Origin of the sequence: Vibrio sp. V30_P3S12P165 (genome assembly GCF_009904905.1) — a bacterium.
GTDB lineage: Bacteria > Pseudomonadota > Gammaproteobacteria > Enterobacterales > Vibrionaceae > Vibrio > Vibrio fujianensis.
The window spans coordinates 1-57,671 of sequence record NZ_WXWH01000024.1 but is presented as its reverse complement, the minus strand read 5'-3'; the positions used below and the strand labels follow the sequence as shown (position 1 = coordinate 57,671).

The window sequence follows — 57,671 nt, the reverse complement described above, 5'->3', positions numbered from 1 at the left end:
TTTTCAGAATGGTACGCACTTGACTTAGTCAAAAATCAAGATGGTGCGGTACTCGGCTGCACTGCCTTGTGTATGGAAACCGGAGAAATCTGTTACTTTAAATCTAAGGCGACCATTCTGGCAACCGGTGGTGCTGGGCGAATTTATGCCTCAACCACTAACGCACACATTAATACGGGTGATGGTGTCGGAATGGCACTGCGAGCCGGTGTTCCGATGCAAGATATGGAAATGTGGCAGTTCCATCCAACAGGGATTGCAGGGGCTGGTGTCTTAGTCACAGAAGGTTGTCGTGGTGAAGGTGGCTATCTACTCAACAAAGATGGTGAGCGTTTTATGGAGCGTTATGCGCCCAATGCGAAAGACCTTGCTGGACGCGATGTCGTTGCGCGCTCAATGATGATCGAAATTCGAGAGGGACGAGGTTGTGATGGCCCATGGGGGCCTCATATCAAGCTTAAACTCGATCACTTAGGTAAAGAGGTGTTGGAGTCCCGTTTGCCCGGCATTTGTGAGTTGTCTCGTACTTTTGCCCATGTTGACCCCGTTAAAGAGCCGATTCCCGTTATTCCAACCTGTCATTATATGATGGGAGGAGTGCCGACTCAGGTTTCAGGACAAGCCTTAAAACAAGATGCAGCAGGCAAAGATATTGAAGTGCAAGGTTTGTTTGCTTGTGGAGAAATTGCTTCTGTTTCGGTTCATGGGGCAAACCGTCTAGGAGGAAACTCACTGCTTGACCTTGTGGTGTTTGGACGTGCAACGGGATTACATCTTGGCGAAACATTGGCAGCACAAGCTGAAGCTCGCCCTGCTACTCAATCCGATATTGAAGCTTCTTTGGCTCGAACTATGCGTTGGGAAACGAGTCAAGGTGGTGAAGATCCCGTTCAAATCCGTAAAGATCTTCAAAGCTGTATGCAAAATAGTTTTTCCGTTTTCCGTGAAGGGGAAGCCATGGCAACCGGGCTTGAAGAACTGAAAGTGATTCGAGATCGTCTCAACAACGCTCATTTAGCGGATAAATCAAAAGAATTTAATACGCAGCGTATTGAATGTTTAGAGCTAGACAACTTAATGGAAACGGCATTTTCCACCGCCGTCGCGGCGAATTATCGGACAGAGAGCCGTGGAGCCCATGCTCGTTTTGACTATCCTGATCGTGATGATGCAAACTGGTTATGTCATTCTGTTTATAATCCGGAAACTGAACAGATGAGCAAACGTGATGTAAATATGTCACCGGTTCATCGCGAAGCTTTTCCGCCGAAAATTCGTACGTACTAAGGGAGGAATAACGAATGAAACTGAACTTCTCTTTGTATCGCTACAATCCGGATGTCGATAAAAAGCCTTATATGAAAGACTATCTACTTGAAGTCGAAGAAGGCTCGGATATGATGGTGTTGGATGCACTGATTTTATTGAAAGAGCAAGATCCAACCATTGCGTTTCGTCGTTCATGTCGTGAGGGAGTGTGTGGCTCTGATGGCTTAAATATGAACGGTAAAAATGGGTTAGCCTGTATTACACCATTATCCAGCTTGAAAGGGAGCAAAATCGTTATTCGCCCTTTACCTGGTTTACCGGTTGTACGTGATTTAATCGTTGATATGACGCAGTTCTATGATAATTACGCAAAAGTGAAGCCGTTTTTGATTTCAGATGGCGAATTACCACCATCACGGGAGCATTTACAGCTACCGGAAGATCGTGAGCATCTCGATGGTTTGTACGAATGTATCATGTGTGCTTGTTGTTCTACTTCTTGCCCTTCTTTCTGGTGGAATCCGGATAAATTTATAGGGCCAGCAGGCTTATTAGCCGCTTACCGGTGGCTAATTGATAGCCGTGATACGGCAACGGATGAGCGTTTATCAAATCTTGACGATGCATTTAGCGTTTTTCGTTGCCATGGCATTATGAATTGTGTAAGTGTTTGTCCTAAAGGATTAAACCCAACAAAAGCGATTGGCCATATTAAATCGATGTTGGTGAATCGCTCGGTTTAGATGAAAAAATTGCAGGCCTTCGGGCCTGCCTTTGTAGCTCGGCGTAAGACCGAAGCAAATGTGAAAACTACTGGTTAAGGGAAAATAATGCACAACGGCGTGATGAAGGCATGGCTCGAGTCTTCACACTTGGCTGGCGCCAATGCAACGTATGTAGAAGATCTCTACGAACTGTATCTAAGTGATCCCGATCTGGTAAGTGAGGAGTGGAAACGTGTTTTTGAAGGTTTGCCTGCGCAGCCTGATCATGTGGTTGAACAACCCCATTCGCGTATCCGTGATTACTTCCGACGACTCGCTCAAGAGACAAAGCATTACAGTGTCCAAGTTAGTGATCCTGAAGTCGATGCAAAGCAAGTAAAAGTTCTGCAGCTAATTAATGCGTACCGCTTTCGCGGACATGAAGCCGCTCAACTCGATCCTCTGGGTTTATGGAAACGCCCACCGGTGGCGGAACTCGCCCCCTCGTTCCACAACCTAACTGAAGATGACATGGAAGAAACGTTCAACGTCGGCTCTTTTGCCGTTGGCGCGGACACCATGAAGTTGAAAGATATCTATCAATCGTTAAATAAAATTTATTGTGGTTCGATCGGTGCAGAATACATGCACATGACGGATACAGAGCAAAAACGTTGGATTCAACAGCGTTTGGAACCAGTATTAGGAACCCCCTCTTTTACCCTCGATGAAAAACGAACTTTTCTCGATGAATTAACCGCTGCGGAAGGGTTGGAGCGTTATCTTGGTGCGAAATTCCCTGGAGCAAAACGTTTTTCTTTGGAAGGGGGAGACGCCTTAATTCCGATGACGAAAGAATTGATTCGTCATGCTGGTAAAAGTGGTATGCGAGAAGTGGTGATCGGCATGGCTCACCGCGGACGCTTAAATATGCTCGTTAACGTATTGGGTAAAAAACCGCAGGATCTGTTTGACGAATTCGCCGGTAAGCATGGTGAATCATGGGGAACGGGAGATGTAAAATATCACCAAGGTTTTTCGGCTGATTTTGCCACAGAAGGCGGTGATGTTCATTTGGCTTTAGCCTTTAACCCCTCACATTTAGAAATTGTAAACCCAGTGGTAATGGGGTCGGTTCGTGCTCGACAGGATCGTTTAGGTGATTCCGAAGGGAGTCGAGTTCTGCCAATTACCATTCATGGTGATTCTGCGGTGACTGGGCAAGGGGTGGTTGCTGAAACTTTTAATATGTCACAGGCTCGAGGCTATTGTGTCGGTGGAACGGTTCGAATTGTTATTAATAACCAAGTCGGATTTACCACCTCAAATCCTCGTGATACCCGTTCAACCATGTACTGTACTGATATCGCTAAGATGGTCCAGGCTCCGATTTTCCATGTGAACTCTGATGATCCAGAGGCGGTTGCATTTGTGACTCGTATGGCCTTGGATTATCGTAATGAGTTCAAACGCGATGTGGTGATTGAACTGGTGTGCTATCGCCGCCATGGTCATAACGAAGCGGATGAACCGAACGCCACGCAACCTTTGATGTATCAAAAAATCAAAAAACATCCAACGCCTCGTAAGCTCTATGCCGATGTCTTGATTGAACGTAATGAAAGCGATATCGAAACGGCCACCCAACTGGTCAATGAATACCGTGACGCATTAGATCATGGTGAAGTGGTGGTTAAAGAGTGGCGACCGATGACGATGCACTCAGTCGATTGGTCACCTTATATTGGGCATGATTGGAATGAAGCTTGGGACAATGAATTCTCACTCGAGCGTTTACAAGAACTAGGCCAGAAAATTTGCCAATATCCTGAAAGTCATAAATTACAAAGTCGAGTAGAAAAGATCTACCACGATCGGATGTCGATGGTGTTGGGTGAAAAAATGCTCGATTGGGGGATGGCTGAAACATTAGCGTATGCAACATTAGTGGATGATGGGCAACGTATTCGTATCTCCGGACAAGACTCAGGGCGTGGTACTTTTTTCCATCGCCACTCGGTCTTACATAACCAAGCTGATGCGAGTACCTATATTCCATTAGCGAATATTCATGATAAACAAGGTCCCTTTGAAGTCATTGACTCGGTATTGTCTGAAGAAGCCGTGTTGGCCTTTGAGTATGGCTACGCGACGGCAGAACCAGGCGGGTTAACCATTTGGGAAGCCCAGTTTGGCGATTTTGCCAATGGTGCTCAGGTAGTTATCGACCAATTTATTTCATCGGGCGAGCAAAAGTGGGCTCGTTTATGTGGCCTGACCATGCTGCTCCCTCATGGATATGAAGGCCAAGGCCCAGAGCATTCATCGGCGCGTTTAGAACGCTACTTGCAGCTTTGTGCAGAACAAAATATGCAGGTTGTGGTGCCTTCAACGCCAGCACAGGTCTATCACATGCTGCGTCGTCAAGTGGTACGTAAAATGCGTCGACCTTTGATTGTTATGTCACCGAAGTCTCTGTTGCGTCATCCACTTTGTGTATCGAGTATGCAAGACATTGCGCAAGGGACTTTTTTACCGGCTATTGGTGAGTTGGATAACCTTGAGCCAGCTAACGTCAAGCGAGTTGTTTTCTGTTCGGGTAAAGTGTACTACGACCTACTTGAACAGCGTCGAAATAATAACCAAGAAGATGTGGCAATTGTTCGCATTGAACAGCTTTATCCTTTCCCCCTTGAAGAAGTACAAGCCGCGATTGCACCATATTCGAATGTGGTTGATTACGTATGGTGTCAAGAAGAGCCACAAAATCAAGGGGCTTGGTATTGTAGCCAACATAACTTCCGCGCTGCGATTCCTGTTGGAGCAGAGCTTAAATATGCGGGTCGACCAGCTTCTGCATCACCGGCCGTCGGTTATATGTCGGTTCATATGAAACAACAAAAAGCGTTAGTTGAAGACGCTTTGACCCTAGCTTAAGAACTAGAAGTAAAAGGAAGAGACAGATTATGACAGTTGAAATTCTGGTTCCAGATTTACCTGAATCAGTTGCAGATGCAACCGTAGCGACATGGCACAAACAACCGGGAGATGCGGTCGATCGAGATGAAGTGATTGTTGAGATCGAAACGGATAAAGTGGTGTTAGAAGTTCCAGCTCCTGAAGCAGGTATGTTGGAAGCCATTTTAGAACAAGAAGGCGCGACCGTTTTGTCTAAGCAACTCTTAGCTCGGCTTAAACCGGGTGCGGTTGCAGGTGAACCAACACAAGATAGTACGGCAGCGACAGAACCGTCTCCCGATAAACGTCACAAAGCCGTTCTCACCGAAGAAACCAATGACGCGTTAAGTCCAGCGGTTCGTCGTTTATTAGCAGAGCACAGTTTACAGCCCTCACAGGTGAAAGGCTCCGGTGTCGGTGGACGCATTACTCGGGAAGACGTCGAAGCATACCTAGCCACCCAACAAGCACAGCCAGAAGTTGAACAAACGTCGACAGTTGCACCCGTGGCAGCACGTAGTGAGAAACGAGTACCGATGACTCGTTTACGCAAACGTATTGCTGAACGTTTATTAGAAGCGAAAAATAGCACAGCGATGTTGACGACGTTTAACGAAGTCAATATGAAGCCTATCATGCAACTGCGTAAACAATATCAAGATCGGTTTGAGAAGAAGCATGGCATTCGTTTAGGTTTCATGTCTTTCTATGTTAAAGCGGTAACCGAAGCACTGAAGCGTTATCCTGAAGTTAACGCTTCGCTTGATGGGGATGATATCGTTTACCACAATTTCTTCGACATCAGTATTGCAGTCTCAACACCGCGGGGTTTAGTGACACCGGTATTGCGGGACTGTGACACGTTAGGCCTTGCTCAGATCGAGAAAGGGATTAAAGAGTTAGCCGAGAAAGGGCGTGATGGTAAGTTAACGGTGGATGAACTGATTGGCGGAAATTTCACCATCACAAATGGCGGAGTTTTCGGTTCTTTAATGTCAACACCTATCATTAACCCACCGCAAGCGGCGATTTTAGGAATGCATAAAATCCAAGATCGAGCCATGGTGGTGGATGGTCAGATTGAAATCTTACCCATGATGTATTTGGCATTATCTTATGATCACCGATTAATTGATGGTCGAGAGTCAGTCGGCTTCCTCGTCACGGTGAAAGAGTTACTGGAAGATCCAGCACGCCTATTATTGGATGTATAAAATTTAGACGTGATGAACGTTTAAGTACGGGGCCGGATCTGCTCAACATCCGGCCATATTGATAAGCCATTTGGCTAGTCATTGAGAGTACCCCTACAGACGTACAGCTCAACAAAGCGTTGGGCTATATGGAATAAAAATATACAAATGGAATAACACAATGAATTTGCATGAATATCAAGCCAAACAGCTGTTTGCAGAATTCGGTTTGCCTGTCCCGGAAGGCTATGCCTGTGATACCCCGCAAGAAGCTTTTGAAGCGGCAGGGCGCATTAGTACCGTTAAGAAGGTCGTGAAATGTCAGGTTCATGCTGGCGGTCGTGGCAAAGCAGGCGGTGTTGAACTGCATGAAAGCAAAGAGGGTGTGAAAGAGTTTGCCCAAAAATGGTTAGGAAAAAATCTCGTGACCTACCAAACTGATGCAAATGGGCAACCGGTTTCAAAAATTTTAGTCGAAGAAGCGTCAAATATTGCCAATGAACTCTATTTAGGGGCTGTAGTTGACCGAGCTACCCGTCGTATCGTCTTTATGGCTTCGACTGAAGGTGGGGTTGAAATTGAAAAAGTGGCACAAGAAACACCAGAGCTGATTCATAAAGCGGCGATTGACCCTCTCGTTGGCCCTCAAGCCTATCAAGGCCGAGAACTCGCATTTAAACTTGGTCTACAAGGTGAGCAGATTAAACAGTTTGTCAAAATCTTTATGGGGTTAGGACACATGTTTACTCAATATGATCTTGCTCTGTTAGAAATTAACCCACTTGTCGTGACTGCAGAGGGGAATCTACTCTGTTTGGATGGCAAAATTAATATCGATTCAAATGCGCTGTATCGTCAGCCTAAACTGCGTGAAATGCATGATTCCTCTCAGGAGGATGCGCGTGAAGCGCACGCTGCGCAATGGGAGCTTAACTATGTTGCTCTTGACGGAAATGTCGGCTGTATGGTGAATGGTGCCGGCCTTGCTATGGGGACGATGGATATTGTTAACCTGCATGGTGGAAAACCTGCAAACTTTCTTGATGTGGGCGGTGGTGCGACCAAAGAGCGTGTGGCAGAAGCATTCAAGATCATTTTGTCGGACGATAATGTAAAAGCAGTATTAGTTAATATTTTTGGTGGCATTGTTCGCTGTGACATGATTGCTGAAGGGATCATCGGCGCGGTGAAAGAAGTCGGTGTTGAAGTTCCTGTGGTGGTTCGCCTTGAAGGAACCAATGCAGAAATTGGCCGTGAGGTATTAGCAAAATCAGGTTTAGATATTATCGCCGCTGAGTCATTGACAGACGCAGCGAAGAAGGTCGTTGCTGCTGCGGAGGGCAAATAATAATGTCAGTATTAATTAATAAAGAGACCAAAGTTATTTGTCAGGGATTTACTGGTGGTCAAGGAACATTCCATTCTGAACAATCCATTGCTTATGGTACCCAAATGGTAGGAGGCGTTTCTCCTGGTAAAGGCGGAATCACCCACCTAGGTTTACCTGTGTTTAATACTGTACGAGAAGCCGTTGAAGCAACAGGCGCGACGGCATCGGTGATCTATGTTCCAGCCCCGTTCTGTAAGGATGCGATTTTAGAAGCGATTGATGCAGGTATTCAGTTAATTGTGACTATCACGGAAGGTATTCCGACGATTGACATGATTGATGTCAAAGTAAAGCTAGAAGAAACCGGCGTACGTATGATTGGCCCAAACTGTCCGGGAGTGATTACTCCGGACGAGTGCAAAATTGGCATTATGCCGGGCCATATTCATAAGAAAGGTAAAGTTGGGATCGTATCTCGCTCGGGTACATTAACTTATGAAGCGGTGAAACAAACCACGGATGAAGGGTTTGGGCAATCTAGCTGTGTGGGAATTGGCGGCGATCCGATTCCAGGTTCGAACTTTATTGATATTTTAAAACTATTCCAAGCCGATCCTGAAACCGAAGCTATTGTAATGATTGGTGAAATAGGCGGAACCGCTGAAGAAGAAGCAGCAGCCTTCATTAAAGAGAATGTGACTAAGCCAGTCGTTTCATATATTGCCGGTGTAACCGCGCCTCCGGGTAAGCGAATGGGGCACGCGGGAGCGATTATTTCTGGCGGTAAAGGGACGGCAGATGAGAAATTTGCCGCGCTTGAATCGGCCGGCGTTAAAACGGTGAAAAGTTTGGCCGAAATAGGTCAAGCTTTACGCGAAGTGACTGGTTGGTAAGGGGCATATCCTTCTGACTTGAAGCCGCTTGGGTGTTGGCCACGTTCGTTCACCCCAATCACATCGCCTGTCTAGGCTCATGGGGATGATGAGAGCCACCGAAGTTTGGTGGCTCTTTTTATAGCGATTAGCGCTGGTTAATAAACTGACTTAACATAAACATTATCGCGGCACTGACGACCACTGATGGCCCGGCAGGGGTATCAAATTGCCAAGAGAGAGAAAGCCCAGTTAAGACGCAGACAATACCAATCAAAGAGGCGATGATCGCCATTTGCTCAGGTGTTTTTGCCATACGTCTTGCCGTCGCCGCAGGAATAATCATTAACGATGTCATGATCAATGCGCCGACAAACTTCATGCCAACCGCAATAACTACGCCGATCAGCAGCATCAAGACCAAACGCATTAACTCAATATTAACCCCTTCAACACTGGCAAGCTCTTCATTGACGCTACTCGAAAGCAAGGGACGCCAGAAAAGATAAACCACAATACTGACTGCAATGACGCCACTCCAGATAAACCAGAGATCCATCGGACTTACCGCAAGTAAATCACCAAATAAATAACCCATAAGATCAATTCGTACATTATCGAGAAAACTGACCGCAATCAGGCCAAGTGATAGAGAGCTGTGAGCTAAAATGCCGAGTAATGTATCGGTTGCAATCAGTTTTTGTCTTTGCATGGTGACTAAAATGATAGCAAGCCCTAAACAACAAATAAGTAAAGCGAAGTAAAGATTAATGTCGAGTAAAAAACCAAGAGCAAGGCCAAGTAAGGAGGCATGTGCGAGAGTATCGCCAAAGTAGGCCATTCGACGCCAAACGACAAACGAACCGAGTGGGCCTGCTATAATTGCAATTCCGATACCGGCAGCGATAGAGGGTAATAAAAACTCAATCATGGTGATGGTGACCGTGTGAATGATGGGAACAAACTTGAGCCTCGCCTTTTACTGGCTGGCCCGCTAAATCATGGTGATGTTGGTGATTATGTTGATAAAAGGCCAGCGTTTCGCGGCTACGGTGGCCAAATAATGCAAGATAGCTTGGGTGTTGTGAAATATCTGCAGGAGAGCCAGAACAACAAATATGGTGATGTAAACAAATCACTTCATCAGTTTTTGCCATCACTAAGTGTAAGTCATGGGAAACCATAAAAACGGCACAATGGAAACGAAGACGAATCGCATCGATTAAATCATAAAGATCGATTTGTCCTTGCACATCGACACCTTGAGCCGGTTCATCTAGCACTAAAATATCTGGCCGCTGTAATAATGCACGAGCAAGCAGTACCCGCTGATTTTCACCACCCGATAATTTATGCATGTCACTATGGTTAAGGTGCTCCGCACCAACTAAGAGCAACGCTTCATTGAGCTCTTGCGGACTGTATTTACCAGCAAGGCGAAGAAAACGATTCACACTCAACGGTAAGGTATCATTGAGCTTGAGTTTTTGAGGAACATAGCCGATTTTGATGTTTTTTTCTCGCCAGATTGAACCTGAGTCTTGCTGATGTAAGCCCAGTAAAACTCGGACTAGGGTGGATTTCCCTGCGCCATTCGGGCCGATTAACGTTGTAATTTTGCCGCGAGAAAGCGACAGGTTGATGTTGTCTAGAACTCGGCGCTGATTGAAATCAACACAGATGTCATGCAATTCAATTAGCGTTGACATGAAAGAAACTCATTTGCAATTAAGTGATGTTATAATGTAACATTTCGAATCAACGAACGCTACCAGCAGGAAATTGTATCATGTTATCTAGATTGACATTGATTGTTATATTAACCGCATTACCTTCTATGGTGTGGGCAAGCGATATTTTGACCAGTATAAAACCAATCCAAATGATCACTCAGGAGCTAACCGTGCAAATGAGCACGCCGGATGTGCTTGTCTCCGCCAATGCTTCGCCACACGATTATGCGCTTCGGCCTTCTGACGTAAAGCGGATTCGTCAAGCCGATTTGGTCATTTGGTTTGGTCCTGATCTGGAGCCATTTCTTGAAAAATCGCTCAGTCAACACCGCAATGTATTGACCTTAAGTGAGATTCCTAACTTAGCATTACGAGCTTATCGTGAAGAGGCATCACATCATCATGAGGGACATCATCATGGAACCCATGATCCGCATTTCTGGCTTGGTGTGGAACAAGTCAAAACGGTAGCACACGCTATAGCGGAGCGTCTCAGTGATACCGACCCCGAGAATAGTAAAACCTACCAAGATAATTTAGCACAATTTTTGGTGAAGTTAGATAAGACGGATAAAGCCATCACTCAGCAGTTAACTTCGGTCAGCCGTAAGCCTTATTACGTGTTTCATGATGCGTATGCCTATTTTGAGGAGCGGTATGGGCTGAATAATATTGGCCATTTTACTGTGAGCCCAGATCGTAAGCCTGGTGCAAAAACATTAATTAATATTCGTAATGACTTAGCTCATCATCGTGCTGTCTGTGTGTTTTCTGAGCCTCAATTTCAACCTGCAGTGATTGAAACCGTAGTTCGAGGCAGTCAAGCCAATATTGGTATTTTAGATCCATTGGGGGCTGAGACTGCGGTACAAATGGGAAGCTATTTTACATTTCTTGAGCAATTAGCGAATAGTTTTTATACCTGTTTATCGCAATAGTTGAGTGGCAACGGCAACCAAGGCTCAGAGTGATTCTTTTATGCCTGAATCACTTAAACTTGTGATTTGTGTGTACCGTTTCCCCCTTGTTGAGGGGGCTTTTGAGGGCCGGCTTACTTTGCTCGTGTTGGCAAAGTAAGCCGGCCGTTATTGCGAATCATTTCAAAAGCAATACGTCACATCACAGATTTTTCAATTATTCCTACCTAATTCAACTCATTTAGCTAAAATACGCTACAGTTGTTTATCTCAATACTCCCCGCTAATTCATGTTTAACCGCCTTGATTTATTCACATCCAAACGCGAGAGTTTGCAAGGTTAATCGGTCGATGTATTATTTAATTCGCCTTGGAAAATAACGATATAAACAAGGGGGGGGCGTGTGTTTCATCTATCGGTTAAAGGAATGACTTTGTACCGCTTATTATCCGTTGCCTTTTTAATGCTAGGGCTATTCTTGCCAGCTATGCAGGCGTTCAGTTCGACTCCCTTAACCTTTTATTCCCTACCCACGTTATCACAGGGAAGAGTATTTGTTGCGCAAAACTTATTCCCAGGGGATGAAGGGGGGATTTGGATTCATGATACCGATGGAAAAGTGGTTTTTTTTGATGGGCAAACCATACTACCGAGGCGAGGTTCTGCTTTACCGAAAAATTATCAACACTTAACCTATTTACAAGGTGCATTTTGGACCTTTGTCGATAATGAACTTTATCGTACTTATCCGGGAAGAGAGTCGGAAAGAGTATTGGTTCTGACACCGGGGGTCACGATTAAGAATATTGGTACGTCTAGTGGGTATCTTTGGTTAACCGATGATCAGTTTTTCTATACTTACCGTATTGCTGATGGTGAATTGCAAACTTTTTCATTAAGTAAACTTTATCAACTTAATCAAGCAAGCCAAATTATAATTAATGATGCGGTGAAAATACGAACTCGGTGGGTTTTAGCGACCAATGTGGGGACTTACTTATCGACAGATAAGCAATTTACTCATATCACTCAGTCTGGAAAACATACTATCAAAAAACTGTTATTTTCAGCGCACAGAAACCACTTACTGGTTGGTACACATCGCGGGGCATTGTTGATTGACCTAGACAATCCAAGCAAGGTGTTAAAAAGAATTGGTGAATCGTCAGTGTCTAGCATGATTGAAACCAACGATGGCTATTGGGTGGGGACAGACAGTGGACTTCGTATCTATTCGTTGTCTAGAGATGAAATTAGCGATTTTTCGGAAATAAAACACACAAGTTATGGCTTGCCAGATGGGAAAGTTTACGCTTTAGCGCATGACCAATATCAAGGGATCTGGATAGCCACTCAGCAAGGCGTCCGTTACGTTTCACTTTTTAGTCAGATGTTGACTCGTTATTTTCCGAATCAATCTTCTGATATACCCACAAACTCCGCGGTAAAAAAAATACAGTATTTGAATCAATCAAACCGCTATTTCTTAATAAATCAAGACGGTCTTTTTTTGCTTGATCCGAACAATAAAAGCCAAAATCGTTTGATTCATAAAGGAGGGGTTAATGATATTGAGCAAATCGGTCAAGTGCTTTGGATCGCTAGCGACGATGGAGTATCTTATTATCCGTTATCGTCGGATCATCGTGCTTTGTTACCCCCAATTCCTCAAACATTAAGAAGCCACAAAACTGATTTTTTAGCGGTTGATCAACATGGCATCTTATGGGGAATTTCGACCGATTGCCTTTGGTCTTACAATCCGAACAATCATCGTTATATTGACTATAGCCAAGAATGGTTAGCAGCACAGGATTCATCACTCAAATTAACTTGGTTACACACCAGCTCAAGGTATGGGCTGTTAATAGGTAGTGAGCAAGGGGTATATCAGTTTAATAATGATAAAATCATCTATTACAAAGATAGTGCTTCTTATGGTAGTACTATCCAAGTTGTGGAAGCAGAAGATGGCCGGCTTTGGTTTTTAACTGAATTTGAGGTTTTTCATTTTCAACCGCTTCAGCACTTGGTGCGTACGCTGCCTTTAATCGAAGAGAATTTGCGCCTGAAATGTTTACTTTTAACTTCTCAAGGATTGTGGCTTTCTTCATCAAAAGGATTAACCCTTTACCACTTCGATGGTTCAGTAAAAAAACATATCGGCTCTCCTTATGGCTTGATCAACAATGAATTTCAAACGAGAGCGTGTGCTGTTGGAGGCAAGGAGAGTAACGAAACGTTGCTATTTGCCGCTCGTGAAGGATTTGTTCATTTCCAAAGCCAACAGATCGCAGAGGCACCGATTCCACGCTTTCCTATTATATTGAGCCAAGTGAATATCGATCATCGTCTTGCTCATATTGGTGGCCTTGCGGGACAAACATTAAGTGTTGATTATGGAAAAGCGATCAGCTTTCATTTTGGTTCGTTTTCCCACCTTGGTAACAAATATATCGAGTTTCGACTCAATGAAGAGGAGTGGTATCCTTTTGAAGGGCCACATTTGACCCTCGATCACCTTTTTCCTGGTGATTATCATCTATCACTTCGAGATCAACACAACCCGGATCAGATCGCGACTTGGAGCTTTAAAGTCGTTGAACCTTGGTACTTGTCAGTTTTTGCCTTGATAAGTTACTTACTCTTTGCGATCGTCTTGATCCTGTTAGTGATTCATTGGCGTTCGAGAGTGATGTCGCGCTTGAACGACGATTTACGTCAACAAGTGGCATTAAAAACACGTCAAGCTCAACAACAAAGTAAATGGTTGATTCATCATAACCAACAGTTACGTAAGAAAATTCAGATTCGTCAGCTATGGTTTAAGCAGTGGTTACTAAAAAATCAATCGTTACTTAACCTGTTGGTAGAAAAGGCGGCAGCAAATCAATCTAATACGTTAATTGGTGTCGCGGAACGATTAAGTTATCATTTTAAGCAAATTAACGTGTTGAATGATGGTTGGGGAGCAAAGGGTATGTGCCAACCCCTTGGCCCAGTTTTAAAAACCATGCTCGAAGGTTGGAAACACGATTTTGAGCAAGCTGACATTAAAATTAGCTGTGATATTGATGAACAGCTGCCGAATATGTCTCTCAAACAACCAGGATTAGATAGCATATTCAATCTTATTTTTTCTGATGCATTAAATCGACTTCATCGGCATCAGACCTTGACAATTAAAGGAATACAACGAGGAAAAAGTGTCGTTGTGACTATCACGGATTTTGGTGAAGCACCGCAACAGTTAGCGCAGCAGAGGCTTATTTTAAATGAGCATAAGACACAAACATTAGACGATGTCATTCAGTTAACTGGAGGATATCTGCAGTTATTTTCTTCTTCCGAACGTAACTTAATTGAGTTAACTTGGCCTGCTCAGATTCAAACGGCAGAGCACAGTGCTGCCGAACTTCACTTAGCTTCTGATGTTTCTGAATCTCACTGGTTAAGTAAGTTGGAAAAGATTATTGGTGAACATTATTCCGACCCTGAATTTACCACATCTGTAGCAGCAGCTTTGATGTATGTGTCTGAGCGCAGTCTGCAGCGTCGTTTTAAAAATGCAACGGGCAAAACGTTTAAAGAATATCTCACTGAATACCGCCTCGATCAAGCTTGTCGCTTATTAATCAATGGCGAGAAAGTTTCTCAGGTCGCCTTTCTTTGTGGATTTAACGATCCCTCTTATTTTAGCCAACGCTTTAAGTCGCACTTTGGTCTCTCGCCATCCCAGTTTGCTGAGGATGACATTTCATCATCTTAACTCGGTAGGCAACAGGCTCTATACCCTTCCTACTTGAAGCTGCAGGGGGGGGGCTACGTTCTTTCACCCCAATCACATAGGCCTGTCTATGTGATTGGGGATTCACTCACTTGCCGCCTACCTGCAACTCCAAGTTGTTTGGATATAGATCATTAACAACCAGATCATTAACAATGATATCTCGTTTACCTTAGGGTGGGGGATTGTGTCGACAAAGTGGATAGATGAGACATGAAAAAAAAGATCGTGGTATAGCCGGGGGGACTATACCACGGGCGTCAATGACACCTTCGCTTGCTGCCGGAGTGATATGTGCAGTGCCATATCACCTCTGGAGTTCTATCGATGGGGACAATCCCCGTTGACAAAATCACTATAACCAAGCTGACTTTTTTTACTTATAAAATTAACGACAATATCACCTGATAAAAGCGACATTAATTTAATTTAACTATATCTATTTGTTTTTAAAGGTTTTTTATTATTTTCTTTTCAGCGGTCATTTCGTGGTCTGATGAGTTTGATAAGATTGATAAATAATTTGACGTTTTTAACGGAGGGGGTTTTAGCGAAAGTAACGAGAAAATTTACGCAATCTTTGATTTCACACAATGACTAACAGGATTTGTCGGCGTATTATTCTGGTTGGAAATAAAAATCCTTCTCATTTACAATGCGGTTTGTGTGGCGACCAATGAAACTATCAGAATTAAAAGTCGGTGAGTCAGGTCTCATCGTAGCGTTGAACGAATTATCGTTAGATATTCGTAAAAAATTGATGGTAATGGGTTTATTGCCCAATACCCAAGTAACATTAATCCGTCGAGCTCCGATGGGCGATCCACTTCAGATTCAAGTCAGGGGCGTGTCTATTGCCGTTCGAGAAAGCATTGCTTCAGCAGTGGAAGTGGAGAAAGCGTAATGGTATATCAAGTTTTAACTGTCGGTAATCCAAATAGTGGGAAAACCACACTATTTAATGGTCTAACCGGTGCTAAACAGCAAGTGGGTAACTGGGCAGGGGTGACGGTTGAAAAGAAAACCGGCCGTTATAGTCATGCTGGCAACCAGTTTCAAGTGACCGATTTACCCGGTATTTACGCCTTAGATAGCGGGAATGATAGCAATAGTATTGATGAGTCTATCGCTTCACGAGCCGTACTAACGCACCCGGCAGATTTGATCATTAATGTTGTTGATGTGACCTGCTTAGAGCGTAGCCTTTACATGACATTACAGTTACGCGAGTTAGGTCGTCCTATGGTGGTTGTGCTCAATAAAATGGATGCGTTAAAAAGAGCACGCCAAACCATTGATAGCAAAAAATTAGAGCAAATGCTGGGTTGCCCGGTGTTAGCCTTGTCGGCGAATAATAAGCATCAGGTACAACGTTTTAAAGAGCAGTTGCATAAAAAAATGCTTCAAGGTATCGCACTAAAACAGTTAGAACTGGATTATGGTGCAACGTTTGAGCAGGCCATTGCCGAGTTGGAGCCGATTTTTTCTGCACAAGAAGTGTCAGCTCGAGCTTTAGCTATTCGAGCTTTAGAGAATGATTTACTGGTGATTAATGAGCGTATAGAAGAAGAGCGTCAGTTAATTAATCGTGAGCAATTAAAATGTGAACTGGATATTGATTTACATGTCGCCGATGTGAAATACACATTTCTGCATCACTGCTGTCAACAAGTCCGTCGTAGTGAAGGAAAACTGAGCCATAGCTTTACCGAAAAAGTTGATAAGGTCATCTTAAATAAATGGGTCGGTGTTCCATTCTTTTTCGCAGTGATGTATCTGATGTTTATGTTCTCGATCAATATTGGCAGTGCCTTTATTGATTTCTTTGATATTGGTGTTGGGGCATTATTCGTTGATGGTGGCCATTATTTGTTTGATGAACATCTTCCTATTTGGCTAGTAACATTATTAGCGGATGGATTAGGCGGTGGGATTCAAACCGTTGCTACCTTTATTCCGGTGATTGCTTGCCTGTATCTCTTTCTTGCGCTGCTTGAAAGTTCGGGTTATATGTCGCGTGCAGCATTTGTACTCGATAAAGTCATGCAAAAAATAGGGCTACCTGGGAAAGCATTTGTCCCATTAGTGTTGGGATTTGGGTGTAATGTGCCAGCCATTATGGCCACTCGAACTTTAGATCAAGAACGAGAGCGGAAATTAGCGGCATCGATGGCCCCCTTTATGTCTTGTGGCGCACGTTTGCCTGTCTATGCGCTTTTTGCGGCGGCTTTCTTTCCTGAAAATGGACAAAATATTGTATTTGCACTTTATCTTTTGGGGATTGTTGCAGCGGTATTTACCGGATGGGTATTAAAGAAAACTCTATATCCAGGTTCAAGTGATAGTCTGCTGATGGAAATGCCAGATTATGAGCTACCTACTTTACAAAATGTGTTGATCAAGACATGGCAGAAATTGAAACGTTTTGTCTTGGGAGCGGGAAAAACCATCGTTATTGTGGTTACCATTCTCAGTTTCTTTAACTCGTTAGGTACAGACGGTAGTTTTGGCAATGAAGATAGTGATAAATCCGTCTTATCCAGTGCAGCTCAAGTGGTCACACCGATATTTGCCCCGATTGGGATTAATCAAGATAACTGGCCAGCAACAGTCGGTATTATTACTGGTATCTTTGCCAAAGAAGCGGTTGTTGGAACGTTAAATAACCTCTATAGCTCTGTTGATGAAGAAGATGCCGAATTTGATTTACTTGCCAGTTTGCAAGAAGCGGTGATGTCTATTCCTGAAAACTTAATGGGGCTTAATTTTGCGGATCCATTAGGTATTGAAGTTGGAGATCTCACGGATAATGATGCGATCGCTGAAGAACAAGAAGTGGATGCCTCTATTTTTGGTAATCTACAAAACTATTTTGTCAGCAGCTATGCTGCATTCTCGTACTTAATATTCATTTTGTTGTATACCCCATGTGTGGCTGCAATGGGGGCTTATGTACGAGAATTTGGTGCAAAATATGCCCGCTTTATTGCTGTCTGGACGATGGGGCTCGCTTATGGAGCGGCGGCACTGTTTTACCAGGCTGCCCATTTCAATGATCATCCAGTGAGTAGTGGGGGTTGGATTTTGGGAATTGTGTTGACGTCCGTTTTGGTGTTCCACTATATGAAACGTCTAGGGCGTAAACATCAGACTCTTGAGGTACAACTGGCATGATTTTATCTGAGCTAAAGCAAACAATTGAACAGCAAGGATCGGCGACCCGCAAAGATCTCGCCCATCGTTTTGCTTTGAGCGAAGATGGTGTCGATGCAATGCTTGCCGTCTGGGTCAAAAAAGGAGTGATTACTCGTTTGATTGATACTAATGCTGCAAATTATGTCACCCGTGTTCGTTACTGTCTGACTCGTGAGAACGGTTTGCCACTTACGGTAACGATGTGATTGAAGCGACTACTGACCTGTCAACAGGTTGTCTCGTTTAGTGGTTTCGATTTCGATGAGTAAAAAAAGAGTCGCTATAAGCGGCTCTTTTTTTATGATTAGACCTAAATATCTTAGATGATGTGGCGCTTTATTCATTTACCGTTCAGGTGAGAACAGCGTGCTCAAGGATAAAATGGCCCGTAATTTTTGTAACATGTGATGTTGTTCTTGACTGCTACGCTGTATGCCTTGGGTATTGCCCCAAATCGGTCCAGGCCAAGCACAGTCTGTGGCAAAACGAGCAATATGATGAACATGCAATTGAGGAACAATATTACCCAACGCGCCTAAGTTGAGTTTATCTGGTTGGAACAGGGCTTCGAGCGCTTGGCTGATGGCTTGTGATTCAAGTAAGAATTGCTGTTGCTCTTGCATTGATAAGTGGTGGAGTTCTTTGAGTTGGTTTTTTTTGGGCACCAATATCACCCAAGGTGCGGCTGAATCTTTATGAAGCAAAGCAAGGCAGAGAGGAAATTGACCAATAATATCAGTATCTTGTTCTAGCTGAGGGTGGAGTTTAAATGTCATATCTCGAATCCATAAACGCTGAATAATAAGAGTATATCGCTAATACTTAAAAAGATCTGTCACCGTGTTTCGCTGCATGAATAAAAAAAAGTTGGCCATATGACCAACCTTTTTCTCTAAAGCGCAGCGATTACATCCGCTCTAACGTCTCAATACCTAACAGATCTAAACCTTGTTTAATGGTTTTAGCCGTGAGGGCGGCCAATTTTAAGCGGCTTTGTTTAATTGCTTCTTCATGGGCAACCAAAATTGGGCATGCTTCATAGAAGCTAGAAAATTGACCCGCCAATTCGAATAAGTAGCTACACATTATATGTGGCTGACCTTCACGAGCCACGGCTTGAACGGCTTCTTCAAACTGAAGCAATTTAGCGATCAAGGCTTTTTCTTTTTCCTCACCCACGATGATTTTGCCAGTGAGATTCTCCATCGCAACGCCTGCTTTAGCGAAAATAGAGGCTACTCGAGTATAAGCATACTGCATATAAGGCGCGGTATTGCCTTCAAAGGCGAGCATATTATCCCAGTCAAAGATGTAATCGGTGGTACGATGCTTTGACAAGTCGGCGTACTTCACGGCTGCCATCGCAACAGTGGTGGATATTTGTGCTTTTTCTTCGTTAGAAAGCTCTGGATTTTTTGCTTCAATTAAGGCTAATGCGCGATCTTCTGCTTCATCTAAAAGTGAAGCGAGACGAACGGTTCCACCGGCACGAGTTTTAAATGGCCGACCGTCTTTTCCTAGCATCATCCCAAAGGCATGGTGCTCAAGACTGACCGTTTCGGGTACATACCCCGCTTTACGAACGATGGTCCAAGCTTGCATCAAGTGTTGATGCTGACGTGAATCAATAAAATATAAAACGCGATCAGCTCCTAATTGCTCATAGCGATATTTAGCACAGGCAATATCGGTGGTGGTATAGAGGAATCCACCGTCGCGTTTTTGGATAATGACGCCCATAGGCTCACCATCTTTGTTTTTAAACTCATCTAAAAAGACCACTTGTGCGCCATCATCCTCTTGCGCTAATCCTTTTTGTTTGAGGTCGGCAACAATGCCAGCCAGCATATCGTTATACATGCTTTCACCCATCACATTATCACGAGTGAGGGAAACGTTCAGGCGGTCATAGTTACGTTGATTTTGGATCATGGTCACGTCGACCAGTTTTTTCCACATGTCTAAGCAAAATGCATCACCGCTTTGTAGTTTTACCACATAGTTACGCGCTTTTTCAGCAAATGCTTCATCTTCATCGTACAGCTTTTTGGATTCACGGTAGAACGCTTCAAGATCAGCCAACTCCATGGAGACTTCGCCAGATTGCTGTTGGACTCGCTCAAGGTTAGCGATGAGCATACCAAACTGCGTGCCCCAGTCACCAATATGGTTAGCCCGAATCACGTTATGGCCGAGAAACTCAAGGGTACGGACGACAGCATCACCAATAATCGTAGAGCGCAAGTGCCCTACGTGCATTTCTTTAGCAACGTTGGGAGCCGAATAGTCAACCACAATGGTTTTTGGAGTGTCTTGGGTCACGCCTAAAGCGGCATCGACTAAAGCCAGTTCTGCTTGCTGTGCAAGAAATGACTCACACAGGAAAATATTAATAAAACCTGGGCCAGCGATTTCAGTTTTGCTCGCAATACCGTCTAAATCCAGAACGTCTAGAACTTTTTGTGCGAACTCTCGAGGATTCATGCCGAGTTTTTTGGCCGCGCCCATCACGCCATTTGCTTGATAGTCGCCAAATTGTGGTTTTGCGGATTGGCGTACCGCAGCAGGAGTCCCTGCCGGAGCGCCAGCGGCTTCAAGAGCCTGAGAGACTTTATCATTAATCAGTGCTTGAATATTCACACGCGTGTCCTTCAATTCCGAGAATTGGTGAGGTATGCATTAATGTCACACAAAAAAGGTGTGAATGCATATCTTGATCTTGTTCATAAATTAGCGGACATAATAACAATATTATGAAATCGCTTATAGAGTGAAAATTAGGAATTTTTCCACTTTCCAATGTAATGTTGGTAGCATGGTAGGTAAATTTGTTTTTTAGGTGACCAATATGTGTTGTGCATTGATGGAATCTGGCCTTCATCCTCAGCAAATGAAAAATCAATTACATGATTTCATGCTCAAAGTTCAGCAGCTTTGTCAGCATTTACAGATCGATCTCTCGCCCTTTTTATTGGATCACATTGCATTGAGAATCAATGACAGGTCATTAGCCGAAGCGGCACATCAAGCATGGTTGACGCAAGGAAGCGTTGTTTCTGAGGCTGAAATTCATGGGCGGCCCATTATAGTGTTTTCCTTAAGCCAGCCTTTGCGCAGTCAAGGTTGGTCAATTGATTGCTTAGAGCTACCTTATCCGGCCAAGGGAAAGGTCTATCCTCAGCAAGGATGGGAACACGTCGAGTTTGTTGTTCCATCTTTAGCTGAAAGTGCAGAGGCATATCAACAAGATATTTTGCGCCAATTTCCATCATTGGCGAAGCAGTGGCAGCAATTGACTGAATTGGGGATTAAAACCAAACTTTCTTCGCCTCAAGGAAAGGGGGAGCGCCTGAGTAATCCTACCTTGGCGTTTAAATGGCAAGGTGTTTGTATAAAATTGCATCCTCATCGCTTAATGTCGATTATTCAATCAGAATGCTAACCTAAATCGTATGCTTTCGGGCGACTCTGAAATTGTGTGACTGATTCAATATTTTCTCCAAGTGTCAGTGACGGATGCTCGCGATGTGCATTACCTTGAGTATGCATAATTAAGCGATTGGCGGTTCTTGGTTTCAGCGTTTTGACAATAAAACGGATCATATCTGAGCGTTGAAGTTGCTTGAGCTCTTCCAGTACTTGTTCTCGCTGATCAAATGTTTGATCTTTATTGCCAATGGCAACCCATAAGCGCTGTGCTTTACTTCTTAATGTCGTATCCGGAGCGGCAATCTGATTCCATAACCCCCGTTTACTGCTGTGCCATTGATATTCATTTAATTCCAGCAATACCATGTAAAAGGCATTGAGAAATTCATCAATCGAACGGATCAATTCAGCAGGCGCAGCATTGGGAGATTGGACATACAAAACAATGCCAGGGTGACGATTGAGGGGCATATTTCCAGTACCGACCATATAACCGAGTTGCTGCTTGGTGCGTATTTCATGAAAGAATGTAGCTGACATTAAATGATTAGCTAGAGAATAAAGCGCTATCGTTCGCGGAGTGACTTGTTGAGATTGATAGTACACTACGATCGCTGAATCATCTTGATTGCAATTCATACCGTATTGGAATGTCCCACTCTCCCCAAGCATAACCAATGGTCGCAGTGATTCCTGATAAGATTGGTCTTTCACTCTTAAGGCATCTTTGAGCACTTCAGCCATCGCTTGTGCATCTTGCTGTTGCCAATCGCCGTAGACAAACATCTCGACATGGAGTTGAGTGAGAATTTGTTCGACAAAAGGTGCCAGTTCTTGACGTTCAATCGTTTCTAGCGCAGTCAGGAGTTCACTATAGGGAGGATTGTTTGGTTGTAATAAGCCTGTCAACGCATTAAATAGTTGCGATATTGGACGATCATGTGCCGCATTGCGCCAGTTTCTCTGTAATTGGTGTTTAACCGTTTGAAAACGATGTTCATTGAACTGACGTGTCGCAAACTTATCTAAAATCATTTTCATCAGTTGCGGCTGTTTTTGGCTAAAGCCGGACAGTGACAAGGTAACGCCACCTTGATGAGCGTACATGTTGTAGCTCATTCCAGCAATTTCAGCTTGATAGGTTTCTTGTGCTAAGCCTTCAAGAAACATCTCTACACATAAACGAGTCATGACAATATTACGAATATTTGCAACCGAATGTGGGCTATCAATCGCGATATAAATAACCCCTTTAGGCACCCTGAATTCGGTTTCTTGCAGATGCCATAAACGAAAACCGGGTAATTCTTGTATGATTTGTGGTTGCTGAGAGCAAGACTCTAAAGGTTTGGGTTCTAACTGTTCGCAAATGAAAATATTTTTGGGTGGTAAACGCAATGGCCAGCGATTACCGGGTGAATCCCATTGTTTGAGTTGCTGTGCGTTCCATTTTTGGACCGAGTATGGGGTGTTATACCATTGAGCTTTACGATGGTAATGTAAACCTTGAGCGACCAAAGTGGCACGTAAATTTTTAGGTGTTAAATACGTTAAAATCTTCCGCAACAGAGTTTCATCATAAGCTTGCATCATGTAGTCACCATAGATGATGTCTGCGGAGGCGTAATGCTGCATATTAATGACGAGGTGGCTCACTATATCTAAAGGCCGAGCATTTTCTTGAAAACGAAATGCGGCTTCAAGAACCGCTCTTTTTTCCATATATCGCCATTCATTAAGCCCTTGTTGACAAATGAGCTCTATCGTTTGAAACACAGCTTGGATAATCTCTTCAATATGTGCCAAACCCAGTTCTGTTAATGTACAACTGATGGAAAACTCACGATAATTACTGCCACTGGTTCCCCCCCCAGCAGAAAGCGATGTGATCCAATCTTGTGCTTTAAGCGCGATTAATAAACTGCCTTTGCCTTCATAGCCTAATAAATGAGCAAGATAAGAAAGAGGTTTGCGCTGATAATAAGCGTCGGTACTGGGCATGGGAAAGCTTAAGATGAGTTTGCGAATTTCTTTTAGCGGTTCAACATAAATCAAAAGGCCAGTGTGCTCTTCAGTAACGAACGGAGGCTCAATCTTTTTATTGGCTTGCTGTTTATTGATGATATTGCTGAATTTATCTATCACCCATGTTTCTAGCTCATCCAGTGGCTGTGGGCCTAACAGCGTGAGAGTCATAATATCAGCAGAGTAGTGGTTTTGATAAAAAGTGATGATTTCGTCGCGGATCGAGCCCCCTTGCCGATCGGCTAAGGTTGTTAGGTTCCCCACCGAAAATTTAGCAAACGGATGCGCTGGATTGATCGTTTCTTTTTGCACTTGATACAGGCGACGCGAGTCATCATTTAGCTTTAGCTTAAATTCAGAATCGACGGCTTGGCGTTCTTTATCCAAAGCCTCAGCATTAAATAGAGGGGCAATAAAAAACTGGCTAAATCGATCCAGTGCTTTTTCAAACAGATTGGCTGAAATATCAAAGAAAAAGCAGCTATGTTCTGTCCCAGTCCAAGCATTATTACTGCCGCCATGTTGACTAATAAATGCTTGAAAATCACCTGGCTTTGGGTATTTTTGGGTGCCAAGAAATAACATGTGCTCTAAGTAGTGTGCCAGCCCTTGCCGCTCGATAGGATCATCAAAATGTCCGACTTTAACCGCCAAAGCTGCGGCAGATTTTTGTGCATGGTCATCATGGATCAACAGCACCCGCAAACCATTCTTTAAAGTTAGATTGCGATAGCGATTGGTATCATTAGGGCTAATATGCACAAATTTCTCCGAACTGATAATTGAAGGGAAGAGCCGATCGAGTGTCAAAAATATCTCATTCGTGAGCTGTATGATAACCAAGAAATAACAATAAAGCTCAACACTACGCGTTGGAACGGTAACTGATACTAGTATGGGACTGAAATCAGGTGATGCCAATTGAGCAGTATGAATTTTTTGAGCAAATGAGCATTTTGAACACAGAAAAGTCTTTTAAACAGATTGTTATCTCAATCGAGGTCTTTGTATTTTATGCTGCTATAATCGTGGCTAATTGTGCCTAAATTGGCGAAGAAACCTGATTCTGATTGCTTAAAGTATAAGTCGTCATCAATCCTGTAGATTAGGTAAAGAGAATGAAAATAGTGATTATGCGCCATGGTGAAGCTCACCACTATGCAGCAAGCGATGCAGAACGTGCGTTAACCGATCGGGGTCGTAATGAATCGATCGCGGTTGCTCGTGTATGTGCTGAGCAGCAAAACCTGCATCAGTTTGATAAGGTGTTGCTGAGTCCTTATTTACGGGCCCAGCAAACATGGCAAGCGATTTCATGCTATTTTTCTGCCACTCGGGTGGAAACTTGTGACGATATTACGCCTTATGGACAAGCCGAGGCGGTATTCGATTACTTAGCAGCATTGATTGAAACGGAGCAATTAGAGAGTATTTTACTCGTCTCCCATCTTCCTTTGGTGGCCTATCTTAGCGCGGAATTTGTCGCTAACCTGCCTGCGCCTATGTTTCCAACCTCCGGCATTATATGTATTGAATACTCGCCATCGTCTCAGCAGGGACAAGTTCAGTGGAATGTGCATCCGTAACTGATAGAAAATAAAATTGCAAGTGATAAAAAACTGCCCTTATTGGCAGTTTTTTATATCGAAAAGTGGGGTATTGCGAATTATGCGTTGTATGAAGTCATATTTTTGACGATTTTCAGTGGACTAAAAATTGCATAAAAATAGAAAATAAAGCGGTAACATATCGTTACCTTGTGAACTATTTCAACTTATTGCTGCAGGCCTATGAAATTTACGCTGCCATTTGCGGATAAATTACCCAACATTCCTCAACGTAGCTTACCAGCGGTTGGTGCGCCGATCATGGTTTTGGCCACTTTGGCGATGGTGGTATTACCCATCCCCGCTTTTTTACTCGACTTATTTTTTACCTTTAACATTGCCCTCGCGATGGTCGTATTATTAGTGACTGTTTATACACGACGACCGCTTGATTTTGCAGCCTTCCCGACTGTGCTATTGATTGCAACCTTACTACGTTTAGCCTTGAACGTGGCTTCAACTCGAGTTGTTTTACTGCATGGTCATGAAGGTGCCGGAGCGGCGGGTAACGTTATTGAAGCCTTTGGTAGTGTGGTTATTGGCGGAAATTATGCCGTTGGTTTGGTTGTCTTTCTTATTCTGATGATCATCAACTTTATGGTCGTAACCAAAGGTGCGGGTCGTATTTCGGAGGTAAGCGCTCGCTTTACCTTAGATGCCTTACCCGGTAAGCAGATGGCGATTGATGCTGATTTAAATGCAGGCTTGATCGATCAAGAACAAGCGCGAACTCGACGTTTTGAAGTCACCAAAGAGGCCGATTTTTACGGCTCAATGGACGGTGCGTCTAAATTTGTTAAAGGGGATGCGATTGCTGGTATTCTGATCTTATTTATTAACATTGTTGGCGGGCTTATCATCGGTATGGTTCAGTATGATCTGAATTTTAGCCAGGCGATGGAAATATACATTTTATTAACCATTGGTGATGGCTTGGTGGCTCAAATTCCTTCATTGTTGCTTTCGATTGGCGCTGCGATCATGGTCACGCGTCAAAATACCGATGAAGATATGGGGCAACAGGTCATTTTTCAACTGTTTGATAACCCCAAAGCGTTAACGATTACCGCTGCTATCCTAGGTGTAATGGGGCTTGTCCCGGGTATGCCACATTTCTCTTTCTTAGGTTTAGCTTCCGTAGCGGGCGGTGCCGCTTATTGGCTCCAACGTAAGCAAGCAAAAGCGAAAGAAGATTCACAGGTTCCGGTAAAAAATCAATCAGAGGCAACAACGCCACGAGAACTTTCTTGGGATGATGTACAACCTGTTGACGTCATTGGCTTAGAAGTCGGTTATCGTTTAATACCGTTAGTTGACCGAGACCAAGGTGGCGAGTTACTGGAACGTGTCAAAGGGGTACGAAAAAAGCTTTCGCAAGACTTTGGTTTTTTGATTCCTCCGGTACATATTCGTGACAATTTAGAATTGACGCCGAACAGCTATCGGATCACCTTGATGGGGGTTGCGGTTGGTGAAGCGGAAATTCGACCTGATCAAGAGTTAGCGATTAACCCTGGACAAGTGTACGGCATGATTGATGGTGAGCAAACGTATGATCCTGCATTTGGTTTAGAAGCGATATGGATTAGAGAGGAGCAACGAGAGCACGCGCAAGCGTTAGGTTATACCGTGGTTGATTCATCAACGGTTCTCGCGACGCATCTTAGCCAGCTATTAACCAATAACGCCGCTCAGTTACTTGGCCACGAAGAGGTACAAAATCTATTAGAAATGCTCGGCCGAACAGCGCCAAGATTAGTCGATGGCTTTGTGCCTGATCAACTGCCACTTGGCACTATGGTAAAAGTGTTGCAAAACCTGCTCAACGAAGCGATTCCGATTCGAGATATTCGTACTATCGTACAGACTTTGGCTGAGTACGCGAGTAAGAGTCAAGAACCTGACATTTTAACCGCAGCAGTGCGCATCTCACTGAAACGATTAATTGTTCAGGAAATCAACGGCATAGAGCCTGAATTACCGGTTATTACTTTGGTCCCTGAGCTGGAACAGATATTGCATCAAACTATGCAAGCCTCAGGAGGTGAGTCAGCGGGAATTGAACCTGGTTTAGCTGAACGCTTACAAATGGCACTGAGTCAAGCAACCCAAGAGCAAGAGCTCAAAGGCGAACCTGCTGTGTTGCTAACGTCTGGCGTGTTACGTTCGACCTTGGCCAAGTTTGTCAAAAATACAATCCCGAATTTGCGGGTTCTTTCCTATCAAGAAATCCCAGATGAAAAACAAATTCGAATTGTACAAGCGGTGGGAAATTAACCACCTTAACGTAAAGTACGGATATCTGCTTTGAAAATTAAACGATTTTTTGCCAAAGACATGAGAATGGCTCTGCTACAAGTTAAAGAAGAACTTGGTGCGGATGCTGTCATTATGTCCAATAAAAAAGTCGCAGGTGGCGTCGAAATAGTGGCGGCTGTGGATGGCGAATCCGCCTCAAATACGTCGCTAGCTACGAAGCAATATCGTGCGAATCCGCCTCAGAATAGCAATCGATCTGCTTCATTAGCTTCAACGCCGACTCGACAATCCAGCCGAGAGCTTGCAGAGGATCGGGTCAGCTTACAACAAGCTAATCAGGCTAATGGCCACGGTATGACTGAGCGTTTTGCGAGCATGCTTAAACAATATAGCCATCACCAAACCTCTACAACGGAACCTCGTCAAGACACTGAAGATTCACTGACGGCATTACTTAAGCGAAAACGTAGTTCAACCTCTTCTTATCAAAAAAACAATGAATCAATGTTCTCAAAAGGCGTCGATGAGAAAGGTGCAGCCTCACGGCAACGTGCTCGATTAGACCCCACTCGCTATGAGCAGAATCAAAGTGAAGACATTGCTCTTACTCCGAATGAACTCGAGATCATGCGAGAAGAGATGAACTCCATTCGTCGATTGCTAGAACACCAAGTTTCAGGATTAATGTGGCAAGAAGTTGAGCGACGAGAGCCGTTGCGTGCCATGTTAATTAAACGGTTAGAGCGGATGGGGTTATCGCTGGATCTTGCTGATCAGTTGGCCTGCTATATTCCCGAAGATACACCACCTCCCAAAGCTTGGAAGGCCTTATTAGGCTTAGTTTCAGATCAAATCCCCGTGGTCAAAAAAGATATTTTAAAACGGGGAGGTGTGGTTGCATTGCTAGGGCCTACTGGCGTTGGAAAAACAACCACTGTAGCAAAACTGGCCGCTCGTGCTGCGATGGAATATGGCTCCGATAATGTGGCTTTGATTACCACAGACACTTATCGGATAGGGGCTCATGAGCAGTTATCGATTTATGGCCGAATCATGGGATGCCCAGTAAGAGTTGCTAAAGATTCCAAAGAGTTAGCCGATGTAATCTCTCAGTTACGTCATCGACGATTAATTCTCGTTGATACAGCTGGAATGGGGCAACGTGATGTACGCCTTTCCGAGCAGTTAGATACTTTGATGCAAGAAAGCGGCGAAATGATTCATAGCTATTTAGTGCTTCCCGCTACAGCTCAGCGCAAGGTTCTGCAAGAAACCATCGAGCACTTTAGAAGAATTCCTCTTTCTGGGTGCATTATGACTAAGCTTGATGAATGTTTGAGCTTAGGTGAATTTGTCAGTGTTGTCGTTCAAAACGCGTTGCCGGTTGCTTATATCGCTAATGGGCAGCGTGTTCCTGAAGACATCGTGATTGCTCAGCCAAAATATATGGTAGCAAAAGCCAATGAGTTACTTGAGCAGTCGACAGAAAATGAACCTCATTACTGGAATAGTGATTCAGAGAGATTCTAGGCGGCGGACAGATATGACGGATAATATGATATATGATCAAGCAAGTGGCTTACGCCGTTTAACTCAACCTTCAGTCACCAAAGTGATCGCTGTCACGGGTGGGAAAGGTGGAGTGGGTAAGTCAAACGTGACGCTTGGGATGGCCATCTGTATGGCGCGCCAAGGGAAAAAAGTCATGGTACTGGACGCCGATTTAGGTCTAGCAAATATCGATGTAATGCTGGGGATTCGTCCTAAAAAAAATCTAGGGCACGTTTTGGCTGGCGAATGTGAGCTGAAAGACTCCATTGTTGAAGGGCCTCATGGAATAAAAATTATTCCGGCGACATCTGGAACTCAGTCGATGACGGAGCTTTCCCATGCCCAACACATTGGTTTGATTCGTGCGTTTGGTTCTTTAGAAGATGAAATGGATATTCTGCTTGTTGATACGGCAGCCGGAATTTCTGATATGGTTGTTAGCTTCTCGCGTGCGGCACAAGATGTCGTTGTGGTAGTATGCGATGAGCCCACATCAATCACTGATGCATATGCGCTGATCAAACTTTTAAGCAGAGAACACCAAGTTCAGCGATTTAAAATTGTCGCCAACATGGTGAGAAGCTATCGTGAAGGAAGAGAATTGTTTGCTAAATTAACATTAGTTACCGAACGATTCTTAAATGTGAGCTTGGAACTGGTCGCATGTATCCCGTTAGATGATAATGTACGTCAGGCTGTAAAAAGGCAAAAAATCGTTGTCGACGCCTTTCCACGCTCACCGGCCTCATTGGCAATTAGCTCATTGGCCAATAAAGCCTTAACTTGGCCGATCCCTCGGACGCCAAGTGGTCATTTAGAGTTTTTTGTGGAACGGTTATTAAACCGAACAGAAATAGTAGGGGAACCTTTTGGTGAATAAAGCGCTTACTTATGATCAATATGGACATATGACGAGTCAGAAGCTTTTTCTGGACCAATATGCGGTATTGGTCAAGCGTATTGCTCATCACTTAATTGGCCGTTTACCGCCGAGTGTTTTGATTGAAGACTTAATCCAAGCTGGAATGGTTGGCTTGCTTGAGGCACAAAAAAACTATGATGGAAGTAAGGGAGCGAGTTTTGAAACCTATGCCGGCATTCGCATTCGTGGCGCTATGTTGGATGATATCCGACGTGGGGACTGGGTACCACGCTCTGTACATAAACATAATCGAGAAATTAACCAAGCGATTGCTATACTCGAAGGTGAGTTAGGCCGAAATCCAACAGATTCAGAAGTTGCTCGACATTTATCCATGTCTCTCGAACATTATCATAGTGCACTCAATGATATTAATGGTTCTCGAATTGTCGGCATTGAAGATCTCGGTGTGTCCGATGATGCTATTTCACCGTTAGAAGATGGTGAAGATAATTCTCCTTTTCAGGGCGTCGCTGACGAAGCTTTTCGTAAAGCATTGGTTACGTCAATAAAATCGCTTCCTGAACGTGAAGCTTTAGTACTTTCGCTCTATTATGATGAAGAGCTAAACTTGAAAGAAATCGGTGAAGTAATTGGCGTGAGCGAGTCCCGCGTGAGCCAAATACTGAGCCAATCCATGCAACGTCTGCGAACCAAGTTAAGTTCCTGGACACAAAACGACTAAATATCACTGACTTTGAACTCAGTGGAGGCAATTTTGAATAAAAACATGAAGATCCTTATTGTTGATGATTTTTCAACAATGCGCCGTATCGTTAAAAACCTACTTCGTGATTTGGGTTTCAATAACACGCAAGAAGCAGATGATGGGTTGACGGCGTTGCCTATGCTTAAAAAAGGTGGTTTTGATTTCGTCGTCACTGACTGGAATATGCCGGGTATGCAAGGTATAGATTTACTGAGGAATATTCGTGCGGATGAAGAACTGAAACACTTGCCAGTGTTAATGATTACCGCAGAAGCAAAACGTGAACAAATAATTGAAGCGGCACAGGCTGGAGTCAATGGTTATATCGTAAAACCATTTACGGCTGCTACATTGAAAGAGAAGCTAGAGAAAATCTTTGAGCGTTTATAACGCTAACTTTTATCAATGTAGCAATAGCTATGAAGGCTAACATTATGAATGCCAAACGAATAGACTGCATAAGTAGAAATTTGTTAGCGATAACGGTATTTGATTCATTACGCGAGCAAGGCTAAAACAGGATGATTTCATTAGAACAAGCAAAAGAACTCGTTCAACTGCTAGAGGCAGGGCAGCAAGGTAGCGCCAACCAACTGGTTAAACAGATTTATGAATCTGAAGGAAACCCTGTGCTGCAGGAAATCGGTGTATTAACTCGCGATCTACATGATGCCATGCGGGAGTTTCATGTCGATGAACGGATGAGTCAGATTGCGAATGATGAAATCCCTGATGCGCGTGATCGACTGCATTACGTGATTGATAAAACAGAAGTTGCAGCCAATAAAACCATGGATGCTGTTGAGCGCTGTATGCCGATGGCTGACAACCTTCATGAAAGCTTATTGGTGATTCGTCCTCAATGGAATCAACTGATGCAAGGTCGAATCGAACTGAGTGAGTTTAAAGCCCTTTGTCATCGTATCGACGATCTCCTGTCTCAAGTCGAAGGTGATAGCTGCGAACTACGTGGGCAACTTACCGAGATCTTAATGGCGCAAGACTTCCAAGATTTAACGGGGCAAATCATCCGACGTGTGATCACATTAGTGAACGAAGTCGAAGGTCGTTTAGTGGATATTTTGACCGTATTTGGCAAGAATCAATTACAACAACAATCAGAAAACGTTGAAAAAGCAATTTGCGAACCTGAAGGACCGATTTTAAACCCTCATGAGCGCATTGATGCAGTTTCATCTCAAGACGAAGTCGATGATTTACTGTCGAGTCTTGGATTTTAGGGGTAACGTATGAGCTACGATTTAGACGAAGATATTCTTCAAGACTTTTTGGTTGAAGCCGGTGAGATTTTAGAGCTGCTATCAGAGCAGTTAGTGGAATTAGAAAATAATCCACAAGATCGAGACCTTCTTAATGCTATTTTCCGAGGTTTTCATACGGTAAAAGGTGGTGCGGGTTTCTTAGCGTTAACCGAGTTAGTTGAAACCTGTCATGGCGCAGAAAATGTGTTTGACTACTTACGGAATGGGCAGAGAAGCGTCACTGCGAGTTTGATGGATACCATGCTGCGTGCCCTTGATACGGTCAATGAACAATTTCAAGCGGTACAAAATCGTGAACCAGTGCAACCCGCTGATCCTCAATTAATTGAAGAGTTACACGCGCTATGTAAACCAGAGTCTGAAGATGAGCCTTCTGCTGATCAGCAAACGCCTCCTGCGGCTGAAATTGAAGCAGTAATCGATGAGCCTGTGGTTGAAACTCCTGCAAGTACAGAAAGTACGGTATCCACTGAACATACTACGAGCAGTGGTTCGATTGATGATATCAGTGAAGATGAGTTTGAAAAACTGCTCGACGAACTGCATGGTAAAGGGCGAGCTCCGGGTGCAGAAACGAATACAGCCTCTGCAAGCACTGAGCCAAGTCCTTCAGCACCGACTAGTAGTTCTTCAAACAGTGATTCTTCAAGTGGTGATATCACCGATGATGAATTTGAAAAACTGCTCGATGAGTTACACGGCCAAGGCAAGGGGCCTTCTGTGCATGAGACATCTGCTTCATCAACGCCAGATAAAACATCAACAACTTCAGATAAAACATCAACAAATCCAGCGGCAAGCTCCAGTTTTAGTTCCGATAGTGATTTGATGACAGATGAAGAGTTTGAACGCTTATTAGATGAGTTACACGGCTCAGGTAAAGGGCCTTCTATCGATGAACTTGAAATGGCGACAAAGCCTGCTAGCGCGATCAGCCAATCATCAACGAGCGTAAGTCAAACGACAGATAGCAAAACTGCAGCCCAAACGCCTGTGGAAAAAGCTGCTTCGTCGGCTGTGACTTCTCCTGTAAAAGCGACCCCTACTGCTGAAAAACGTGAAGTTACGACAGCGGCGAGTCCGGTGAAAAAACCACAACAACAGGTAGAGGCCACAGTTCGAGTTGATACATCCACGCTCGATACTATTATGAATATGGTTGGTGAACTGGTTTTAGTTCGAAACCGCTTGTTGAGCTTGGGACTAAATAGTAATGATGAAGAAATGTCTAAAGCGGTTTCGAATTTAGATGTTGTCACGGCAGATCTACAGGGTGCGGTGATGAAAACTCGCATGCAACCGATTAAAAAAGTATTTGGTCGCTTTCCTCGTGTCGTCCGTGATTTAGCTCGAACACTTAAAAAAGATATTGTGTTGGAATTACGCGGTGAAGAAACCGATCTAGATAAAAACCTAGTTGAGGCATTGGCCGATCCTCTGATTCACTTGGTTCGTAATTCAGTCGATCATGGTATAGAAATGCCCGATGATCGAGTGGCATCTGGCAAACCGCGCACCGGTAAAGTCATTTTATCTGCTTCCCAAGAGGGGGATCATATTGAGCTTGCTATCGTCGATGATGGTGGTGGTATGGACCCCGATAAATTGAGAGCGATTGCCGTGAAACGTGGCATGATGGACGAAGATGCCGCTTCTCGCTTAACTAATAAAGAATGCTTTAACCTTATCTTTATGCCTGGCTTCTCAAGTAAAGAGAAAATTTCAGATATCTCAGGCCGTGGTGTTGGGATGGATGTGGTTAAAACGGCAATTAATACGTTAAATGGTTCGATTGATATAGATTCAGAACTGGGTAAAGGCACCAAAATTACCATCAAAGTTCCCCTCACGTTAGCAATTCTACCCACCTTAATGGTAGGTGTTGCTGGGCATCCTTTTGCTTTGCCTCTAGCGAGTGTGAATGAAATATTCCATCTTGATTTAAGTCGTACGAACGTGGTTGATGGCCAATTAACCATTATTGTTCGTGATAAATCAATTCCCCTTTTCTATTTGCAAAATTGGTTAGCCCCACAAGCTGGCATGGTTGAAGCCCGTAAAGGGCATGGGCATGTTGTTATCGTACAGATAGGTAATCAACGCGTCGGCTTTGTGGTGGATACTTTAATTGGGCAGGAAGAAGTCGTGATTAAACCTCTCGATAAACTGCTTCAGGGGACGCCAGGTATGGCCGGAGCGACGATTACCAGTGATGGGCATATTGCGCTGATATTGGATATATCTGATTTACTGAAAAAATACGCGGCAGCCTCGCGTTTTTAGTAGCGTTTCGCTACTTAATAATAAGGATAACTATGGCGATTAAAGTATTAGTTGTTGATGATTCAAGCTTCTTTCGACGTCGAGTGAGTGAGATCATCAATGCCGAATCGCGTTTAGAAGTCATTGATGTGGCAACAAATGGTCGTGAAGCTGTAGATAAAGCTTTGCGCTTAAAACCTGATGTCATCACGATGGACATTGAAATGCCCATTATGGATGGTATCACGGCTGTACGTGAGATTATGGCGAATAATCCCACCCCAATTTTGATGTTTTCCTCACTCACGCATGATGGAGCGAAAGCGACGTTAGATGCGTTAGATGCGGGGGCTCTCGATTTTCTCCCGAAAAAATTTGAAGATATTGCTCGTAATCGAGATGAAGCCGTCTCGCTACTTCAGCAAAAAGTGATGGATATTGCAGGCAAGAGAACGTTTATGCGTCGTAGCCTGCTTGCAAAATCGCCTGTGACATCAAGTGGTTCGACACGTCAGGTCTCGCCTTCGACCTCGAATTCGAGTGCTGCGAGTCGTCAGGCTGCGCCTGTTGCTCGTTTTAAAGCATCGGGGAAAAAATATCAGTTAACCGCGATCGGAACATCGACAGGGGGGCCGGTTGCATTACAAAAAATTCTGACTAAGTTACCAGCGAATTACCCGCATCCCATCGTACTCATTCAGCATATGCCAGCGACGTTTACCGCAGCCTTTGCCAGTCGCCTTAATTCATTGTGCAAAATTGAAGTCAAAGAAGCAGAAGATGGGGATATGTTACGTCCCGGTGTTGCCTATCTTGCGCCGGGTGGCAAACAGATGATGATCGATGGTCGACCCGGGGCAGCACGCCTTCGTATTATTGATGGCGGTGAGAGAATGAATTATAAGCCTTGTGTTGATATCACTTTTGGCTCTGCCTCGAAAATATTTGGTGATAAAGTGCTATCTATGGTGCTGACTGGAATGGGGGCTGATGGACGAGAAGGCGCTCGCATGCTAAAAGCCGTTGGTGCCACGATTTGGGCGCAAGATGAAGAGAGTTGCGTAGTATATGGAATGCCTCAAGCGGTAGCGAAAGCTGGGATTTCATCGGAAGATCTTCCTCTCGAACGTATTGCTGAGCGGATATTGGTTGAAGTCGGTCTGAATTAAGGAAGCATCATGATTGTTTGGAGCGTTGCGAACCAAAAAGGAGGCGTCGGTAAGACGACAACGACTATCACCCTCGCGGGCCTACTGAGTAAACAAGGCAAACGTGTGTTGTTGGTGGATACCGATCCCCATGCGTCGTTAACAACGTATCTAGGTTATGATTCTGATGCGATACCGGCGAGTTTATTTGATCTTTTTCAATTACGTGATTTTACCGAGCAAAGTGTTGAGCCGCTGATTTTACAAACGGATATTGAAGGCATCGATCTTATCCCCGCTCATATGTCTTTAGCGACGCTGGATCGTGTCATGGGCAATCGCAGTGGTATGGGGCTTATTCTTAAACGCGCATTACTCGCTTTGCGTGCCAGTTATGATTACGTCTTAATTGATTGCCCTCCTATCCTCGGTGTGATGATGGTCAATGCTTTGGCTGCTAGTGATCGTATTTTAATACCAGTGCAAACCGAGTTCCTGGCAATGAAAGGGCTTGAACGCATGGTTCGTACTTTAGCTATTATGCAAAAGTCTCGTAGTCGTGAGTTTAAAGTGACCATTGTACCCACGATGTATGATAAACGGACTCGTGCTTCATTACAGACACTTAATCAATTAAAAAAAGACTATCCCGAGCAAGTTTGGACTTCAGCGGTACCAATTGATACAAAATTCAGAGATGCCAGCTTAAAACGCTTGCCCGTTTCCCACTTTGCAGAAGGATGTCGTGGTGTCTTTGCCTATAAACAACTGTTGTTGTTTTTAGAGAGGCTAGCCATCAATGAGTAGCCCATTATTATCCAGTGAACAAGCTTTAGAAGATTACTTTACTGCGTTATTAGCAGAAGAGCTTGATGATCAGAGTCCTCAAGCAACATTGGATGCTCCGGTAATCCAACCATCACTTGAGCCTCAACCTGCTCCTGCGCTTAAAGTGGAAAGTGAGGTTGACTATGTTGATCAAACTTTAGTTGAATTTGAATTACCCAACTTAGAGGATGTAGAACGATTACTGAGTCAGTTAGAAACCAGTAATCCAGTGGATGAACTCGGTATTGACGATATTTTAGAGCAAAACACGCAGCAAATAGCTCAGTCGATTCCGCAGCCTCTCGTAACAGAAGAAATTCAAGAATGGGAAATCGAACCTTATCAACAAGAGGTTGCCCCCATTACAGTTGAGGTTGTTAAAGAAGCGCAACAACAGGTGCAACCTGAAGTGGCAGAAGCGGTCGCTAGCCACCATACTGAAGAAGTAGAGTCGCAAGCTGATGATACAGCACAAGCTGAAGTGTCACCCATTGGTCATTGGAACTGCCCAGTTCGTGAAGCGAATTTCCAAGTACTTTACTTTGAAGTTAATGGTGTCACTTTTGCTGTTCCGCTTGATGAGCTGGGTGGTATTCATCGCAAAGCGACACTGAATCATTTAATTGGTCGTCCACCATGGTATCTAGGGCTACAAACGAGTCGAGAGCATCAGTTAGATGTGGTTGATACGGCAAAATGGGTCATGGCTGAAAAGTTACGCGATGATTCATATAAAGAAGAGTATCAATACATTGTTATGTTAGATGAAAGTATGTGGGGGCTTGCTTGTAGCAAACTATTAGGAACAGAATGGCTAAGTAGTGATAAAGTCCGTTGGCGGGAGCAGGTGGGCAAACGTCCTTGGCTTGCGGGAATGGTTAAAGAAAAAATGTGTGCGTTGATTCATGTTCAAGCATTAATCGCTATGCTTAATGCAGGGCTTGATGTCAAAGCACTCGATAAATAATTTATATATTTGTCGGTAACGACTTAGAGAGGAAACGGTATGTCTGAAGTAAAAGTGAGAAAAGAACACTCAAACGATGAAGTGCTTCAGTGGGTGACATTTCAATTGGAAGAAGAGACCTATGGCATTAATGTGATGCAAGTGCGTGAAGTTTTGCGTTACACCGAAATTGCCCCAGTTCCCGGATCACCAGATTATGTACTGGGTATTATCAACCTACGTGGAAACGTGGTTACCGTGATCGACACTCGTTCACGTTTTGGTCTGATGTCTGGTGAAATTACCGATAATACACGTATCATCGTTATTGAATCAGAGCGCCAAGTTATTGGTATCTTGGTCGATAGTGTTGCCGAAGTCGTTTACCTGCGTTCTTCTGAAATTGATACCACACCGAGTGTTGGCACTGATGAAAGTTCTAAATTTATTCAAGGTGTTAGCAATCGCGATGGCAAGCTACTGATTTTAGTTGATCTGAACAAGCTGTTGTCAGAAGAAGAATGGGATGAAATGGCTCATTTATAATGGGTGATTTTTTCGATTTAACGCCTCCTGTTTTAGCTGGAGGCGGGTTATTGGTAGCACTATTACTCATATTTTGCCTAGTGGCATTGCATCGAAAGCTGATTCGCCAAGCCGATTATTTTCGTCAGCAGGCTCGTAGCTTAGATAAATCGCTACAAAAATCGACCAAACAGCTGTTAGAAATACGTTCAGCCGCTATTGGGCTTGGGCAACGAGTGACAGAACAGCAAGAGATGATTGCTCATCTCAGTGAGCGCCTTAAGCAGTTAGAAAACGCGGATACTGATGCTCGCTTGTATAGTCGTGCTAGTAAAATGGCAAAGCTTGGTGCCGACATTAATGAGCTGATTGAGGAATGTGAATTGCCTAAGGCTGAAGCTGAGTTGATGCTTTCATTGCAAAAAAAGTTAACAGGCAAAGAGGCCGTCCCACCACTGACTAGCGATCCAGATAGAAAACAGCCTTATCCAACTGGAAAAAAACGCTAAAATAAGTTCCCTCTTTTGATTAAGGAAGTGTTAGAGCTTCCTTTTTTATTTTTTGCTATTTAGAGAGAGTCGCATCGAGTCCTTTCTTTTTTTTCGCCCTATCAGGTCTATATACCCATATAAAACCAAAGGCTTAATTTACCTTTTCTTACCAAAAAATTAACAAATTCTTATTTGTTTTCGTGACCCAGAATACCCTTATTCTATTTTGTCTTTTTATGGCTGTGTTAATATGGTCGACCCAACATATTGATATAGAAGCTCATGCTGGAAGCAAAAAATCTCACGGCAATTCGAGATGATCGAGTGCTCTTTGAAGAATTGTCTTTTAACATTCAAGCGGGTGAGCTGGTTCAGGTTGAAGGTCGAAATGGTACGGGTAAAACTACGTTGCTGAGGATGATTACCGGGCTGGGTAACCTTGATGCTGGTCAGATACTCTGGAAGGGAGAGAATATCGCGCAAGACCGCGAAAGTTTTCACCGCGATCTCCTTTTTCTTGGCCATCAAACGGGGATTAAACGTGAATTGACTCCGTTAGAAAATCTGCGTTTTTATCAAAAGGTGAGCAACAGTACTTGCGAGGATCAGCCGTTGTATCAAGCCTTAGCCAAAGTTGGGCTGGTAGGGGTTGAAGAAGTGCCTGTTGCTCAGTTGTCTGCAGGACAGCAGCGTCGAGTTGCTTTGGCTCGTCTCTGGTTAAGTGAGCACTTACTGTGGGTTTTAGATGAGCCGTTAACTGCTATCGATAAACAGGGTGTTTGGGTTCTGGAACAACTTTTCTTACGTCATACAGAGGTTGGAGGCATGATTATGTTAACGACCCATCAGGACATGTTTACTGATAATGCGAAATTGAGAAAAATTAAACTGGGAGTGGAGCCATGTTCTCGTTGATGATCACAATTGTTCGTCGAGAGCTGCTGATTGCCTATCGTCGTCAGGCTGATATTGTTAATCCTCTGTGGTTTTTTATTATTGTGATAACGCTCTTTCCGCTCAGTATTGGCCCAGATCCGGTACTTTTATCTCGAATCTCTTCCGGTATTCTTTGGGTTGCTGCTCTGTTATCGGCACTACTGTCACTAGAGCGATTGTTACGTGACGATTTTCAAGATGGTGCATTAGAGCAAATGATGCTAATGCCAACGCCTCTTTCTGTCGTCGTCATAGCCAAAGTGTTCGCACACTGGTTATTAACTGGTGTTCCTCTTATTTTGATCAGCCCTCTGCTTGCTATATTGCTAGCGTTAGACTTCAATACCTGGTTGGCCGCGGTTTGTACACTGACCTTGGGCACGCCAACATTAAGTTTTGTGGGAGCCATTGGTGTTGCGTTAACCGTGGGGCTACAAAAAGGTGGTGTATTGCTCAGTTTATTGGTACTACCGCTGTATATTCCGATTTTAATTTTTGCCACATCAGCAATTGATGCTGCAGCCTTGGGTATACCATATGCTGGGCAATTGGCTATTTTAGGCGCGATGCTTATGGGGGCAATAACCTTAACGCCATTAGCCATCAGTGCGGCTTTACGAATTAGTGTGCATTAGTCGGTTTGATTCCGATTAAGTGAATAATAATCTGAACAAAAAGATTCGGTTACAGAAGCAAGAGTGAGACGAACAATGTGGAAATGGCTTCATCCTTATGCCAAGCCTGAAACGGTATATCAGTTATGCGGTAAGTTTCTGCCTTGGTTTACTACCTTAACGTTATTGTGTTTGGTGACAGGTATCGTCTGGGGGCTAGCTTTTGCGCCTTCTGATTATCAACAAGGTAATAGTTTTCGCATCATTTATATCCACGTTCCTTCTGCAATTTGGTCGATGGGAGCTTATCTAGCCATGGCGATGGCTGCTTTTATTGGTCTTGTTTGGCAAATTAGAGTTGCAGATATGGCGGCTTTAGCAATGGCTCCGATTGGGGCTGTATTGACGTTCATTGCTTTGGTTACTGGAGCCATTTGGGGCAAACCTATGTGGGGTGCTTGGTGGGTATGGGATGCGCGTTTGACATCAGAACTTATTTTGCTTTTCCTGTATTTAGGTGTCATTGCACTGTACCAAGCATTTGATGACCCCAAAATGGCGGCAAAAGCTGCGGGTATTCTTGCGATTGTCGGGGTGATCAACCTACCGATTATTCATTTCTCTGTTGAGTGGTGGAACACTTTGCATCAAGGTGCCTCAATCACGAAATTTGCTAAACCATCTATCTCATCAGACATGCTTTGGCCTTTATTGATTTGTATTGTCGGTTTTGCATTTTTCTTTGTCGCGGTCACTTTGATTCGTTTACGCAATGAGATCATTCAACGAGAAAGTCAACGTCCTTGGGTTATTGAGTTAGCCACACAATTACAGGGAGAGAAATAAATGTATTTTAATTCTTGGAGCGAGTTTTTTGCCATGGGAGGTTACGCTGAATATGTGTGGAGTGCGTTTGGTATTACTTTCTTTTCAATGGGTTTTTTGTGGGTGTTGAGTGTGCGAGCCGGGAGAGACCAACTTCAAGATGTGCAAAAGAAAATCAATCGACAGGCTCGTATTGAGGCGGCTAAAAATATGGAGAATACCCTATGAATCCGAGACGAAAGAAGCGGCTTAGTATGATCCTCGCAATTTTGATTGGGTTAGGGATAACAACCGGATTAATCCTCTATGCATTAAGCCAAAACATGGATCTTTTTTATACACCAACAGAACTGGTCAATGGCAAGAAAGGCAAAAAACCAGAAGTGGGTCAACGGTTAAGAATTGGAGGTATGGTGACCGTCGGCTCTGTTTCTCGTGATCCCAATTCACTAAAAGTTAGTTTTTTATTACATGATGTGGGCCCAACGGTCAAAGTGGAATATGAGGGAATTCTTCCCGACCTTTTTCGAGAGGGACAAGGCATTGTTGCACAAGGTGTATTAAAAGATGCCACAACAATAGAAGCCTTTGAAGTGTTAGCTAAGCATGATGAAAACTATATGCCGACCGAAATTGCCGAAGCGCTGCAAAAAAATCATGCACCGTTGATTTATACTGAAGAACAGCAACAAGGAAGCCTGCAATGATTGTCGAAATTGGCCATTTTTCGCTTATCCTTTCTCTGGCTTTTGCTGTTTTATTGAGTATTCTTCCTATGGTGGGGGCGCAATACCATCATCGGCTACTCATGAATAGTGCTCGTCCCCTGTCATGGGGAATGCTGACCATGCTTGCCATATCGTTCATTATTTTATTATGGGCATTTTACGTCAATGATTTCACAGTACTGTATGTCGCGAGCAACTCAAATAGCCAATTGCCTTGGTATTATCGTTTAACTGCAGCTTGGGGAGCGCACGAAGGTTCTTTGCAACTATGGGCGTTGATTCAGGCTGGGTGGACGGTGGCGGTGGCGAGTTTTAGCCGAGGGATGCCACAAGCGTCGGTTGCGCGTGTATTATCGATTATGGGCATGATTACTGTTGGCTTTTTACTGTTTATCATCGTTACTTCCAATCCTTTTATCCGTACCTTGCCACATTTTCCTATTGATGGACGAGACCTTAATCCATTACTACAAGATCCAGGATTAATTGTTCATCCTCCTATCTTATATATGGGTTATGTCGGCTTTTCTGTTGCTTTTTCTTTTGCGATAGCTTCTTTAATGACCGGACGTTTAGATACCGCATGGGCACGTTGGTCCCGCCCTTGGACGACGGCGGCATGGTTATTTTTGACGTTAGGAATTGCTTTAGGTTCATGGTGGGCTTACTACGAACTCGGCTGGGGGGGATGGTGGTTTTGGGATCCAGTAGAAAACGCTTCGTTAATGCCATGGTTAGCCGGAACCGCTTTAATGCACTCTCTTGCGGTTACTGAGAAGCGAGGAATCTTTAAGGCATGGACGGTATTACTCGCTATCTCTGCCTTTTCACTTAGCCTACTAGGAACCTTTTTAGTTCGTTCTGGCATTTTAGTGTCGGTTCATGCGTTCGCGTCTGATCCCGCTCGCGGTATGTTTATTTTAGCTTTTTTAGTCATTGTTATTGGTGGCTCCTTATTGCTATACGCTCTTAAGGGAAGTGCGGTGCGTTCACACGGTGAGTTTGCGCTCGTTTCTCGTGAAAATGCGTTATTAAGCAACAATATTTTATTGATTACCGGATTAGTCGTCGTGCTGATCGGTACACTGCTGCCCTTGATTCATAAGCAACTTGGATTAGGCTCTGTCTCTATCGGAGCCCCTTTTTTTAATACAGTCTTTGCTTGGTTAATGGTGCCTTTTGCTTTCTTCTTAGGGATCAGCCCATTGATTCGGTGGAAGCGTGATTCTTTAGCTAGTCTTGTCAAACCTATGATTATTTCGGCGGGGATCGCTTTGCTGAGCAGTGCCGTCTTGATCCATATTTTGACAGATGAATTTAGACCGATGGCTTATCTCGGATGGGTGATGGCTTTCTGGATCATTAGCTTACATGGGATTGAGTTATATCAACGAGCAACTCATCGACATACTTTTGCTGTGGGCGTGAAAAAACTGTCGCGTAGTCACTGGGCGATGGTACTTGGCCATTTAGGGATGGCGGTGAGTGTAATTGGTATTGCAATGGTGCAAAACTATAGCGTGGAGCGTGATGTGCGGTTAGCCCCAGGTGAACATTTCACCTTAGATTCGTATAACTTCTATTTTAAAGGATTAAGAGATAGAGATGGCCCTAATTATGATGGTTATATTGCTGACTTCGAAATCACCAAAAATGGGCAATACATTAATACATTGCACGCTGAAAAACGTTTTTATCGCACTGCCCGCTCTATGATGACGGAAGCTGCTATTGATCGAGGTATCACTCGAGATCTCTATATTGCGATGGGTGAGCGGTTAGAGGGCCGTGATGCTTGGGCGGTTCGCATTTATCATAAGCCTTTTGTACGGTGGATTTGGGCCGGGGCTTTATTTATGGCTATTGGTGGTGCTTTTGCGATAAGTGATAAACGTTATCGTTTTAGAAAAACCGTACAATTGGGGGGAGACAATGCATAAAAAAGTGCTGTTTATCCCATTATTGGCTTTTCTACTTTTGGTGGCTATTTTTGTTACCCAGTTGATGAAAAATTCAGCAGGAGATAATCCAACCAAACTGGAGTCGGTTTTGATTGGTAAAGTCGTTCCTGAATTTAAATTAGAAGATTTAGCAGAGCCAGGCCGATTGTATGATCAATCGATTTTTATCGGAAAACCGTTATTACTGAATGTCTGGGCCACTTGGTGTCCCACCTGCTATGCCGAACATCAGTACTTAAACCAACTGGCAGATCAAGGGGTGAAAATCATCGGCCTAAATTACAAAGATCAACGTGACAAAGCGGTGACATGGTTAAATGAATTGGGCAACCCCTATTTAATTAGTCTATTTGATGGCAGTGGGATGCTAGGTTTGGATTTGGGCGTTTATGGTGCACCGGAAACGTTTCTGATTGACGCTCATGGAGTCATTCGTTATCGCCATGTTGGTGATGTTAATCCTCATCACTGGAAAAACCAACTTGAGCCTATCTATCAGCAACTTGTGCAGGAGAGTCAGCCATGAGATTGATGCGTTGGGCGACGTTTGCCACATTGTTTCTTTCATTATCTAGCTGGGCTGTGATTGATGTCTATGACTTTGATACACCAGAGCAAGAGAAACAGTTTCATGAGTTGAGCAATACACTGCGGTGTCCCAAATGTCAAAATAACTCAATTGCTGATTCTAATGCGGAGCTCGCTCAGGACTTGCGACAAAAAGTATATGAAATGACAAAGCAAGGTCATGAAAAGCAAACGGTAATCGATTACATGGTCGCTCGCTATGGCAACTTTGTTACCTACAATCCTCCATTGACAGCCAGTACTGCTATTTTGTGGATTGCGCCGCTTTTGGTATTGATGATCGGGTTTAGCGTACTCGTTATGCGCAGCCGAGGTCGTAAGAATCATCCGACTCAGGTCGAAAATTGGGATCAAGAAAAAGAAGCACGCTTGCAAGCATTATTGAAGGATGAAAGCCAAGGAGATAAACAAGCATGACATTATTTTGGCTATCTACACTTATTTTAGTGATCGTAGCAAGCCTCTTTATTGCTATTCCCATGAGCCAACGAACTAATAATAATGATCAACCGTTGCGGGATGAGTTGAATAAAGCCTTTTACAAAGACCGTTTAGCTGAACTTGAGGCGGAAACGCAAGAAGGTTTCGTGGATGATCCACAAGCACTGATTACCGATTTGAAACAGTCATTATTAGATGATGTGCCAAGTCGATCGGAATTAACTCGTGAGTCGATGTCAGCTAAAGGGGCTATCTTTGTTTTGGCAATGCTACTCATGATAACGCTCAGTTATGGATTATATGCAGAGTATGGCTCTTATTCCCAAGTTAAACATTGGCAGCAAGTGAGCGCCAGTTTGCCTGAACTGAGTAAGAAGCTCATGATACCATCACCTCATGGGGTTGAGTTGACCGACCAAGAGATGCAAGATCTCACTTTATCTTTACGGACTCGGTTGCATTATCAAGCGAATGATGCCACTGGGTGGTTATTGCTTGGGCGGATTGGAATGGCCAATCGTGATATGCAAACAGCGATTGGCGCGAGCAAAAAAGCCTATGAACTTGCCCCTAAAGACGGTGATGTTCAGTTCGGTTATGCTCAAGCCTTGATTCTCTCCAATGATGAATGGGAGCAAAATCAAGCAAGAACACTGCTGCTTAAGTTAGCTCAGGCCGATGATGTGGATCTTAGAGTTTTCTCGTTATTAGCTTTTGATGCTTTTGAAAACAGCGACTACACAAAGGCCATTGCCTATTGGCAGCAGATGCAACAGATGATTGGGCCAAATGATACTCGTTATGATATGCTCACGCGTAGTATTGAAAGTGCTCAGCGCAACTTATCTGCAAATCGCTCGCCAGCGCTTTCGGTTAAAGTGACGGTTCGTTTAGCTGATACAGTGATAGTCCCTAAAGATGGTGTGTTAATTGTCTCTATTCATAGTGCCGATGGTGCTTCTATTCCTGTGGCAGCGGCTCGCTACCCATTGAGCCAGTTTCCGGTAACGGTGCTCCTTGATAACAGTAACAGCATGCTACAGGGGCGTGACTTATCTCAATTAGAGAGATTGATTGTTCGAGCACGCTTGGATAACGATGGCAATGTAGCAACCCGAGAAGGGGATTGGTTTGGAGAAAGTACCATCGTTGAAATAGGTGATCCTGTTGATATCACCATTGACACTCAATACCATTGATCCTGTGTTAAGCAAAGCTTAACGTTACCTGATTGCGGTAAATACCGTTTATAGTAGAACAACTCAAGGAGTGATCCTTGTTGCATAAAAGATGGATAACTAACATGCCAAGCCGTTTATCACGGTCTGTGAGCCTTTTTTTTATATTAGTACTTTTTGGGTGTAGCTCTGTACCTCATGACGGCTCAGTTTCTGACTCAAATCCAGAGGATCCTTTTGAAGGGTTTAACCGTACAATGTGGACCCTTAACTACGATTATTTAGATCCCTATATCGTTCGTCCCGTGTCCATTGCGTATGTTGATTATGTGCCTTCACCACTTCGACGTGGTGTTGCTAATTTCTTGTCAAATTTAGATGAACCAGCCAGCATGATTAATAATTTAATCATGGGCAATGGTGAAAAAGCACTCGATCACTTTAACCGTTTTTGGCTCAATAGCACTTTTGGTTTATTAGGTTTGATTGATATCGCCTCTGAAGCCGGAATCAATAAGCACGATGAAAAACAGTTTGGCGATGCAGTCGGTCATTATGGTGTCGGTAATGGCCCTTATGTGATGGTGCCAGGCTACGGCCCTTTTACTGCACGTGAAACCACGGATATGGTTGACGGTTTATATGCCCCTCTTTCTTATTTAAATATTTGGGCAGGCCTTGGTAAATGGGCTATTGAAGGCATGGAAACTCGCGCCGCACTTGTGCAGCAAGAGTCTATGTTAGACAACTCCCCTGATCCTTATGCACTAACCAGAGAAGTGTATTTACAGCGCCGTGATTTCAAAGCAGAAAGAGAAACCAGCGTTTATGATGAGCATGAAGAAGATTACCTTGATGACTATTTAGAGGGGGGGTTTTAATGGATCATTGCATTTTTACTCAGCCAGTACACGAAAGCTTCTTGAGTAACGTTTAAGCAGAGATAACTCGCCCACTAAAATAGTCATTGGCAACGATATATTCGGTATTGCGAATCAGTTCGTCTTGAACTTCAGCCCAATGCGAGTCAGAAGTGTGTTTATCTGACATAGGAACAACACCGCCGACACGAATATTAAACGGTGTGAGTTCCTTTCCCCAAGTTTGAGTTAACCCTGCGACTAATGAGCGCGCCGTATCAATACCTGATTTTTCATCACATTCAGGATAGGAAATAACATTAACAATCACTCCCTTCGTTTGATGCTCGCGCATTCGGATCGTACAGGCTTGCCCGAAAGTAAATAGTGACGATGTGATATCGCCCATTTGTTCGATAAAGTGTTGATTTGTCTTATCATCAATCAATGAGGGAAAGGGAAGTGCAGGCCAGTGATTAATCAATACATCAGGAGCCTTGTTAAATTGTTGAACAATATAAGAAAATAATAGGTCAATACTCACAAAAGAGTGATCGTTTAATGCGTAGTAGTCAATATTTCCTGATAAGCGTTGACAATTTTTCCAGCTTTCAATCAGCTTTGAATGCTGCGTATCGCAAATGATCACGTTCGCCCCTAGACGGGTAAAATGTGTTGCAAGTGTACAGCCAAATAATGAGCTAGCAGACGTGATAACTACAAGCGCCTTATTGATTTCCATGGCTTTTCCCTCATGATCAACCTCAAACTGAAGCCGAATCGTTGATATCCACTAATGTTTATTGCAGGACGATTTTTGTATTAAAAACAGGATAAATAGGTGACATTATCATTTCATCCTATTCAAGTAGCGATTCATTACAGTGATGATTCGGTGTAAAAAGCATGGTTGATAAAAATAAAGTTCAGTGTGAATGATCTCAAATAACCATCGTTCGATAGAAAAATGATGGTTAATCTTTGCTCTATTTCACAGAGTGTAGGGCTGGTACACCATTAGTTTTCATTAATTATGCTTGAGCACGTAGCTGATCTTGTCGCCAAGCGGTATTGAGTTGAGGGTACAAGTCGGTCGTTAGTAAGCTATTTGCTGATGTTGTGGCTAGGTGGCGTCGATCATGTCCAGATAGATTCAAGTAGACCTCTTCCGGAAAGCCTTGAGTCGCTTCAGGTAGATAAGTCAGCGCTTCCGGTTTGAGATAGTGTGAGAGCTTGGCACTTGCTAAGCCGCCGGAGTGAAAGCAATGGGCCTGCTGGGCTGATATCTGATAAGACGAATGATCGTTGCGTAGTGGTTGTAATTCAGGTAGTGAAAATTGCTTACGCAACAGCTGTTCGGTCGTGATTTTTTCTTCGATAGGCTCTACCGGACAGGCATCTCGAACATCATTAGAAAACAAAGCCATGAATAGTGCAAAATCGGCATGACGACCATGTTGAATTGCTTGGTTGATATTCGAACCAATGTGCAGTTCATTAATAATTCCAGCTTTATCTAGCGTATGTACTTGCATTATTTCTCCTCGATGCCTTCCTCATAGCGGCATTAAGAGAAAAAACTTTAATAAAAAAGCCTGCAATGGATGCAGGCTTAACAGCATGATAATAATCAGTAAAGAATTATTTCGCTAGATTTTGAGCGACAAAGTCCCAGTTAACCAAAGCCCAGAAGCCATTCATATAATCTGGACGTAGGTTACGGTAATCAATGTAGTAGGCGTGTTCCCACAAGTCGACCGTCAGTAATGGCGTTACGCCATCTTCCGTGATCGGAGTTGCGGCGTTTGATGTGTTGACAATCGCCAGTGAGCCGTCTGCTTTTTTGACTAACCAAGTCCAAGATGAACCAAAGTTATTGATTGCAGAGTCGGTGAATTTCGCTTTAAATTCTTCAAATGACCCAAAGGCCGCATTAATTGCTTCAGCCACGTCACCACTTGGTTCACCGCCACCATTAGGAGATAAACAGTGCCAGTAGAAAGTGTGGTTCCAGACTTGAGCAGCATTATTAAAGATACCACCGGTTGAGGTTTTGATGATCTCTTCTAGCGTTTTACTTTCAAATTCAGTGCCAGGGATTAAACCATTAAGTTTAACCACATACGTGTTGTGGTGTTTGCCGTAGTGGTAATCTAAGGTTTCTGCTGAAATGTGTGGTTCTAGTGCATCTTTTGCGTATGGTAACGCAGGTAATTCAAATGCCATTGCTCTATTCTCCGTTTTTCGAGGAAAGAAGATATATTGCTGACGAGGTAGGTAAATATTCGAGCACTCGACAGAGCAATATACTTCCTTCGATGGCTTCCAGTATTATTGTATTTCGTCGGTAAGACTGACTTGCTAGCTATTTTAGCAAGTTTTTACTTTATTAACACCCTGTAGTGAAGAAAAATTTATCGTTAACGACTATCTTTGGCCTTGTTGCTCGAAATCCTTAAACATATTGTGCTTTTTATTCTCTCTTAATGATTTAGAATGGAGGCATTCAACTAGCCATCCATCAAGAGGAAGCAATGGAAACCATTGATAAAATCAAACAGCAAATAGCCGAAAACCCGATTCTCCTATATATGAAAGGATCGCCAAAACTACCAAGCTGTGGTTTTTCTTCTCAAGCGGCACAAGCTTTGATGGCTTGTGGTGAAAAATTTGCTTATGTCGATATCTTGCAAAATCCAGATATCCGAGCTGAGCTACCTATTTATGCTCAGTGGCCAACTTTTCCCCAATTATGGGTTGAAGGTGAGTTAATTGGTGGTTGCGATATCATTTTGGAGATGTTTCAAAAAGGTGAATTGCAACCACTGGTTAAAGAAGCAGGCGGACGCACCTCTGACAACAATGAATAATACTGTATAAAATCACAGTTTTTCTTGATTTTATAAGGCCACATTGAGTAATGTGGCCTTACTTTTTTTATTGATTTGATGTTATGAGTCGTTTATTTATTGCTGAAAAGCCCAGCTTAGCGCGAGCGATAGCGGATGCACTGCCTAAGCCTCACAAAAAAGAGCAAGGATTTATCCGTTGTGGTCACGGTGATATCGTGACGTGGTGCATTGGGCATTTATTAGAGCAAGTTGAGCCGGATAGTTATGATGAACGTTATAAAAAATGGAACCTTGCTGACTTGCCCATTATTCCGGAACATTGGCAGCTTAGGCCAAGAAAAAGCGCCAGTAAGCAACTCGCAGTAGTACGTAAATTATTAAAAGAAGCGCAAGACATCATCCATGCAGGCGATCCCGACCGAGAAGGACAGTTACTGGTTGATGAAGTTATTGATTACTGTCACGTTGCTAAACATAAGCAGAAAACCATACAGCGTTTGTTAATTAGTGATCTTAATTTGTCTGCCGTTCAACGAGCGCTCTCTTCAATGCGTAATAATCGTGATTTTATACCTTTATCTGTCTCAGCATTAGCTCGTTCTCGCGCAGATTGGCTGTATGGTATGAACATGTCTCGCGCTTATACGCTATTAGGTCAGAAAGCGGGATACCAAGGTGTTTTATCGGTTGGTCGAGTACAAACGCCGGTACTAGGGCTTGTGGTACGCCGTGATGAAGAGATCGCTCACTTTGAACCCAAAGACTACTTTACTTTGCATGCTTTAATTCCTTATCAACATGGAGAGCATTGCTTTGATATTCGAGCACGATGGCAACCGAGTGAGGCATGTAAACCTTGGCAAGATGAAGAGGGGAGAGTGCTTCATCGTCAGTTGGCTGAAAATGTGGCTAAACGTATCGCAGGACAAGCAGCAAAGGTCATTGAATCTGAACAAAATCAAACCAAACAAGCTGCGCCATTGCCTTACTCCTTATCCGCGTTACAAATTGACGCGGCTAAGCGCTATCAATTCAGTGCGCAGCAGGTGTTGGATACGTGCCAATCTCTTTATGAAAAACACAAGTTGATTACCTATCCACGTTCTGATTGTCGCTATCTTCCTAAAGAGCACTTTGTACAGGCGAAGCAAGTCACCTCGGCGATTGCACATAACCTGAATGAGCTGCATCCTGCTGTGCAGGGGGCGGATTTATCTCGTCAATCGAAAGCATGGAATGATAAAAAAGTTGATGCGCATCATGCCATTATTCCAACGCCGAAAATGGCCCCGCTAAATGGACTGTCGGTAGCTGAACAACATATCTATGGCTTAATTGCTCGACAATACCTTATCCAGTTTTATCCTCCCGCTGTGTATGCGGAAGCAAAATTAGAGTTTGATATTGCGGGAGGGAAATTTATAGCGAAAGGACGTCAGTTAATCACAGCAGGTTGGAAATCGTTAATCGGCCAAAGCGCTTCACAAGATGAAGGAATCGATAACGTGCCCCCTCTCACGGTTGGCCAAACCTTGACTTGTCGAGAAGGAGAAATTAAGGCATGCAAAACTGAGCCCCCGCGCTATTTTACTGAGGCGACATTACTACAAGCTATGACGGGCATCGCTCGATTTGTCGAAGACAAAGAGCTAAAAAAAATTCTTCGCGATACGGATGGATTAGGCACTGAAGCCACTCGAGCTGGTATTTTGGACACGCTATTTAAACGGCAACTATTACAGCGTGAAGGTAAGCTAATTAAAAGTACCCAAGCTGGAAAAGGGCTTATACATGCTCTTCCTCTGCAAGCGACTTATCCTGATATGACAGCACAGTGGGAGCACCAACTTCAAGCTATGGCTGAACGAGATCAGGCTTATCACCCTTTTATGCAAGATCTTGAATTACAAATCACCGAGTGGATGAAACAAATCAAGCACAACCCTATCCCTTCATCTTTAAGTGCATTGCCTCAAGTACGTCGTACGCGATTGTTTAAATCCAAGAGTCGATCAAGTAAGAGAAAAACGCCTATCTCTCACCAGAAATAACGGTGTTTAACAATAGATTGTGGGAAATGCAAAAGGCTTTGTTGCTAAAAAGTTAGAATAAACACACAGAAAAAAACTAATAATGTTGCATAACCTGAAGGGGTTTCCCATAGTTAGGTGAGTGAGTTCTGGAGCAATATCACAGAGAGCTCCTAATGAATATAGCCACCACATATAGTAGAGGCAAAAATGCCCGTGATCACGTTTGTGCTAGGAAAATACTATGCTAAAAATACTGAGAGTGCTCAACGTACGTAAAAAAATATTAGTTATTGAAATTATTTCGCTGCTAACTATCGCTCTGATCAGCCTCTATGGGGTCAGTAAACTGAGAGAAATGGCTTACCAAGAGCGCCAGCAGAGCATACAAAATCAAGTCGAATCGGTTGTCAGTTTAGTCGATTACTATGCACAACTCTCGGGCCAATTAGGACAAGAACAAGCAAAAAAACAAGCAACCGAAGCGATCAAAGCGTTACGCTATGATGGTGATAACTATTTCTGGATTATGACACCCAATGCTCGTTTAGTGTTACATCCTTTACGACCTGAAGCCGTTAATCAAGATATGAGCCAGGTTCGAGATGGAGCGGGACGCTTCCACTGGCAACAGATGGCGCAAACGGTTCAGCGTCAAGGCGCTGGATTTGTTGAATACACACTGGTGTCGCCTCAAGGAAAAGTTGAGGATAAAATTTCTTATGTCGCCAAAACCAACCAGTGGAATTGGATTATTGGCTCAGGGGTTATTGTGTATGATATTAATCAAACCGTTTATCAGAGCTCTTTATTCTACCTAGGGTTTGCCTTACTGGGGCTGCTGATCACCCTGATATTTTCTAGCATGATCGGCAAAAATATTACTGACCCATTAGCTCTATTTGTAACAAAAGTAAAACGGGCAGCAGAAGGAGACATGACGGTGCGATTTCATCCGAAAGGGCGCGATGAAATTGCCAGTTTAGGCCATTCAATCAACACCATGATCGAACATACCCATCAAGCCTTATTAACAGCGAAACAGTCGGCGATGAATACGGCACAAATGGCAACGAGCATTGCTTCAGCCAGTGAAGAAACCGCAACTAGCACCCAGTCGCAACGTATGCAATTGGAGCAACTCGCGACAGCGATGAATGAGATGAATGCGACCATTCGTGATGTAGCACAAAATGCCGAACACACAGCCGCTTCAACGGATGATGTTTCTCATCAAGCACAAAGTTGTAGCCAGATGATGGATAGTACGGAACAAAATATTGAACAGCTGTCGCAAGAAGTGTCAGAAACAGACCAACTAGTTGAAGCATTACGTAATGATGTCACTGGTATTAATGAAATTGTCGATGTGATTCAGGCGATTTCTGAGCAAACCAACCTATTGGCATTGAACGCTGCGATTGAAGCCGCGCGTGCAGGAGATCAAGGAAGAGGCTTTGCCGTGGTTGCCGATGAAGTCCGTCATTTAGCGGGAAGGACACAGCAGTCGACTCACCAAATCCAGCAAACCATCGAATCGTTGATTGTGCGTGCTGACAGCGCATCACAAGCGATGAAACAGTGCCATACTCGGGTGACAGAAAATGTTCAGACAGCAACAGAAACCAAAGAAATGCTCAATAAAATGGTGGCTGAATTAACTCGAGCGAATGATCGTGTGACACAAATAGCGGCCGCAGCGGAGCAACAAGACACGGTGGCTGAAGAGATGAACCACAATGTTAGTCATATTAACCTTTCAGCCGATCAAATTAGTCAATCAGCACAAGATTTAGCGTTACAAAGTCAACAACTTGCGGATAGCTCCAATCAATTGGATCAACAATTACAACACTTTAATGTGTGAGGCGTTCATCTATTTACAATCTAACCGATAAAAAAGAGTCCCTGTTGGGCTCTTTTTTATCGGTTGTCGTTGAATCGATAAGCACGAAAGGTCAACAGACCCTAATAAATATGAAAATAAACCGAGATTCCTATGATTGAACGCTTATTTGAGAAAACGCGCTTTTTAGTCCTCGCCGTCGTGGTGGTTAGTTTTTGTGCTGCAATTATTTTGTACTGCACCATAGTAATGATTATGTTTGGAGTGGTGATGGATATTTTTAATTCTATTCACTTTAGTGAAACGGGGGGAAAGCTTTTAGTTGTTAAGCTTTTAAAAATTCTAGATATTTCTTTAATTGCTATCACATTTCAACTGATTTCTGTTGGCCTATATCGATTGTTTATCCGTCCCTCGGCTTTAGAAAATAGTGCATTTTTGAGCGCACTCACGATCAAGAATTTTCATGATTTAAAAATCACCTTATTACAAGTTTCTGTGGTGATTATGGTTATTCTGTTTTTAGAGCACTTAGTTGAAGTGGGGGCGAGCATTGAAACGCTTTATCTCGGAGCTGGAATTAGCCTAGTGATTTTTTCTGCGATCGGAGCGTGGAAAATGATGAGGTAAGGGCTGAGTGATGGATCACAACTGTAAGCAAATCATGTGTATTTTAGTTACGACAGCAACAATACTCTAAATTAGTATTAATTAATAACATTGGGGGATAGGATGAAACCAAAAGTACATGAGTTTTTCGATCCAAACACTTTTACTTATAGCTACCTTGTCATTGATCCGAGTTCTCAACATTGTGCTGTGGTGGATGCTGTTCTGGATTATGATCCAGCTTCTGGGCGCACATCATATCAGTCTGCGGATAAATTGATTGCGTTTATAAAGCAGCACCAGTTGTCCGTCGAGTGGATTTTAGAAACCCACGTCCATGCTGATCACCTCAGTGCGGCACCATACATTAAACAACAGGTCGGGGGTACTTTAGCGATTGGGAAAAATATTACCATCGTACAAAACACGTTTGGTAAGCTATTTAACGTAGGTTCAGACTTTTGTATGGACGGTAGCCAATTTGATCACCTATTTGCTGATCAGGAAAGATTCACCTTAGGCTCGATAACCGCTATCGTTATCCATACCCCAGGGCATACCCCGGCCTGTATGACTTATGTCATTGGTGATAGTGCCTTTGTGGGCGACACATTATTTATGCCAGATTATGGAACGGCACGTTGTGATTTCCCCGGCGGTGACGCTCAAACGTTGTACCAGTCGATTCAAAATCTCTTTACTCTACCCGATCAAACCCGAGTTTTTATGTGTCATGATTATAAAGCTCCTGGACGGGAGGATTTCCAATTTCAAACCACAATAGGTGAAGAACGTTTGCATAATATTCATGTTAAACAAGGTATCAGTGAACAACAGTTTGTAGCGATGCGGCAAGCTCGAGATGCGACACTAACAATGCCGACCCTTATTCTGCCCTCTGTACAAGTGAATATGAGAGCAGGCGCTTTACCATCCGCTGAAGCCAATGGGATTCAATACCTTAAAATTCCATTGAATGCCATTTAATGGCTAAGGACTAGGCTTATGCTGACATTGATTTCGTTAACTGATCAAGTGGCTGTTGCGCCACAAATATCACCGATAGACATGCAAGACATTGCAAGGTTAGGCTTTAAATCCGTGATCAACAATCGACCAGATGAAGAAGAAGTTGGCCAACCTTTAAATCGGAAGATTGAGCAAGAAGCAAGAAAATACCAACTGAACTATTATCATCAACCTGTTATCTCTGGCCAGATCACCGCTCAACAAGTCGAGATGTTTACCGATTTATTAGCACAATGCCCTAAGCCTGTGTTGGCTTTTTGTCGTACAGGTACCCGTTGTTGTATGTTGTGGTGTATGAGCAGTGAAGATGAGATGACTCTGGCAGAGCGCGTCGCTTATGCAAAAGAAAAAGGTTTTAATTTCAGTTCATTACTTGAAAAAGATCAGTAAATATAGAGCACTATCTTAGTGCTGGCGAACAAAAAGCTGTGGCTGCAAACCACAGCGATGCAGGTTTACTGTACTATACCCTTCCTACTTGAAGCTGCAGGGGGGGTGGCTACCTTCTTTCACCCCAATCACATAGCCTGTCTATGCTCATGGGGATTCACTCACTTGCCGCCTACCTGCAACTCCAAGTTGTTTGGGTATATCTCGTATCTTAATTTCTTCTCTACTTGTTTCTTTGAAGGTTATTTAACGCTAAATTGCCTCACTAATCGTTGTAAACTTTCGAGACGATTGACTAGCGCATCGGTTCTCGTCACCGAAGAGGAAGACAATAACTGCGTTGATTGAATCGCCTCTTTCATTCTGAAAACATGTTCGTTCATCGCTTGAGTTACTTGTACTTGCTCAGAAATCGCTTGTGAGGTTTGTGCACTTTGCTCACCAATCGAAGTTAGATCGCCGACAATCGCTGCAAAAGACGCTTTACTTTGCTGCGATTTAATCACGCATTGTTCAGAAGATTGGATACCATTATTCATTAAGTTGCCAGTTTGATTCACGGCGGTTTGTAATCGTTCTATTTTTTTATGAATCTCTTCAACAGAACAACTGGTTTTACTAGAAAGGGCGCGAACTTCATCAGCCACCACCGCAAAGCCACGCCCATGTTCGCCAGCTCGAGCCGCTTCAATCGCGGCATTCAAGGCGAGTAAATTAGTTTGTTCTGCAATACCTTGAATCATTTCAAGAATGATTTCAATGCCGTTGACATCCGTATAAAGTTGTTCCAAAGCAGCTTTCGATTGATCCAAATGATGGCTCAGTTCACGAACGGTCTCTACCGCTTCATCAATGGTTTGTTCACCTTCACGGGCTTTTGTGCGCGCATGGTTTACAAACTCTGCACTATGCCTGGCTTGCTCAGCCACTTCATCAATTGAGGCCAGCATCTCTTCAGCTGAAACCGCCATGGCATCTGTGGCGATATTTTGCTCACTCAGTTCACGATCAATGGATTGGCAGTTGAGCATCTCTTCATTCGCTGATTGAAGCAGTGCCGTCGCGGTTTCATTAGCGCGAGCTGTCGCTGCCCTTAACTCGGCTCGCTTCATTAATAATGTCAGTTCAATCCGTGATACATCATCACAATAACCTGTATATGGTTGTTCCATCAAAGGGTTATCGTAGTCCTGTTTTGCTAATCCATTAATTACCTTTAGACGTTTGTGAAGGGTAAACAAGAGTGCGAATTGCAATAGCGAGAGAGATATCAATGTACTAAACAGTATCGTGTCAGAGATCGGTAGAATGCTAAAAGCCGCAATCATGATCAGTTCTGCAGCCACTACCCCTAAAGAGAGTGTCATCCATTTCATGCGGCGTATGGCGACTTTTCCATGGTGAAGTTTGGCGTACAGCGAATGCGCTCGCGAAATTTGTGCATCCGTAGGCTGGGTTCTAACGGATTGATATTCAAAGACGTTCCCGGCTTCATCAAAGATGGGGGTAACAAAAGCAGATACCCAATAATGTCCTGAATCTTTACATTTATTTTTAACTAACCCCATCCAGCTTTTGCCAGATCGAATGTATTCCCATAGCTGGCCAAAAGCCGCTTTAGGCATATCGGCATGCCGCACAACATTGTGAGGATGGTTAACTAGTTCGTCTGGTTGATAACCCGACACCTTACAAAAATCATCATTACAATGAGTAATATAACTGTCAGGAGTTGTAGTGGATATCAGGTTATCCTTGTCTGAAAATCGAACTCTTTTATCTGTCATACACGTCTCTTATTTAATCCATTGATCAGCGTTCTATCAGTTATCAATGCTACCTAATCGATAACTTAATCAACAAAGATGACTACATTACCAGACATTAGTTACAACAGTTTGATATGTATCATTAAGTGCTGCTGAAATGATGCATAATAAAACCTTGGCAGATAAAGTGAGGGTTAATTCGTTAATTTTCTTTTCACTTTCTTGGAACTATTTTTTCATCAGTTTCGCTAAGTCAGCAAAGGGATTATAGGTTGCGCTTTTATGCTCGTCTAATCGTGCGACGGGATCAACGCCATAACGCTCATGTTCTGTGTATTTTGAATGTTCATGATCATGACAATATAAACATAATAGCTCCCAGTTACTGCCATCTTCAGGATTATTTGTGTGATCGTGGTCTTTATGGTGGACGGTTAATTCTCGCAAATTTGAATACACAAATTCACGGGCACATTTACCACACACCCATGGATAAAGTTTTAGCGCTTTCTCGCGGTAGCCGCTCTCTTTACGGGCATATTCGGCACTTGAGCCATAAAAATCGGATGACATTGTATTTCCAGTCAGTAGTTAAAGATATCAATATTAAAGACGAAAATGACTAAATTAGCAAAGACTACAGAGGAAAAGAACACCTATATCATATACCCAAACCACTTGGAGTTACAGGTTGGAGCAAGTGAGTTTTCATGAGCATAAACAGACAAGGTGATTGAGGTGAACGAACGTAGCTAACATTGCTGCAAAAATTAGCTCGAAAGGTCAACAGACCCTAGCGCTAAGATAATAAAAAGGCCACCGTTAAGGTCGCCTTGATTTACGTTAGTTGATTTGCACTTAAGCCGTTATTCTTTCAGAGAGTAAGTTTGATTTTTCAACTTCCTCTGCAAGTTCGTTTATACAAAAATTGATGTAGTAAATGTTAAAAAAGAAGGTATAAAACGAGCTTCATCGAATAATCTATTTTATGATCATTTAACATCATTTTTTGCAAGGCCTTTTTGGCTTTAAAAGCCCAAACAATATAAAAAATGCTAGATATAATACATG

50 protein-coding genes and 2 pseudogenes (1 of these 52 running past the window's edge) are annotated in these 57,671 nt (G+C 43.4%); 42 read left to right on the top strand and 10 right to left on the bottom strand.

Annotation, left to right across the window (positions count from 1 at the left end):
* From sdhA to sucD, 6 genes are all read left to right on the top strand, one after another.
* A protein-coding gene (sdhA, locus tag CAG57_RS05340) for a succinate dehydrogenase flavoprotein subunit (RefSeq protein WP_161428423.1) crosses the window boundary here: on the top strand, positions 1-1,287 show its 3' portion. The gene continues 480 nt to the left of window position 1, outside the view; only the last 1,287 of its 1,767 coding nucleotides appear in the window; its start codon lies beyond the left edge, outside the window; the stop codon is at positions 1,285-1,287.
* Positions 1,288-1,301: 14 nt separating this feature from the next.
* On the top strand, positions 1,302-2,012 hold the full coding sequence (locus tag CAG57_RS05335; RefSeq protein WP_099611488.1) for a succinate dehydrogenase iron-sulfur subunit: 711 nt from the start codon (positions 1,302-1,304) through the stop codon (positions 2,010-2,012).
* 87 nt (positions 2,013-2,099) lie between these two features.
* Positions 2,100-4,910 (top strand): 2-oxoglutarate dehydrogenase E1 component, encoded by a 2,811-nt coding sequence (gene sucA, locus CAG57_RS05330; RefSeq protein WP_161428422.1) that lies wholly within the window; start codon positions 2,100-2,102, stop codon positions 4,908-4,910.
* 29 nt (positions 4,911-4,939) lie between these two features.
* Positions 4,940-6,145 carry a 2-oxoglutarate dehydrogenase complex dihydrolipoyllysine-residue succinyltransferase gene (gene odhB, locus CAG57_RS05325; RefSeq protein WP_161428421.1) on the top strand — a complete coding sequence of 402 codons (1,206 nt, stop codon included), beginning with the start codon at positions 4,940-4,942 and terminating at the stop codon, positions 6,143-6,145.
* Between the two features lie 160 nt (positions 6,146-6,305).
* Complete coding sequence (sucC, locus tag CAG57_RS05320; protein WP_099611485.1) at positions 6,306-7,472, top strand: ADP-forming succinate--CoA ligase subunit beta; 1,167 nt, start codon at positions 6,306-6,308, stop codon at positions 7,470-7,472.
* Between the two features lie 2 nt (positions 7,473-7,474).
* Positions 7,475-8,347, top strand: a complete 873-nt coding sequence (gene sucD, locus CAG57_RS05315; RefSeq protein WP_161428420.1) for a succinate--CoA ligase subunit alpha — start codon at positions 7,475-7,477, stop codon at positions 8,345-8,347.
* A 127-nt stretch (positions 8,348-8,474) separates the two neighbouring features.
* Here the strand turns inward: sucD and znuB are convergent, their stop codons facing one another.
* Together znuB and znuC are read right to left on the bottom strand one after the other, a co-directional pair.
* Positions 8,475-9,257, bottom strand: coding sequence for a zinc ABC transporter permease subunit ZnuB (gene znuB, locus CAG57_RS05310; protein ID WP_099611484.1), 783 nt, complete (start codon positions 9,255-9,257; stop codon positions 8,475-8,477).
* Positions 9,250-10,035 (bottom strand): zinc ABC transporter ATP-binding protein ZnuC, encoded by a 786-nt coding sequence (znuC, locus tag CAG57_RS05305; protein ID WP_099611483.1) that lies wholly within the window; start codon positions 10,033-10,035, stop codon positions 9,250-9,252. Before znuC ends, znuB begins: the two co-directional genes overlap by 8 nt.
* A gap of 80 nt (positions 10,036-10,115) precedes the next feature.
* Between znuC and znuA the strand changes: the two genes are divergently transcribed.
* The 5 genes from znuA to CAG57_RS05280 all read left to right on the top strand — a co-directional run bounded on the left by znuA (position 10,116) and on the right by CAG57_RS05280 (position 18,165).
* Complete coding sequence (znuA, locus tag CAG57_RS05300) at positions 10,116-10,997, top strand: zinc ABC transporter substrate-binding protein ZnuA (RefSeq protein ID WP_099611482.1); 882 nt, start codon at positions 10,116-10,118, stop codon at positions 10,995-10,997.
* Between the two features lie 383 nt (positions 10,998-11,380).
* Positions 11,381-14,746: a helix-turn-helix domain-containing protein gene (locus CAG57_RS16235; protein ID WP_161434025.1), complete on the top strand. Its 3,366-nt coding sequence runs from the start codon at positions 11,381-11,383 to the stop codon at positions 14,744-14,746.
* 694 nt (positions 14,747-15,440) lie between these two features.
* Positions 15,441-15,668, top strand: coding sequence for a FeoA family protein (locus CAG57_RS05290; RefSeq protein ID WP_099611480.1), 228 nt, complete (start codon positions 15,441-15,443; stop codon positions 15,666-15,668).
* On the top strand, positions 15,668-17,938 hold the full coding sequence (feoB, locus tag CAG57_RS05285; protein WP_161427361.1) for a Fe(2+) transporter permease subunit FeoB: 2,271 nt from the start codon (positions 15,668-15,670) through the stop codon (positions 17,936-17,938). Before CAG57_RS05290 ends, feoB begins: the two co-directional genes overlap by 1 nt.
* Positions 17,935-18,165: a FeoC-like transcriptional regulator gene (locus CAG57_RS05280; protein WP_099611479.1), complete on the top strand. Its 231-nt coding sequence runs from the start codon at positions 17,935-17,937 to the stop codon at positions 18,163-18,165. The genes feoB and CAG57_RS05280 overlap by 4 nt, the downstream gene beginning before the upstream one ends.
* Positions 18,166-18,303: 138 nt before the next feature.
* Here CAG57_RS05280 and CAG57_RS05275 read toward each other — a convergent pair whose 3' ends face one another.
* Together CAG57_RS05275 and argS are read right to left on the bottom strand one after the other, a co-directional pair.
* Entirely contained in the window at positions 18,304-18,735 is a 432-nt protein-coding gene (locus CAG57_RS05275; protein ID WP_161427360.1) for an HIT family protein, read from the bottom strand.
* 130 nt (positions 18,736-18,865) lie between these two features.
* A complete protein-coding gene (gene argS, locus CAG57_RS05270; RefSeq protein WP_161427359.1) occupies positions 18,866-20,599 on the bottom strand; it encodes an arginine--tRNA ligase in 1,734 nt (577 codons plus the stop codon).
* 208 nt (positions 20,600-20,807) lie between these two features.
* Between argS and CAG57_RS05265 the strand changes: the two genes are divergently transcribed.
* Positions 20,808-21,401 carry a VOC family protein gene (locus tag CAG57_RS05265; RefSeq protein WP_161427358.1) on the top strand — a complete coding sequence of 198 codons (594 nt, stop codon included), beginning with the start codon at positions 20,808-20,810 and terminating at the stop codon, positions 21,399-21,401.
* On the opposite strand, the gene CAG57_RS05260 is transcribed toward CAG57_RS05265, so the two are convergent.
* Positions 21,398-24,175 (bottom strand): insulinase family protein, encoded by a 2,778-nt coding sequence (locus tag CAG57_RS05260; protein ID WP_161427357.1) that lies wholly within the window; start codon positions 24,173-24,175, stop codon positions 21,398-21,400. The genes CAG57_RS05265 and CAG57_RS05260 overlap by 4 nt on opposite strands.
* A gap of 356 nt (positions 24,176-24,531) precedes the next feature.
* On the opposite strand from CAG57_RS05260, the gene sixA reads away from it, so the two are divergent.
* The 24 genes and pseudogenes from sixA (at position 24,532) to CAG57_RS05150 (ending at position 46,096) form a co-directional block, all read left to right on the top strand.
* On the top strand, positions 24,532-24,999 hold the full coding sequence (sixA, locus tag CAG57_RS05255; protein WP_099611474.1) for a phosphohistidine phosphatase SixA: 468 nt from the start codon (positions 24,532-24,534) through the stop codon (positions 24,997-24,999).
* Between the two features lie 204 nt (positions 25,000-25,203).
* Positions 25,204-27,297, top strand: coding sequence for a flagellar biosynthesis protein FlhA (gene flhA, locus CAG57_RS05250; protein ID WP_099611473.1), 2,094 nt, complete (start codon positions 25,204-25,206; stop codon positions 27,295-27,297).
* A 30-nt stretch (positions 27,298-27,327) separates the two neighbouring features.
* Entirely contained in the window at positions 27,328-28,809 is a 1,482-nt protein-coding gene (gene flhF, locus CAG57_RS05245) for a flagellar biosynthesis protein FlhF (RefSeq protein WP_161427356.1), read from the top strand.
* Between the two features lie 13 nt (positions 28,810-28,822).
* The gene (locus CAG57_RS05240; RefSeq protein ID WP_161427355.1) at positions 28,823-29,710 is read left to right on the top strand and encodes a MinD/ParA family protein; all 888 of its coding nucleotides are present in this window, start codon (positions 28,823-28,825) and stop codon (positions 29,708-29,710) included.
* Positions 29,703-30,437 carry an RNA polymerase sigma factor FliA gene (locus tag CAG57_RS05235; RefSeq protein ID WP_099611470.1) on the top strand — a complete coding sequence of 245 codons (735 nt, stop codon included), beginning with the start codon at positions 29,703-29,705 and terminating at the stop codon, positions 30,435-30,437. Before CAG57_RS05240 ends, CAG57_RS05235 begins: the two co-directional genes overlap by 8 nt.
* A gap of 45 nt (positions 30,438-30,482) precedes the next feature.
* Entirely contained in the window at positions 30,483-30,851 is a 369-nt protein-coding gene (gene cheY / locus CAG57_RS05230) for a chemotaxis response regulator CheY (protein WP_078925277.1), read from the top strand.
* A gap of 131 nt (positions 30,852-30,982) precedes the next feature.
* The gene (locus tag CAG57_RS05225; protein ID WP_099611469.1) at positions 30,983-31,702 is read left to right on the top strand and encodes a protein phosphatase CheZ; all 720 of its coding nucleotides are present in this window, start codon (positions 30,983-30,985) and stop codon (positions 31,700-31,702) included.
* 9 nt (positions 31,703-31,711) lie between these two features.
* Positions 31,712-32,467: pseudogene (locus CAG57_RS16280) on the top strand (Hpt domain-containing protein); the annotation flags it as partial.
* Between the two features lie 99 nt (positions 32,468-32,566).
* Positions 32,567-34,027 (top strand): annotated as a pseudogene (locus CAG57_RS16275) (chemotaxis protein CheA); the annotation flags it as partial.
* A gap of 32 nt (positions 34,028-34,059) precedes the next feature.
* The gene (locus CAG57_RS16040; protein WP_202597826.1) at positions 34,060-35,175 is read left to right on the top strand and encodes a protein-glutamate methylesterase/protein-glutamine glutaminase; all 1,116 of its coding nucleotides are present in this window, start codon (positions 34,060-34,062) and stop codon (positions 35,173-35,175) included.
* Positions 35,176-35,184: 9 nt separating this feature from the next.
* Positions 35,185-35,961 (top strand): ParA family protein, encoded by a 777-nt coding sequence (locus CAG57_RS16035; RefSeq protein WP_170886641.1) that lies wholly within the window; start codon positions 35,185-35,187, stop codon positions 35,959-35,961.
* Complete coding sequence (locus CAG57_RS05210; RefSeq protein ID WP_161427353.1) at positions 35,954-36,949, top strand: chemotaxis protein CheW; 996 nt, start codon at positions 35,954-35,956, stop codon at positions 36,947-36,949. The genes CAG57_RS16035 and CAG57_RS05210 overlap by 8 nt, the downstream gene beginning before the upstream one ends.
* Positions 36,950-36,988: 39 nt before the next feature.
* On the top strand, positions 36,989-37,474 hold the full coding sequence (locus tag CAG57_RS05205) for a chemotaxis protein CheW (RefSeq protein ID WP_099611466.1): 486 nt from the start codon (positions 36,989-36,991) through the stop codon (positions 37,472-37,474).
* The gene (locus CAG57_RS05200) at positions 37,474-37,962 is read left to right on the top strand and encodes a DUF2802 domain-containing protein (RefSeq protein WP_161427352.1); all 489 of its coding nucleotides are present in this window, start codon (positions 37,474-37,476) and stop codon (positions 37,960-37,962) included. Before CAG57_RS05205 ends, CAG57_RS05200 begins: the two co-directional genes overlap by 1 nt.
* Positions 37,963-38,226: 264 nt before the next feature.
* On the top strand, positions 38,227-38,859 hold the full coding sequence (gene ccmA / locus CAG57_RS05195; protein ID WP_161427351.1) for a cytochrome c biogenesis heme-transporting ATPase CcmA: 633 nt from the start codon (positions 38,227-38,229) through the stop codon (positions 38,857-38,859).
* Complete coding sequence (ccmB, locus tag CAG57_RS05190) at positions 38,847-39,515, top strand: heme exporter protein CcmB (RefSeq protein WP_099611463.1); 669 nt, start codon at positions 38,847-38,849, stop codon at positions 39,513-39,515. Before ccmA ends, ccmB begins: the two co-directional genes overlap by 13 nt.
* 75 nt (positions 39,516-39,590) lie before the next feature.
* Positions 39,591-40,340, top strand: coding sequence for a heme ABC transporter permease (locus CAG57_RS05185; protein WP_099611462.1), 750 nt, complete (start codon positions 39,591-39,593; stop codon positions 40,338-40,340).
* The gene (ccmD, locus tag CAG57_RS05180) at positions 40,341-40,547 is read left to right on the top strand and encodes a heme exporter protein CcmD (protein WP_161427350.1); all 207 of its coding nucleotides are present in this window, start codon (positions 40,341-40,343) and stop codon (positions 40,545-40,547) included. It abuts the gene before it with no gap.
* Positions 40,544-41,026 carry a cytochrome c maturation protein CcmE gene (gene ccmE / locus CAG57_RS05175; protein ID WP_099611461.1) on the top strand — a complete coding sequence of 161 codons (483 nt, stop codon included), beginning with the start codon at positions 40,544-40,546 and terminating at the stop codon, positions 41,024-41,026. The genes ccmD and ccmE overlap by 4 nt, the downstream gene beginning before the upstream one ends.
* Positions 41,023-42,987: a heme lyase CcmF/NrfE family subunit gene (locus CAG57_RS05170; protein WP_161427137.1), complete on the top strand. Its 1,965-nt coding sequence runs from the start codon at positions 41,023-41,025 to the stop codon at positions 42,985-42,987. Before ccmE ends, CAG57_RS05170 begins: the two co-directional genes overlap by 4 nt.
* The gene (locus CAG57_RS05165; RefSeq protein ID WP_161427138.1) at positions 42,980-43,534 is read left to right on the top strand and encodes a DsbE family thiol:disulfide interchange protein; all 555 of its coding nucleotides are present in this window, start codon (positions 42,980-42,982) and stop codon (positions 43,532-43,534) included. Before CAG57_RS05170 ends, CAG57_RS05165 begins: the two co-directional genes overlap by 8 nt.
* Positions 43,531-44,013 (top strand): cytochrome c-type biogenesis protein, encoded by a 483-nt coding sequence (locus CAG57_RS05160; protein WP_099611458.1) that lies wholly within the window; start codon positions 43,531-43,533, stop codon positions 44,011-44,013. Before CAG57_RS05165 ends, CAG57_RS05160 begins: the two co-directional genes overlap by 4 nt.
* Positions 44,010-45,236, top strand: coding sequence for a c-type cytochrome biogenesis protein CcmI (ccmI, locus tag CAG57_RS05155; RefSeq protein WP_161427139.1), 1,227 nt, complete (start codon positions 44,010-44,012; stop codon positions 45,234-45,236). Before CAG57_RS05160 ends, ccmI begins: the two co-directional genes overlap by 4 nt.
* A gap of 104 nt (positions 45,237-45,340) precedes the next feature.
* Positions 45,341-46,096 carry an MlaA family lipoprotein gene (locus CAG57_RS05150; protein ID WP_161427140.1) on the top strand — a complete coding sequence of 252 codons (756 nt, stop codon included), beginning with the start codon at positions 45,341-45,343 and terminating at the stop codon, positions 46,094-46,096.
* A 52-nt stretch (positions 46,097-46,148) separates the two neighbouring features.
* Here CAG57_RS05150 and CAG57_RS05145 read toward each other — a convergent pair whose 3' ends face one another.
* The 3 genes from CAG57_RS05145 to sodB form a co-directional block, all read right to left on the bottom strand.
* A complete protein-coding gene (locus CAG57_RS05145) occupies positions 46,149-46,817 on the bottom strand; it encodes an SDR family oxidoreductase (protein WP_161427141.1) in 669 nt (222 codons plus the stop codon).
* Between the two features lie 289 nt (positions 46,818-47,106).
* The gene (locus CAG57_RS05140; RefSeq protein ID WP_161427142.1) at positions 47,107-47,610 is read right to left on the bottom strand and encodes a VC2046/SO_2500 family protein; all 504 of its coding nucleotides are present in this window, start codon (positions 47,608-47,610) and stop codon (positions 47,107-47,109) included.
* Positions 47,611-47,716: 106 nt separating this feature from the next.
* Positions 47,717-48,301 carry a superoxide dismutase [Fe] gene (gene sodB / locus CAG57_RS05135; RefSeq protein WP_161427143.1) on the bottom strand — a complete coding sequence of 195 codons (585 nt, stop codon included), beginning with the start codon at positions 48,299-48,301 and terminating at the stop codon, positions 47,717-47,719.
* Between the two features lie 308 nt (positions 48,302-48,609).
* Between sodB and CAG57_RS05130 the strand changes: the two genes are divergently transcribed.
* The 6 genes from CAG57_RS05130 to CAG57_RS05105 all read left to right on the top strand — a co-directional run bounded on the left by CAG57_RS05130 (position 48,610) and on the right by CAG57_RS05105 (position 54,831).
* The gene (locus tag CAG57_RS05130) at positions 48,610-48,945 is read left to right on the top strand and encodes a Grx4 family monothiol glutaredoxin (protein ID WP_161427144.1); all 336 of its coding nucleotides are present in this window, start codon (positions 48,610-48,612) and stop codon (positions 48,943-48,945) included.
* 83 nt (positions 48,946-49,028) lie between these two features.
* Positions 49,029-50,978, top strand: coding sequence for a DNA topoisomerase III (locus CAG57_RS05125; RefSeq protein ID WP_161427145.1), 1,950 nt, complete (start codon positions 49,029-49,031; stop codon positions 50,976-50,978).
* 223 nt (positions 50,979-51,201) lie between these two features.
* Positions 51,202-52,824, top strand: coding sequence for a methyl-accepting chemotaxis protein (locus CAG57_RS05120; protein WP_099611450.1), 1,623 nt, complete (start codon positions 51,202-51,204; stop codon positions 52,822-52,824).
* Positions 52,825-52,956: 132 nt separating this feature from the next.
* Complete coding sequence (locus CAG57_RS05115; protein ID WP_099611449.1) at positions 52,957-53,433, top strand: YqhA family protein; 477 nt, start codon at positions 52,957-52,959, stop codon at positions 53,431-53,433.
* 102 nt (positions 53,434-53,535) lie between these two features.
* A complete protein-coding gene (locus CAG57_RS05110) occupies positions 53,536-54,399 on the top strand; it encodes an MBL fold metallo-hydrolase (protein ID WP_161427134.1) in 864 nt (287 codons plus the stop codon).
* Positions 54,400-54,417: 18 nt separating this feature from the next.
* Entirely contained in the window at positions 54,418-54,831 is a 414-nt protein-coding gene (locus CAG57_RS05105) for a TIGR01244 family sulfur transferase (RefSeq protein ID WP_099611447.1), read from the top strand.
* Between the two features lie 242 nt (positions 54,832-55,073).
* On the opposite strand, the gene CAG57_RS05100 is transcribed toward CAG57_RS05105, so the two are convergent.
* Positions 55,074-56,618 (bottom strand): methyl-accepting chemotaxis protein, encoded by a 1,545-nt coding sequence (locus CAG57_RS05100; protein ID WP_161427133.1) that lies wholly within the window; start codon positions 56,616-56,618, stop codon positions 55,074-55,076.
* Positions 56,619-56,828: 210 nt separating this feature from the next.
* Positions 56,829-57,173, bottom strand: coding sequence for a YajD family HNH nuclease (locus tag CAG57_RS05095; RefSeq protein ID WP_099611444.1), 345 nt, complete (start codon positions 57,171-57,173; stop codon positions 56,829-56,831).
* Positions 57,174-57,671 lie beyond the last annotated feature (498 nt).

Coding starts and splice junctions, on each gene's coding strand:
- CAG57_RS05120 (WP_099611450.1), top strand. CDS start 51,202: ATGCTAAAAATACTGAGAGTGCTCAACGTACGTAAAAAAATATTAGTT.
- CAG57_RS05095 (WP_099611444.1), bottom strand. CDS start 57,173: ATGTCATCCGATTTTTATGGCTCAAGTGCCGAATATGCCCGTAAAGAG.
- sucD (WP_161428420.1), top strand. CDS start 7,475: ATGTCAGTATTAATTAATAAAGAGACCAAAGTTATTTGTCAGGGATTT.
- znuC (WP_099611483.1), bottom strand. CDS start 10,035: ATGTCAACGCTAATTGAATTGCATGACATCTGTGTTGATTTCAATCAG.
- CAG57_RS05105 (WP_099611447.1), top strand. CDS start 54,418: ATGCTGACATTGATTTCGTTAACTGATCAAGTGGCTGTTGCGCCACAA.
- CAG57_RS16040 (WP_202597826.1), top strand. CDS start 34,060: ATGGCGATTAAAGTATTAGTTGTTGATGATTCAAGCTTCTTTCGACGT.
- CAG57_RS05335 (WP_099611488.1), top strand. CDS start 1,302: ATGAAACTGAACTTCTCTTTGTATCGCTACAATCCGGATGTCGATAAA.
- feoB (WP_161427361.1), top strand. CDS start 15,668: ATGGTATATCAAGTTTTAACTGTCGGTAATCCAAATAGTGGGAAAACC.
- odhB (WP_161428421.1), top strand. CDS start 4,940: ATGACAGTTGAAATTCTGGTTCCAGATTTACCTGAATCAGTTGCAGAT.
- cheY (WP_078925277.1), top strand. CDS start 30,483: ATGAAGATCCTTATTGTTGATGATTTTTCAACAATGCGCCGTATCGTT.
- CAG57_RS05265 (WP_161427358.1), top strand. CDS start 20,808: ATGTGTTGTGCATTGATGGAATCTGGCCTTCATCCTCAGCAAATGAAA.
- CAG57_RS05185 (WP_099611462.1), top strand. CDS start 39,591: ATGTGGAAATGGCTTCATCCTTATGCCAAGCCTGAAACGGTATATCAG.
- CAG57_RS05170 (WP_161427137.1), top strand. CDS start 41,023: ATGATTGTCGAAATTGGCCATTTTTCGCTTATCCTTTCTCTGGCTTTT.
- CAG57_RS05275 (WP_161427360.1), bottom strand. CDS start 18,735: ATGACATTTAAACTCCACCCTCAGCTAGAACAAGATACTGATATTATT.
- CAG57_RS05225 (WP_099611469.1), top strand. CDS start 30,983: ATGATTTCATTAGAACAAGCAAAAGAACTCGTTCAACTGCTAGAGGCA.
- CAG57_RS05125 (WP_161427145.1), top strand. CDS start 49,029: ATGAGTCGTTTATTTATTGCTGAAAAGCCCAGCTTAGCGCGAGCGATA.
- znuA (WP_099611482.1), top strand. CDS start 10,116: ATGTTATCTAGATTGACATTGATTGTTATATTAACCGCATTACCTTCT.
- CAG57_RS05240 (WP_161427355.1), top strand. CDS start 28,823: ATGACGGATAATATGATATATGATCAAGCAAGTGGCTTACGCCGTTTA.
- ccmD (WP_161427350.1), top strand. CDS start 40,341: ATGTATTTTAATTCTTGGAGCGAGTTTTTTGCCATGGGAGGTTACGCT.
- sodB (WP_161427143.1), bottom strand. CDS start 48,301: ATGGCATTTGAATTACCTGCGTTACCATACGCAAAAGATGCACTAGAA.
- sucC (WP_099611485.1), top strand. CDS start 6,306: ATGAATTTGCATGAATATCAAGCCAAACAGCTGTTTGCAGAATTCGGT.
- flhA (WP_099611473.1), top strand. CDS start 25,204: ATGAAATTTACGCTGCCATTTGCGGATAAATTACCCAACATTCCTCAA.
- sucA (WP_161428422.1), top strand. CDS start 2,100: ATGCACAACGGCGTGATGAAGGCATGGCTCGAGTCTTCACACTTGGCT.
- CAG57_RS05280 (WP_099611479.1), top strand. CDS start 17,935: ATGATTTTATCTGAGCTAAAGCAAACAATTGAACAGCAAGGATCGGCG.
- CAG57_RS05210 (WP_161427353.1), top strand. CDS start 35,954: ATGAGTAGCCCATTATTATCCAGTGAACAAGCTTTAGAAGATTACTTT.
- ccmE (WP_099611461.1), top strand. CDS start 40,544: ATGAATCCGAGACGAAAGAAGCGGCTTAGTATGATCCTCGCAATTTTG.
- znuB (WP_099611484.1), bottom strand. CDS start 9,257: ATGATTGAGTTTTTATTACCCTCTATCGCTGCCGGTATCGGAATTGCA.
- CAG57_RS16035 (WP_170886641.1), top strand. CDS start 35,185: ATGATTGTTTGGAGCGTTGCGAACCAAAAAGGAGGCGTCGGTAAGACG.
- ccmB (WP_099611463.1), top strand. CDS start 38,847: ATGTTCTCGTTGATGATCACAATTGTTCGTCGAGAGCTGCTGATTGCC.
- CAG57_RS05130 (WP_161427144.1), top strand. CDS start 48,610: ATGGAAACCATTGATAAAATCAAACAGCAAATAGCCGAAAACCCGATT.
- CAG57_RS05205 (WP_099611466.1), top strand. CDS start 36,989: ATGTCTGAAGTAAAAGTGAGAAAAGAACACTCAAACGATGAAGTGCTT.
- CAG57_RS05290 (WP_099611480.1), top strand. CDS start 15,441: ATGAAACTATCAGAATTAAAAGTCGGTGAGTCAGGTCTCATCGTAGCG.
- CAG57_RS05110 (WP_161427134.1), top strand. CDS start 53,536: ATGAAACCAAAAGTACATGAGTTTTTCGATCCAAACACTTTTACTTAT.
- sixA (WP_099611474.1), top strand. CDS start 24,532: ATGAAAATAGTGATTATGCGCCATGGTGAAGCTCACCACTATGCAGCA.
- CAG57_RS05145 (WP_161427141.1), bottom strand. CDS start 46,817: ATGGAAATCAATAAGGCGCTTGTAGTTATCACGTCTGCTAGCTCATTA.
- CAG57_RS05100 (WP_161427133.1), bottom strand. CDS start 56,618: ATGACAGATAAAAGAGTTCGATTTTCAGACAAGGATAACCTGATATCC.
- CAG57_RS05140 (WP_161427142.1), bottom strand. CDS start 47,610: ATGCAAGTACATACGCTAGATAAAGCTGGAATTATTAATGAACTGCAC.
- CAG57_RS05150 (WP_161427140.1), top strand. CDS start 45,341: ATGCCAAGCCGTTTATCACGGTCTGTGAGCCTTTTTTTTATATTAGTA.
- ccmA (WP_161427351.1), top strand. CDS start 38,227: ATGCTGGAAGCAAAAAATCTCACGGCAATTCGAGATGATCGAGTGCTC.
- CAG57_RS05200 (WP_161427352.1), top strand. CDS start 37,474: ATGGGTGATTTTTTCGATTTAACGCCTCCTGTTTTAGCTGGAGGCGGG.
- ccmI (WP_161427139.1), top strand. CDS start 44,010: ATGACATTATTTTGGCTATCTACACTTATTTTAGTGATCGTAGCAAGC.
- CAG57_RS05165 (WP_161427138.1), top strand. CDS start 42,980: ATGCATAAAAAAGTGCTGTTTATCCCATTATTGGCTTTTCTACTTTTG.
- CAG57_RS05115 (WP_099611449.1), top strand. CDS start 52,957: ATGATTGAACGCTTATTTGAGAAAACGCGCTTTTTAGTCCTCGCCGTC.
- CAG57_RS05160 (WP_099611458.1), top strand. CDS start 43,531: ATGAGATTGATGCGTTGGGCGACGTTTGCCACATTGTTTCTTTCATTA.